The organism is Variovorax brevis (assembly GCF_030317105.1).
GTDB lineage: Bacteria > Pseudomonadota > Gammaproteobacteria > Burkholderiales > Burkholderiaceae_C > Variovorax > Variovorax brevis.
Genome location: NZ_JASZYG010000011.1, coordinates 115,344 through 173,014, shown reverse-complemented (window position 1 = coordinate 173,014; position 57,671 = coordinate 115,344). Strand labels below are relative to the sequence as shown.

Below are 57,671 nucleotides of genomic sequence, written 5' to 3'. Positions count from 1 at the left end.
GTGATGATCGAGTGATGATCGAATATGCTCGATCTGCTTCCGCACAATTCCCAGATCTCGAACCATCCCAGACTCCGCATCAGGCTGTCCGGCGACCGTAATCTCAGCGAGGTAGGTACGCCCGTGAATGCGCCTGCTGCCTGCTGTATCTAGGTCACTGCGCAGTGTGTGCGCAGTTTCGAAGTAGAATTTTCGACTCAGTTCGTAAATCATCGAATGCCAATCATCTTGTGGGTTTGAACGCTGAGGCTCCACTTGGGATGGACTTGCGTGAAGTGTAGTAATACTGCGTCTTTTGCGAAGTAAAGATGTGACTTCTTTGTCCTTTTGCGCGATGATCGCGCACCAATACGCCTCTTGGCCATTGGTCAGCGATGTATTGCACGATGCATAACGGGGACTTGGGCTTCAATATATTCAGCTCTCCTCACTCTTGCGATGCCATCCCCATTGCACAACAGCGATCCGTGCTTAACCGCCTTCGCATTTACCCATAAGAAGTAAAGATGCGTCCATCTGACAAATGGCGAAAAGACACCGATTTACTACTCTTTATTGGATAGGCACAGATTTACTATCCAAAAAATGCGAAGTAATGTTGCGTCCACCGTCCCATTGCGTTGCGCTAACCCGTTGATTTGGTTGGTTTTCCAAGAATGACAGAGGACATATCTTTACTACTCTTCACGGTCATGCCGGCATCCGGGAATACGGTGTCCCAACCCGAGAACGGCTGGTTGGGGGTCGTGGGGGAGGAGTGAGAGAGCGGCGTCCAACAGCAGAACGAAGCAAGGGCGCTCTGTTTCCCAACCAGGCAAAACCCAATCTGAGGTTGCTGCAACTCACTGCCAGACAAGGTCGTTCGATTCAGGAGAGCATCATGCTGACCAGTCCCTCGGTCCACACCGCATCGGAATTCGAGATCCGCTTTCAGTCGCTGTTTCGCGAGGGACGCGCGTTGGCCTTTCCCTGCGACAGTCGCGGATTGGTCGATCTCGATGCGATGGGCGAGGCGGCCCGCAACAACTACCCTTTTCGCACGCGGAATGATCGGCCGCGAATACGCGCTGCCGTTCGTCCGGGAGAGAGCAACGCGCTGAGGAAGAAGGCACGTCCGGGGCGGCTTGAGGCCGGCGCCAGCGCCAACTACCTGGTCTTCCTGGCCGCTTTGCGGCGAGCCGCGCCAGGCTTGCCCATGTCCGCGAGCGCTGTTGCAAGCAGGGCCCGTGTGCCCGCATGCGATTGCTTTTCTTCAACCATCTGCCGCGCAAGGTCGTCCAGGCGCTGCTGCAGCGCTGCGACTTGCGATTGGGCTTGCACGAGCGAGCCTGACTGAACGACGAGCTGATCGCGAAGCTCACGCTCCAGATGCTGTGCGGCCTGCTGTGTCTCGCGCACCATCCGGCGGCCGGCCTCCAGCGTCTGGGCCGCGGCTTCCTCGCTTCGCAGGCGCTGTTGCTGTTCCCGGGCCAGTACGGCTTCCAGCTGCTTCGAGTCTTGGCGCGCCCGGTCGACCTCCTCATGTGAGTGGCGCTCTTGGGCTTCGTGACTTTCCCGCTCCTTCCTCAAATCCTTGTCGCGCTCGGCCAGCGCTGCGGCCTGCTCTTGCCGGAGCACCTCTTTGCTAGCATGGGACTCTTGGAGGAGGGCGTTCAGGCGGGCAATCTCCTGTTCGGACGTAGCCCGCAGTCGAGCGATCTCTGCAGCTTGTTCGCCCAATTGACGCTCAAGGCCTTCGCGCGCCTGCTGCGATGAGGCCAGCGCTGCATCCAGGCTCACCCGGGCCTGTTCGAAGGCGGCTTCACGCTGCGCCAAATCGGCCTGGCCAACCGCAAGCACATGGCCCGCTTCCTCGAGCTGCGCCCGCGCGCTTTCCAGTTCCTGCCGCTGGACATCCTCGGCCTCGCGCCGCGCCGTCTCCCACAGGAGCCGCGTGGCATTGCGCACCGACACCGGCACGCCGTCCGCATCGTTGCCCGCCGCGAGATTGGCCGAGGGATTCACGCCACCGGCCAGCCGTGACGCCAGCGTGCCGAACCAGCGCTCGAGCATCGGGCTGACGGTATTCGGGGACCCGCGCCCGATCTTCAGCCGCACGCGCTCGATGGTGGGCCGAAGGCCTTCGGCGAGCAGCGCGTCGGCTGCTTTAAAAACATCCTCTTCCTGGATGCCGCGTGTGCTTCTGATTTCCCGGATTTCACTCATATGGACCTCAAACATTCTGGCGTTGACGCGCCCTCTTCCACTCTATTTTTACCCTCGATAAGGGAGTGTTATCGTGACTTATCGATGTATAATGTAGCAAATCATATGTCATATGTATGAAGATTTCCATGGATCCCGAAAACTCGCACCCGCTCGTGAACATGGCCGAATGGCACCCCGTGCTGGAGCCGGCGCGGCTCACGCAAACGGCCGAGGTCGCAGCCCGGGCGCTCCTGCGCGAAGGCGAATCCGCGAACACCCGCGCGTCCTATGCCTCGGCCATGCGCTACTGGTGCGCGTGGTACGCGGCGCGCTACGGCCAGGCGCTGGCGCTCCCGGTCCCCGTGCCGGTGGTGATCCAGTTCATCGTCGATCACGCAGCGCGCAAGGCCGATGTGGATGATGTGGACGCGGACGAGGCTGGCGAAGGCAACGGCAACGCGATGGGCGCGCAACCGCCGGCGAGCTCGACATCGGCTGCCAGCGCCAAAACCCAACTCGTGCATGAACTGCCGCCGGAGATCGACCAGGCGCTGGTGGACAACGGCTACAAGTCAAAGTTGGGTGTGCCGGCGCTCAACACGCTGGTGCACCGCATTGCGGTGCTTTCCAAAGCGCACCAGCTGGCCAAGGAAGGCAACCCCTGCGCCGACGCCCACGTGCGGGAACTGCTGGGCCGCACGCGCCGCGCCTACGCGCAGCGCGGGGCGCGTACCCACAAGCAGCGCGCGCTCACCAAGGATCCCTTGCAGCTCGTACTTGCCACTTGCGACGAGACGCTGCGCGGGAAGCGCGATCGCGCCCTGCTCCTGTTTGCCTGGGCCACCGGTGGACGGCGCCGCTCCGAAGTGGCCGGAGCGACGTTCGAGAACTTGCGGCGAGTCGACGCCAAATCCTATATCTACACGCTGACGCACTCCAAAACGAACCAGACCGGGGCCGAACGCCCGGAAGATGTGAAACCGCTTGTCGGCAGCGCGGCGCTGGCCATGCAGGCCTGGCTGGCTGCCAGCGGGATCAAGGAAGGCGCCCTCTTCCGCCGCATCCGAAAGGGCGGGCATCTGGGCGAGCCGCTGGCACCGGCGGCCGTGCGCGACATCGTGAAGGAGCGCTGTGCGCTGGCCGGTGTCGAAGGGGAGTTCTCCGCGCACTCGTTGCGAGCTGGGTTTGTCACGGAAGCCGGCCGCCAAGCCATGTCGCTGCCCGAGACCATGGCCATGACTGGGCATCACAGCGTCGCGACCGTGATGGGATATTTCCGCGCCGAGAGCTCGCTCAACAGCAAGGTCAGTCGCATGCTCGACGAGGAGTGACAGTCGGGCGAACGGAACAAGCTCGCACCCCGCTCCGATCGTCTTCGGCCTTGCTCTGCCTGCTGAGACGAACTTTCATGCCACCCCAGTTCAGGCGACAAACCTCCCTATGATGATAGGAAGAGTTATCACAATAGCATCGTGGATGCATCCAGCGTTTCGCTCTTCGGTCGGTGGTCGAATCACGATTCAATGCGGTCGGAGCGGGCTATTGGCCGCGCTATTGCCAGCGTGTCGTGGGGAATGCGATCCTTCGGCGCGGCCGGTCTACGACGCAGTTGGGCCCATGGCAGTCGGTGGGCGTCGCGCTGCCAAGGGCTGCAGCGCAGTGGTTGCGGCCGTCCCCGGCCGCCTAGCAAATTCACGCTGTGACCCCGAGTGCAGTCTTTCAGGCGCAGCGATGATCTCTGACCCTTCGACCGGTTCCAAGGTACTGCAGTCATAGTCCGCCTGCATTGCCTTTGGCCGATCCCCGCAATTGAGAGTTGAGCGGCTGTCATCTTGGCCGCCCGACTGGCGATGCGGGCCGCATTTACGCCATGCCAATGTCATTGGGGGCGTCGCCAGGCAAGTCGTTCGGGTGAATAGGATCTGACGATCAACGCCAGACCAGGGGCGATTGCCGGATTGCCGCTCGTCCAGGTATTGAAGTTCGACCCGGATGCTCAGTGTGAAGGACCCAACCCGGCGCTCTCTCCCCACCATCAGCCAGACACGATGGACGCGGCAAGAGCAGTTCCTCGGCGTTCAAGCCCCGGCATGGAATCACAGCAGCATCAAGATGAGCCGTTAGAGCCCGCGTCGCCGATTGGCCTGCATCACGATGAAGATGGCTGCTGATGCCGGGTGCCGAAGCAGCAGCGACGCGAACGCTGCATGTTGCACCGCTCATCGAGCCCTGACGTCATGAACGGACCGCGCTACCCCGCGCTGTACCAGATCAACACACGGGTTGCGCTGACCGGGTTGTCGCGTTCCCTGGGCCGTGCCGCGACGCTGGACGACATCGGCGATGCGCAACTGGATCATCTCGCGCAGTCGGGATTTGACTGGATCTGGCTGTTGAGCGTCTGGCAGACGGGTGCGGCGGCACAAGCCGTCTCGCGCAGCCATCCCGAGTGGAGACGCGAATTCGAGCGCACCCTGCCCGATCTGCACGACGAAGACATCGGGGGCTCGGGTTTTGCCATCAGCAGCTACACCGTGCATCGGGATCTGGGCGGCGACACGGCGCTTGCAACCTTGCGCGCACGCATGAACGAGCGGGGATTGCGCCTGATGCTCGACTTCGTGCCCAACCACATGGCTCCCGACCACCCCTGGGTGCGGGATCATCCTGGCTACTTCGTTCACGCAAGCGATGCTGATCTCGCGCGTTCACCCCGCAACTACCGCCGCGTGATGACGAGAGACGGCGAGACCGTGATGGCTTTCGGTCGCGACCCCTACTTCGACGGCTGGCCGGACACGCTGCAACTGAACTACGGCAACCCTGAACTGCAGGAGGCGATGGTTGGCGAACTGCTGCGGATCGCCGGCCAATGCGATGGCGTGCGGTGCGACATGGCCATGCTCGTCTTGCCTGAGGTCTTCGAACGCACCTGGGGAATCAAGGCCGAGCCTTTCTGGCGCAAGGCCATCGCGGCCGCCCGCGCCCGTCATCCCGCATTTCTTTTCATGGCCGAAGCCTACTGGGACCTGGAGTGGACGCTGCAACAGGAGGGCTTCGACTACGCCTACGACAAGCGCCTGTACGACCGCCTGCACGCACAAAGCGCGCGACCTGTGCGAGAACACCTGTGCGCGGGCATGGACTATCAGGACAAGCTTGCGCGCTTTCTGGAAAACCACGACGAGCCGCGTGCGGCATCAGCCTTTGCGCCTGAAGTTCACCGGGCGGCGGCCGTCCTGAGCTTCCTGTCGCCAGGCTTGAGGTTCTTTCATCAAGAGCAATTCGAGGGTCGGCGCGTGCGCATTTCGCCGCATCTCGTCCGCGCGCCCGATGAGCCTGTGGACACTGCACTGGCGCAGTTCTATGCCTTGCTGCTTTCCATATTGCGCCGGCCCGTGGTACGCAATGGCGACTGGTCCTTGCTGGAATGCGTTCCGGCATGGAGCGGCAACACGAGCTGCGACAACTTCATCGTGTATCGATGGGCATCGCCGCCAGGCGAGTGGCTGCTGGTGGCGGTGAACTATTCGCCGCAGCAATCCCAATGCTTTGCAAGACTTCCATTCCCGCAGATGAGCGGACGCACGCTGAGCCTGCAGGACCTCATGGGTGCGTCCGTCTTCGAGCGGCCGGGCGATGACCTGCTCGACCGGGGCCTGTTCCTGGACATGCCCCCGTGGGGTCTGCACGTCTTGGCCGTTCACTGGCTTGCATGATGTCGTCGAAGGCCTGACGGCCTGGCCACCAGGCAATACGCACCGTGCCCGAGCTTCGTAAGATGCAGTCCTGATGGATGACTTGCCGCACCTGTTCGAGGAACTGATGGCGTTCATCGCGGTTGTCGACGCGGGCGGATTCAATGCTGCGGGCGATCGCTTCGGTGTGCCGCCCTCGCGCCTGAGCCGCTCGGTCGCCGCGCTTGAAAAGCACCTGGGCGTGAGCCTGCTGGTGCGCACGTCACGGAGGTTCGAGGTAACGGACATCGGTCGGCGCACCTACGAGGATGCCGTGGCCACCCGGGCGCGATTGCAGGATGCCGTCGCCGCCGCACGGGAATCGCAGGGCGAGCCCACGGGTCTCCTGCGCGTGTCGTGCCCGATGGTGCTCGCATCGGCCGCGGTGGGCCGCGTCGCGATCTCGTTCATGACGCGCCACCCGGGCGTGCGCGTCTTGATCGAATCCACCGACGGCCGCAACCGGCCCTTCAGTGAACCGGCGGACCTCGCCATCCAGCCGAGCCTGCAGCCGCTACGCGACTCCAGCATGGTGGCCCGCAGGCTCATCGAGGCGCGATACGTGGTAGTGGGTGCACCGCATTTGCAGGACGGCATTCCCGCCACGCCTGGCCCCGCGGATTTCCCATGCTTCCCCGCCGTCGGGTGGACATTCTTCCCGCACCCGGCGCGCTGGTCGCTGCGGCATCGCGAGCATGGACAGCACGAGATTGCCGTGGACGTGCGCTTCACCACGGACAACCTGATGCTGGTGCGCGAAGCTGCGCTTGCAGGCGTGGGTGTGGCGCAGTTGCCGTACTCGCTGTGCCGGGACGACATCGATGGCGGCCGGCTGCGTTTGATTGCGCCCGACTGGTCGCCGCCCCAGGTCGGCATCTACGTGCTCTACCCTTCGCGCCGCGCGCTCACACTGGCAGGCCGCAAGTTCATCGAAGCACTCAGTGAAGACATGGCCTCGCTCGATCGCGCCCCGGCGTGACGATTCGTCGTTCCAACCCTGGAACGCTGCATTGCAGCAGCGACCTTACCCACGGCATGCGTTCTTCCTAGCATCCGGTGCAGCCGCAAGTTCCGCGGCATACCGAGAGGAGATCCATGCACATCGATGTTCGTCCTGCGGCAAGCACACGCCGCCGCTTCCTGCTTTCCGGCGCCGCGTTCGGCGCCGCGCCTCTCGTGGGCTGTGGTGGAGGCGGTGGCACTCCTGTCGCCACGACGGCCGCTGGCAGTTTCCAGGGCCAGTCTGAGGACGGCGTGGCAACCTGGCTGGGAATTTCATACGCGCAGCCGCCCGTCGGGCCCTTGCGCTTCCAGGCGCCGCGGCCGGTGCAGCCGGCGTCCGGCGTCGTCGAGGCAAGCGCTTTCGGCGCGGCCAGCCTGCAGACCATCGTCGGCACGGTGTCGTGGATCTACCCACCCCAGGACGTACAAAGCGAAAACTGCCTGACCCTCAACATCTGGAGCCCCCATGGCGCTCAGGGACTGCCGGTGATCGTCTGGCTCCATGGTGGCGGCTTCCGCACGGGCGCGACGCGCATGCCCTTGATGAACGGCAAGTCGCTTGCGCAGCGCGGCGTGGTCGTGGTCACCGTGAACTATCGGCTCGGCGCACTCGGATTGTTGTCGCATCCGGACTTCGCCGATTCGCAGAACGGGACGTCCGCGAACTGGCAGATGCAGGACATGGGTGCAGCGCTTCAATGGGTCCGCGCCAACATCGCCGCATTCGGCGGGGACCCGGGGCACGTGTGCGTGGTCGGGCAATCGGGCGGCGCGATGCACACGATCATGTTGGCGCAGAACCCCGCGTACCGCCCGCTGTTCCAGAAAGCAGTGCTGCTCAGCCCGCCCAACGTGTCACCCCCTGCCTCGTTGACGGCATCCGATGCCGCGGCCTACACCGAGCTGCTTGCGAAGACCCTGGGCACCACGCCGCTTGGCCTGCGCGATGTGCCCGCGCAAACGCTGCACGCGGCTGAGCTGGCGCAGAGCGCGTCGGCACTGCCGGCGAATTTCACTTCCGGCAGATCGCCCTACAAGCTGGCACCGGTCATCGACGGCGCGACGTACCTGGATGACTGGACACGGCGCGACTGGCCGACGGATTTGCCGGTCGTGATCGACTACACGCTCGACGAAGGCTCGTTCTGGTGGGACATCTACGATCCTGCCACGAACACGATGCTCACGCCCGCGCCGCCCCCGACGCTGCCGGCGGTCAGGGCGGCATTGACGGCCCAACTGGGCGGACGCGCCGATGCCGCCAACGCCGTCATCGACGCCTACACGACTGCCGCGATCGCTGAAGGGCGCACGACGGACCCGGCTTCGTTGTGGATCGACATCTTCGGTGACCAGTTGTTGCGAAACTTCGGCACCCGCTACGCCGCGCGCCTGGCCGCGGCCGGCGTGCCTGTTCGCTACAGCACCTACATGCACGCGGTACAGGCGCCGGGACGCGGCGTGCCCCATTGCGCCGATGTTCCGATGCTGTTCGGCACGTATTCACTTGACTATTACCGCGCCAAGGTAGGAGCGGGTCGGGAGGAGGCTCGCCTGGCCGACCAATTCGCAGGCGCTATCGTGTCATTTGCGCGCGATGCGCAGCCGATTCTCGCGAGCGGCGCCGCCTGGCCTGTGTATCAACCAGGAAGCAACACGTCCGTTCGTTGGGGTGAGAACGGAACAGGTGACGCGGTGATCGGTGCAGTGCCAAAGCTGGATCAGCTGGCCGTGTGGGACAGCGTACTGGGGTACTGAACCTTGGCGGGTGGTCGCCTGACCGGCAGGCCCCGCGCGACATTGCACTCAAAGCCGGGCGCGGGTTGGCGGCATCGTGGTGGCAGAGCGCATCGTCGCCAGACTAGCCCGTGCCGCCATGCTTCCTGTACGCCGCCGCCATCTTGGTGTCGTACTGGAACTTGGCGAACTCCGGCCCGTTGTAGGCGCGTGCGAAGCCGGCCCAATCGCGCTTGCGGATCGCTTGCAGCAGACGCGCATCGCCCCGGATGAAGTTCACGAAGGCCTTGAGGTGCTCCGCCTCGGAAATGGTCATGGTCGACGCATAGTCGTCGACCGAGGCGAAGCCGCAGGCCTTGAAGTTTTCACCCAGGATCTGGAACATGCCCCACGAGGGTGCCTTCAACGCGGCCGTGCGATCGAGCTGGATCGCCTGGGCGAGCCGCTGGTACTGCTTCTCGCCGTTGCCATAGGTGCCCGGTGCATAAGGGCGGCGCAGGCCCGAGACGTCGGGGAAGCTCGCATCGAACTTGCCCTTGGGGTCGGTGCAGCGCGCGAAGACATGGCGCTCGTAGAGGATCTTCGGGCGTTGCATCGCATCAAACCCGCCGCCGCGCGACTCGACCTCGGCCACCGCCTTCACCGCCGCCACCTCGCACCCAAGGGCTTGGGCCGCGTCGGCAAAGTCGCCTTCGGCGAGCGGCCCGCCGGTGAAGTTTGCAAAGAATCCATCCGGCATCGCGACACCACCCGGCGCCGCGGCGGCGGCAGCCATAGCCACGCCGCGGGTGCGGGCGGCCGGCGCTGCCTCCGGCTCGGCCGAGAGCTTGTCGAGTTGCGCCGCCGGATCGACGATGGCCTCGCGCTTCGCCGCCGGCGCCGTGGTCTTGCGTGCAGCCTTCTTTGCGACGGGATTCGCGACGTCACTCGTCTCTGCAGCCTTCGCCTTGGGGGCAGCGCGTGACTTGGCAGCCGCGCTCTTGCTGGCACGCTTGGCCGGTGTGGCGGCTGGTGTCTTCTTCTCGGTCATCGCGATCTCCTCGTTCTACGGTGGTGGATGTGCAGGTTGGGGGCGCCGCAATACCACGCTCCCGGCCATGCGGTCGTGGAAAGTCTGCCGGCGCTTGGTGAATGGCTGCGGCAGGAAGCCAAGAAGGGCCAGATAGGACAGCAGCCGGTACGCCATCAACACCGTTGCCGAGGCCCAGGTCATCCGGTTGCCCTGCAGATCGGTCCTGAAGATGCCCATGGCACGCATGCCGATGGTGGCCTGCGGGGAAAAGACCAGTTGAGGCACCTCGTACAGCCATGCAAACAGCAGGCACAGCGCGAGCATCGTCAGCGAACTGCCATCCTCGTGCGCGCGGCCCTTCATCGGGAACACGAACTCGAAGATGCGGTCGGCAAGGGACAGCAGTGGTATGTACAGCACCCAGTCGATCATCCAGGCCACGATTCGCCGCAGGGTCGATGCATAGGTGGTGCCGTGAACCTCCACGGCTTCGCGCTGCTGCGTCGCCGCCTTCACCTCCAGGGGGCTGCGCCCGCCGGCAGCGACAACGGCCCGCAGGACGCCGCGATAGGCCAGCCAGCGATGGAGCCGCCGCGCAGCCGCGACCAGTGCCATGCCCAGCACGATCAGTGCTTCCAGCGAGCCGTATCCGGCCAGGTACTCGTCCAGATTGTCCAGCGACAGGACCGGCAGGCCTTCGCGCAGGAAGTTGAGGCGTCGCGCGACCGAGCCCAGCACGATCACCATCAGCAAGACCATCCAGCGGCTCCATCCCTTCTCCCATCGCCGCTGGACTTCTTGCCGGGCCACTTCGGCCGCATGCGTGTCGAAGCTCTCGCGCAGAAAGGCAGCGGCGACCGCGAAGTCGTCGTCGGCGGCCGCATAGCGCCGGGCCCAGCCTTCCGAGGGCTTCACGGCGGCGTGCCAGTCGATGGCGCGCTGCAGCTCCGGGTTTCGCAGCAATCCCACCTCGCCTTGCAACCTCTTTCGCGCGCGCAGCACCAGTTCCTTGTACTGGTCGCGCGAGCGTCGTTCCGTATCGACCCAGTCGCGCAGGCGGTCCCACTGGCGGATCAGGCTCTCGTGCGAGATGTCGATGCGCGGGTCTTCGGGCCTGCCGTCGGCCGATGCATGCACGAAGCTGCGTCCGCCTTCCTCGAAGCGCCGCACGACGTCCTGCACGACCTCGCGCTGTGCGCCCGCGGCTGCCATCAGTTCGGTGATGCGCGCCGGGCTGCGCACGCGGCGCTGGCTGAGGTCCGTGTCGGTCAGGCGCCCGAAGATGCGCTCGACAACTTTGATGTCCAGCCCACCCAACGCGGCCTCGGCATCCTGGTCGAGCGCACCCTCCAGCCCGCCTACCGCTTCGAAGTGCTGCAGGTCGATCGGGCCGATGCAGCCCCCGCGTTCCCACGCGTCCCAGGTGCGCAGCAGCGCATGCTGCAGCACGGGCAGGCGGTCGAAGCGGTCCCCGAGTTCGTTGAGCACCCGGTCCAGCAGCCGCGGCGCAACCCGCGCATCACGCAGCATCGCCGGGCACTCGACCGCATCGCGCAACTGCTCGCGCGTCATGCGCGGCACGAGGTAGCGGCCCCGGTTGAGCGCTTCCGGCAAGCCGTGGAACAGGTCGCAATCGCCCAGGAAATCCGTGCGCATGGTGAGCGTGACGTAGATCGGCAGTTCCCGCTGCTCGGCCAGTGAAAGAAGGAGGTCGACGAAGTCGGCGGCTTCGGCAATGCGTCGCGCACGTTCCTTGCGGCGTGCGAAATCGGGCGAGAAGGAGTCCTCCTCGTTGTCGAGGCCGCGGAAGGCAAAGATCTCCTCGAACTGGTCGATGAGCAGGAACAGGTTGGCGTTTTTCTCAAGCCGCCCGCGCAGGTAGTCGAGCACCCCGGCGGTGTGCGATTCGCGCATTTCGCGCTCGAGCGCCGCAGCGGCGGGCGGGTCCTTCGCTTCGGTGAGTGCCTCGACCAGGCCGGCCGCGAGGTTGGCCAGTGGCGCGTCGCCGGGCTTGATCTGCACCATGCGCCAACGATCGCGGTCGTCGACCAGGAAGCCCGCGAGCAGGCCCGGCAGCAGGCCCGCTCGCACCAGCGAGGACTTGCCGCTGCCGGAACTGCCGACCACGCCGAGGAAACGGTGCCGGCGCAGGATCTCCATCAGCTCTGCCGTCTGCTGCTCGCGGCCATAGAAGTAGAGGCTGTCCTCCGCGAAGAATGGGCGCAGGCCGACGTAAGGATTGCCCTCGGGCTCGGCAAAGAACTCGAGGACGGCGCTCATTCGGCCACCTCCGTGCTGCGCACTGCCGTACTCGCTTTGGAAACGCCACTGCGGCTCATGGCCTGTCTGCCTCGGGGAACAGCGCATCGACCCAGCTGCGATCGCTGTCGTTGAGCGCGCTGATGTCAAAGCTCGCGCGAGAGAGCTGGCCGCCCTGCTCTGCCGGCGCCTGGGCCGAATAGCGCGCGACGAGCAGCGGCACGCGTGCCTTCATCGCCGACTTGAGGATCGCCAGCTTGCGGTTCGTCACCCAGCGCTTGTCCACCGAGCCTGCGACGATGATGTAGAGGGCCGTCTTGCGCACCGTGTCGTCCAGGTGCGCGAAGTCGGTGGCCGACGACGTGAGCAGTTCGGTGTTCACGTCGTGCGCCTCGAGATAGCTCACGAGATCGATGGCGGGCTCTTCGTCGCCCGTGTGGGCGTCGACGAAGGCGGTCTGGCCGCCCATTCCCGGGCCAGTCGCCGGGTCCGGCGCCAGCGCGGCCTCGCGCGCCGCGCGCACGGCGTCGAGCTTGACCTGCACCGTGTCGAAAATCCGGTTCTTGTCGGCGACGACCAACTCGAATCGCGCCTGGTCGCGCGGCAGCCTGGCAAGCTCATCCAGCCTGGCCGCATAGGCCGCATTGCCAACGCTGGCAAGGTCCTGCTGCGTGATCAGCACCAGTTGCGAGCGCGCCGCCTGGAAGGCGATGTCCAGTTCCACCAGCGGGTAGGTGCGCAGCGGCTGGTCGTCGTCCACGTCGAGCCGCCGGCCCGCATTGGCGCCCAGCAGGTGCACGCACAGGTCGGCGCTTCGCACGAGCGCATCCACGGCGCTCGCGTGCGCGTCCTCGTCGAGCGGCACCTTGTCGATCACCTGCACGTCGGGCAGCGCCTGCAGAGCCCTGGACAGTTGTTGGTGCAGTTTCTCGCGGTCCTGGTCGGGCGTGGCGAGGAACACGCGCAAGCCGTTCTCCACGGCCGCGCCCCACGGGCTGTCAGCCGGGGGCGCAGGGTCCGGCGCGATCGGCTGGGCGGTCAAGGTCACCGCGGCGGGCAGCGTCACGCTCGGCGCGACCAGCTTCGCCGGGGCGGCTTCATCGGCGCCGGGCTCGAAGAGCAAGCCGTCCCGGGAGCGCATGTAGAGCACCGGCGTTGCCCATTCCGAGTGCTTGCTCGAATAGAGCACCTTGCGTCCTTCCGCCACGGCGGCGTCGACCGGAAAGCCCTGGGCGATGCGCTCGTAGAAGGTCTGCGCGAAGGCAATGGCGGCCTGGTCGGAGATCGGGAACTGCATCGCCACGACGGCCGGCACCCGCTCGCGAATCAGTGCGGTGGCGATGCCCGCGAAAGGATGCGCGCCGTGCCGTGCGTTGGTGGCGCCGGTGTTGCACGCATTGAGGAAGACCAGGCGCAGCGGCTCGTCCGCGAGCCAGGCGGCGAACTCATCGCCGTTCACCGGCTCGGCGCTGCCGTCCTCGTGTTCGAGCAGCAGCGTGCCGCCTTCGTCGGCATCGAAGTCGCCATGGCCCATGTAGTGGATCACGTGGTAGTCGAAGCGCGCGAGCTGGCTCAGCACCATGGCGCGCACCGGCCGCACGAAGTCCACCTGCACGCCGGGCAGGCGTGCCCAGTTCTGCTCGATGCGGACGCGCTCGGCCGCCAGGTCCAGGGGCGAACTGCCCTTGGGGTTCGACATCAGGGTGAGGATGCGCAACGGCGCAACGAAGGGGCGCGGCTGAATCGGCCTGGGCGCGTCGAGCGAACGCACCAGCGGCGATGCGGCCGACACCACCAGCGGGCGATGGCCCTTGCGGCACATGAGCTCCCAGGGCAGGCTCGCAACCTCGGCCATGCCGGGCTGCTGCAGGTTCATCGAGAGCCGGATGCGCACGCCCGTATCGGCCGTCATCTGGGCCAGGCTGTCGGTGGCCATGAACACGTCGCGGCATTCGCCCTGGAACAGCGCCTCGAACAACTCGGCGCCGAAGTCCGCGGCAGTCCTTGGCTGCGCTGCACCGGCGCCGACTTGCGGCGTGACGGTTCCGATGTCGCGTGCGGCGCCCGCCACGCCCGTCACCGCGCCTTGCAGGTCCTGCAGGTGGAAGGGAAGGCGCAGCGTCGACTGCCCTTGCCCGCTTTCGCTGGAGGTCACGCGCACGGTAAAGCTGTCGTCCGGTCCGGGGGACACCAACACGGTGATATCAAAGTACTTCTTCATCGGCTACCCTGACCAGCGCACTTCGCCGAGTGCCTGCTGGCCGGTGCCGGAGCTGAAGTAGTTCAGGTGGTGGCAGGCGACATTCTTGTGCGTCGGGGTGATGGTACGCGTTCCGGCGACACCGAGGATGCTATCGACGCCGACCGCAATGTCGTTGGCCCGGGATGCGAAGAGCGCATCGAACAGGAAGCTCTGGCCGGCCTTGGCGAGCATCTGCGCAAAGAAGGCGTCCGAGGGTTCCTTGTAGGCCGCCACATCGCCGGCGAGGATCGAGTAAGGAATGCCCGGGTCTTCGCTCTGGTTGAGCGTCTTGATGAAGTCCGAGGCGGGGTTCATCTGCTCGAGCGCCGGCGTCAGCTTCCTGGAGCGGTTGAGAAGCAGCAGCACGGCACTGCTGAAGGGAATGAGCGAGGGCACGTAGTTCATGGACAGGCCGGTCAGCACGTTGATGACCTTGCGCGCATCCTCGATCCGGCCGAAGGGCGAGCCGTTGTTCGGCGTGCCGCACATCACCAGGTGGTCGACCACCTGCTTGCCGCCCTCGCGCTCGATGAACCAGCGAGACACCAGCCCGCCCATGGAATGCACGAGCAGCGTGAGCCGCTTGTCGTCCCCCTGCTGCAGGCCAGCGGCGGCCAGTTGCGCCTTGAGGTTTCGCGCGGTCTCCTCGATCGGCGTGCTGAGGCTCTCGTAGTCGTAGGTCAGCACCAGGTCGAACTGCTTGTCGAGCCCGCAGGCGCGCACACCCGCGGCCATGCCCTCGGTGTCGCCGATGATGCCGTGCACCAGCAGCAGGACGTTCTTCGCAGCGCTCACCTTGTCCGCGACCCCGCTCCTCTGATAAGTGAAGCTGCCGTCGGGCAGGTATTCGATCCAGCGCAGCCGGTTGACCTGATCCTGCTTCAGGTAGGTCTTGAAGAAGTAGAGCTTGAGCGCGCCGCCCAGGCTGCGCCGCTGCTCGATCGTTTCAGGCAGGTGGTCGATGCGGATCTGCGTGTGGCCCTGTTCGTCCTTGAAGGTCTCGCCGCCGAGCAGCACATGCCGGCCGTCAAAGACCACGGGCAGGATCGCCTCGTCGTCGGCCAGTGGCACGTCCAGCTCGATCTGGAGCGGATCATCCGCCAGCGCCGCGGCGTTCTCGATGTTGCTCAGCTCCAGGATGCTTTCGTTGGCGCCACGCGTGGCCGCGAAGTTGAGCATCTCCAGGCCCTGGCGCTCCAGCGCCTGCTGGAAGCCGGGACCGCCTTCCATGCCGCGCGCCGGCGACTTGGCCGCGCTCAGGCTCAGGTCGGCCTTCACCCTGGCGTGCGCCTTGACCTTGATCCTGCCCTTGGCGAGCGTGGCATCCGCCGCGCCGACCTGGTCGAGCCTGCGAATCACATCGATGCGGCACAGCCGCGTGAACCACTCGTTCTCGTGCACCATCTTGGCGATGGGTTTCACGCTGCCGATGGCCCGCGTGCCGCGCACCACCTGCCCCAGTTCCAGCGCCTCCTGGCCGAGCAGGAAGTCGTCCACCTTCTCGGTGCTGACGATGAGCTTGAAGTTCTCGATCGCTTCGTTGACGCCATCTTCAAGATAGAAGTAGTCGCTGGGGTCGTCACCCCAGAGCGTCGTGAAGCCTTCGCCGGGCTCGACCGGTTCGTTGCGCAGCACGTGGATGCCGAAGGCGGCGGAGAAATACGACAGCACCATGTGCAGCGTCTGGGCCGTGCGGTTGCGCACCTTGAGCTTGCCGCGCAGTTGCAGCGGTGCGCCCGCCTTTGGCGCGTATTCAAGCGTGACCTGCGTGGACGGATGCAGATGCTCCGTTCCATCGGCCAACTGCTCGGCGAACTGGAAGTCGACCAGCGCGGTGTCCATGCGCGTGCGCAGGTTCTGCAGCGCGAGGCCGCGCTCCCACTGCACCACGTGCCGCAAGATCGGTGCCATCGCCGCGGCGGACTCGGCGGGCCGCGCGGCGTCGGCCTCGACGCCCTGGATGGCCATGCCGGTCTCGCGGTGCTTGAGCATCAGCCGGCCTGGTTCGACCTCGATGGCGTAGCTGGCCGCATGGGCGACATCGGTGAGCGCCACGGGCACGTTGCCGATCGCATCGATGGCGTTCTGCAACTCGCTCGCCTGAGCGGAAGTCCCCGCGAAATACAGCGGCATCGGCGCGCTGGGCAAGCTGGTGATCTCGGCGCGGTAGCGCCGCGTCGGGTCGGCCGTGAAGTCGAGTTGGAGCTCGCTCTTTTGCGCGCCGACCTGCACCGCGGTGGCGACGCCGGCCAACTGCGCGGGATCGTCCTCGGGATAGAGCGCCAGCGCGACCGTCTTTTCAGGCTCGGTCGGCAGGCCGTGGATCGCGCCGCCTTCCATCTTCCAGCTGCCGAGGTCGAAGTAGACGCTGTAGCGCCGCGCCGCCAGCGTGGTGCTGCGATTGAGGAAGGCGCTGGCCGCATTGAAGTGGCCGGCGGCCTCGAACTGCGGGTTCTGGTTGTCCGCGCGCTTGCGCACGGCTGCTCGACAGCGCACGAAGAGATCGGCATAGCTCAGGTCGCCACCCGACTTGCGCAGCACCTCCAGCAGCGTGCTGGTAAAGACGCCGCTCCTGTCGGCGGTCTCCTGGGCGAGCTGGGTGCGTTCGCAGGCCGCCAGCAGAATGTGCCTTGCCGCCGGAATCGACAGCGACGTGCCTTTGCGTTGGAGCTGCGCGTAGTGCCCGTCGAGGTAGCTGTCGATCGGCCGCTCGGTGCCGACCTCGTAGGTGAGCCGCGGACACAAGCCGCGAAAGGCGTCCGCGCCACGCGTGCCCGAGCCGGAGTGGCAGCAATCGAGGATCACGGCGAGGTGCGGGTTGTTCCTGGCCACCTCGCCGATGAGCAGCGCCAGTTCCTTGTCGGCCAGATCCCATCCGCCCGGCTTGCGACTGTCGATGCAGACCAGCCCTTCGTCCTTGCCGTCTGGATAGAACTCGCGAAAGGCGCCGGCCGAGGCCCAGCGTGCGCCGTGACCGCAGTAGTGGAAGAGCGCAACGTCGTCCTCGCCGGCCTGGCCCAGGTGCGCGCGAAACTGCCGGATGATGTTGTCGCGGGTCGCGTCGTGGTCCTTCAGCACCTCGACCGCGAGCGAGGAAGCATCGAAGCTGCTGCGCAGGTAGTCGTGGAAATGGTCAACGTCATTGAGACAGCCCGCCAGCTTTCCCACTTCGGCGGGGTAGTCGTTGATGCCGACCAGAAGCGCATGAAGGCGAGGCATCGCAGCAAGCTCCTCGGGTGGAAAGGATCAATCCGGATCGTCGGACTCGATGTCGAACTTGGAGAGCATCTCGGACACCGCCGCGGTCGCGGATGCCAGCACCTGCCTTGCGCCGCGTTCGTCGATCTTCGAGGTCTTCTTCAGGTAGTCCGCCACGAGGTAGCGCGGATCGAGCACGGGCATCGCCTCGATGGACGCGAGCACCGGGAGTTGCGCGCCCTTCTGCTCGGCAACGCGCACCTTCATGACCAGAGGGGCATAGCTCAGGTTGCCGATCTGCACCTTCTCGTTCCAGTAGATCAACAGGTTCTGCTTGTCGGGCTCGGACACCTCGGCAACCCGCAGCTTCTTCGTCGCCTGCGCCGCCTTGCGGATGTCATCGCGAACGGCATTCATCACATCCTGCTTGTTGCTGCCCTGGATGCACTGCAGCTTGATGAGGATGCGGCGGATCGGCTCCAGGCCGTCGACCTGGATGCGCAGGTGCCTGGCGTGCAAGCGGGCCGCGTAGCTGCCTGCCACCGCGAACTGGGCCCCCACACGCAGGAGTCCGCGGCTGGTCTGCGCCGAAAGCGTCTGGACGAGGTCGGTGAAGAACGGCAGCTGCGTTTCGAAGAACTGGTTCCGGCTGGTCCAGTGCGCGTCCATTTGCACCGACAGCGCGTGGGCGACGCCGACGATCGACGCGGCTTCCTTTTGTCCGGCGTCGAGCAAGGCATCGAGCGTGGGCGGGAGTGCCGGTGGCCTGGCGATCATCGCCGTGCATTCCTTGTCGAAATGCGCAGCGAGTTCCGTGTCCTGATGAAGGTTGTAGGCCTCGACGAACTGCGCGACGATGAGCCTGAACAGCTCCTGCTTGCCCTTGTTGTCCAAGGCGTCGAGCATGGCGGCCGTGCCGGGCAGCGCCGCCAGGCGCTTGGCCTGCGCCGGCGAGGGTTGTTCCCGGCCCCGGTCGCTCTGCAGGATCAGGCCGAGCCGCGTGATGCGCTTGGGCGCCTTCCTCACCTCGTCGCTGGTGAAGGCGTCGCGCACCATCATGAGGTACTCGTTGAGGTAGTACTCGCGGTGCGGATAGATGACGCCGTTGGATTGCAACAGGGCACCGGGCGCGCTCAGGTGCGTCCATTCCTCCAGGGCCGAGGGTGAGTCGCGCCGCGGCAGGCCGATGTCGATCAGCTCGGCCTTGCAGTTGGCATGTTCCTTGAGGCTGTCGACGTCGCCCGCTTCATGCTCGTCGATCTCTTCATCGTCGACTTCCTGCGGACCGGCCACCGCCGCGAGGTACTGCGAGAACTGCGGCGCATTGTCTTGGACGAGTTGCGTGAACTCCGTCTTGAAAGTCTTCAGGGAGAGGAGCATGGCATCGTGGACTTCGGCCAGGCACGCATACCACTCCTGCGCCGACAGGTTCGGATTGATGACCACCTGCGTGTCCCAGTCGTTCTCGCCCTTCTCGGGCGTGCCCAGGAAATAGTTGAGCGCCCGTCCGCCCTTCAGGAAGAAGATGACCCGCTGCTGGCCTTTGGTATTCAAGGCGTTGGCCCTGGCGCCCAGTTCGCCGATCTTGATCGTCAGCCAGTCGGAGAGCCACTGCATCTTGGTCTTGTCGCCGTTGTGCAGCAGCTTGGTCAGGTCGCCGCTCAGTTCCGCACGCAGGTCTTCGGTGACCTGATCCGCCTCCACGCGGAAATTGACGAGCAGCCGAAAGAGGTAGAACGAATCGATCAGGTGATTCATCTTCACTGCGGCAAGGTGCGCGCCGTCGAACTCGTCGAGGGGCTTGTACTCGAACAGCTCCGGCGATGCCGGTTCCTGGATGAAGTACTTCGAGAGCGCGTCCGTCTGCGCTTGCACCTGGTCGGATTCGGCGTCGTGTCCCGCCTTGCGGACCACGCGCTGGTAGGCGTTTTCCAGCACTTGCAGCGGGTGGAAGGAAGGCGCCTTCCACATGAAGGCCTTGTCTTCCTGCTCGGGCATGGGCAAGCGCACATCCTGTCGCTTGCCCAGCGCGAGAAGCCCGAGCTTGCTGAGACAGCCCGCGCCATCGAGCACGGGTCCGACGGGCTGATCCGGATCCTTCTTGAGGCACGACCAGGTCAGCACGTAGCCCTCGGCCTTCCTGACGATCGAGACGAAGAACTGGCTTTCGCCTTCGTCCAGCAGGACCGTGATCGGACCTTGATTGGAGGCACCCGGGCCGGCCTCGCGCTCGACCTCCGGGTAGAACTTGGCGACCTGCCCCATCGCATAAGCCCCGAAGCGGGCATGCGCCTTGTCGCCGGAGTAGCGCTTGAAGTTGGCAAAGCCCTGGAAGTCGGCGTATTCGGCGACGGGCGTCCAACCCTCCCGGGAGCGCCGCTGCTGGAAGTCGGAAATGCTGGAGCGCTTTGCAGGCATGGGAACCGTCCTTTCCGGAACGAATGACTGATGACGGGAGCGGGCTACTTCAGGGTCCGGCTGATCCGGTCGAGTTCGCCTGCGTGAATGGTCACGGCATCGAGCACGAGCACGCCGCCAACGGTGGGGTCGGCCCGATACGCGTTGAGGTAGTGGCCCACCGCTTCGCGGCTGGCCTGGTGGTCCGGCGTGATGTGCGCGTCATCGAGGATGGCCAGTCCCGCCTGCAGCCACTCCAGGCACTTCGCGTACCAGGAATTGTTGAGGTCGCGAATGACTTCCGCTTCGTGCGCGCCGGCAGCGCCGCCGGGGTTGTACGGCTGGTACAGCGGTGCCCAGGATTCGCCGCGCCCCAGGTGGATCGACGTGGGCGGATAGCCCGTCGCGTTCATGAACAGCGTGCAGGTCAGGCACGAGGCCATCTTCTTCGTGACGTCGCCCACGGCGATCTCGTAGGGTTCGCAGCTCGGGCCGAGGTGGTAGGCCTTGTAGATGGCCTGGATCATCCCGTGCGTGTACTGCGCGATGTCATCCGGACCGATGTCGCTTTCGAACACCATGCCGGCGTTGCGCATCGACACCGTGATGAAGTCCGCCACGTTGACTGCCCCGCAGCCGGTTTCGGCGCGCGGCTCGCCGGCGTTCTCGCCGCCGATCAAGCCCCAGGGCACGTGCGAGTCGAGGCCGGCACGCTTTCTCTTTTCCCACAGCGGGCTTTCCGCCGGTGGCAGCCAGCGCGGATGCGGGTCGGCGTCGCTCTGTGGGGCCAGGGCACGGAAACGCGCGGTCGAACGCGGCCCGACCGGCTCGGTGTCGCCCTCGGTGTTCTTGTTGTCGACGAAGCCCGTGTAGGCGCCCCGCCCCGTGTACTGCGACACGCCCAGGGTCCGGATCTTGTCCCACAGGGCCTGGCCCTTGGGCGACAGCACGGGCGCGGCCACGCTCTTCGGCGCATCCTTGCCGGCCAGGGCATAGACCCCCATGATGATGGCGCCCTGGCTGTAGCCGGGACTCAGGCCCGGCTTGACCTGCTGGGGAATCTTGCCCTTCTTTGTCAGCCACGCGGCGACGGCGGCATCCATCTTGCCGACCACGGCCTCGAAGTCCTGCAGCTTCTGCGGTTCCTTGGACCCTTCGAGGGGATCCATGTCGAACTGGATCGCCTGGCCGCTGTCTGCGATGTACGTCGCGGCAAAACCCAGGGCCACCGCCGTCATGATGACGTCCGCTTCGCGTTCAGGATCGCCGTTGTCGCTGACGATGCCCTTGGTGCGCCGGAAAGTGCGAACCGGCGGATTCGCAAAGGACCACACCAGGACGAGATCCTCCGCCTTCTTCCAGAGCGACACGAACTTCTGGCTGGCGCTCTCGTCCAGGTAGATGGCGATCGGCCCCTGCTGGGGCGCTTGCGGGCCGGCCTCCTTCTGCACTTCCACCCAGGCCTTCTTCACCTGGGCCATCACCTGCTCGCCGAAGCGCTGGTTGCTGGCGTTCCCTGCGTAGTTCACGAAATTGCTGAACGCCGAAAATTCACTCATCTCCTCGATGCGGTTCCAACCCTCGCGAAGTCGCTTGGCATTGAAGTCCGCCAGGCGCAGGCGCTTTGCAGCCATGATTGATGCTCCTTTCGCTCATCGAGCGAGTCATGCTTCCTTGAGGACGGGATTCAGCGTGACGCCCGACAGCACGTACTTCTTCACCACCGGCTTGTCGAAAGGCAGCGCTGAGACGGTCTTCCACGTTTCGAGGGGCCATGGCGCCGTCATGACGTCGATCGTCACGAGGATCTTGGTCGCGTTGACGGGCAAGCCGATTTCCTTGGCCGCCATGACCGGGAAGGTGCCGGAGTGCTGTTCGTGGCGCGTGGCGCCTTCGTTCCATTCAACGGAAAAGCGCACGGCGAAGCCGCCCATGTTGTCGACGTGGATCGACCCCGCCTTGTTCTTCGTCATCTTGGGCGAGAACGGCACCAGGTCGCTGGTCCAGCCGATCACTTGCAGCGTCGAGTCCGCCACGCCGGGCGAAGACAGCAGGAACGGCCCGAGCGATACAGGCTTTCCGTCGGACTTCGCACGGTTCAGCCTGGAGGCGTCGGCAGCGCTCCAGTCCGCCGAGACATCGATGTTCCTGCCCAGCAGCAAGCCGTTGGTGACCAGTGGCAGCACGCCGTCATTCACGCCCAGGTCGCCCGAGGAACAGAAGCCGGCATCCTGGCCCGACAGGAACCAGTCGCTGGTTTCGAACAGCAGCGGGTGCAGCCACGACCTGCGCAGTCCCACGAGCAGGTATTCGATGCGGACATTGCGCACCTTCGTGCCGGTGCTCCCGCTCCCGGTCGCCGGATCGGACCCCACGCGCAGTTCCAGTCCTTCGTCGCTGCCGATGGTCGCGAACGCACTCTGGTCGGTGGCCAGGGCATCGAGGTCGATGTCGATGCTCTGGAAGCGCTCCGGGCCGGCGTCGCACCAGTCGTCGGGCGTCGCATAGACGGGTCGCCAAACGCCTGCGATGCCGTCCGACCGGGCAAAGGTCTCCGACGCAAAGCGCTGCCTCGCCTCGCCCACGACGCTGGCCGCAAAGGGGGCATCGCCGTCCACCGAAGCGCCCGTGAGCAGCGCCTCGTAGATCTTCTCGATCGATCCGACAGACCCCGAGTAGTTGCGCGTGAAAGCGGGCATCACATCGACGAGTTCGCGAAACGCGAACAGGGGATTGAGGTCGCCACCGGGTCGGCTGCCTGAACGCGCATTCCGGTACTGGGCCGGATCGAGCGTGACCGGAAAGCGGTTGAGCTGCAGGACGGGCCTGGCCGTGCGGACGGCGACACCGCGCGTCGGCGGGGCCGATTCGCGGACGGCGCTTTCCAGCGACGCCGCAATGGAGTCGAGCATCGCCATGGCGCTGCGGTCCGCGCCGGCTTACTTGGCGGCCTTCGGTGGCGAGGGCGGCGTGATGCTGCTGACCCATGCCACCACTTGCAGGCCCGGCAGCTTCAGCACGCCGTTGGAGAAGGTCGACTTGAAGGTGTCGCCCTTTTCCTTGTTCTTGAAGTACGTTCCCCCGCCGCTGAAGGGCCCCCAGCCCCAACCCCAGGAGGATTCGTCGGTCTTCTCGGAGGAGAAGCGCTTCGTATCCTGGTCCGTGAAGTTGGCCTTGATGGTCACGTCCTTCGCGACGATGAAGGCCGTCGGAATCAACGGGAGCATGGCGCTCTCATTGCCCTTGAGCTGACCGTTGGAGATGCCGTTCGGGGCAATGCCTTTGGCCGACCAGTCCGTCATCGAGAACAGCACGTTGTTGAGCCACGGGCGCCTGATCCGCACGATGATGAGTTCGGCTGTCAGTTCGAACTCGCTGGCCTGCATGCTCGTGGATTCGCCTTCGGTCTTGCCGTTTGTCGAGCGGCTTCCCCACCAGAAGATGCCCTTGGAATGGCTCGAATACTCGGTGGCCTGCTCGCTGCTCTGGGTCGCCAGGGACTTGCTGGAGAGCGTCAGTTGCGAGCCCCGGCAGGTCGGCTCGCACCAGTTGGTCGGCATGGCATGGGAGAGAAACCACTTGTCCCCGGTGCCGGTCAGTGCGGCCATGGCATTCTGGTCGCCCATCCCGTCCTGCGCCTGCCGGATCGCGGCGGAAATCGCGTTGTTGATGCTGGTGCGCAAGAGGTTCTCGGCCGTTTCGACGTTCTGCTTTCCTTCGCGCACCCACTTGTTCCAGGACTGGTCGACCGTGTTCTGCAAGCCCGGTGCCACCGCCTGCCACTTGCGCTGGTCGTCGATCTTGCTGAGGTCGTAGCCGTTGTAGGCGAGCCGGTAGCCCCCGATGGCATTGACGTAGGCCGTCTGGTTCTGGTCATAGCTCAGTGCGATGGGCGAAGGCCCGGATGACACGGTCGGCGGCCCCACGACATTGGGGATCGACGTGGTCGCGTTCAGGAAGGCATAGGCCTTGTCATACAAAGTCCTGGCCTCGGGGTCTTCCTTGTTCTCCGCGTTGGCGCCGTCGACGATGCCCTTGAAGGTGAGGGAGACCTTCTTGCCGGAGTCCGCCCATTCCGGGCCCACGGCGGGCACGGCATCGACCATCGCGGAGAACGCGTAGGCCGTCGTCTGCGTGCCCGCGGGATTGATTGAACTGATCGCGTTGCGGAAGTCGGCGGGGTTGAGCACGTAGTTCTTCGTCATCTGCAAGAGCGTCGTGGCCTTGTCGAAGTCGCCCGTCTTGCCGCCGCCGGGAACGTAGGTCAACGCGTCGTAGAGGCGGTCGTAGAGGGTTGCGAGCACGCTCTTTTCCTGATCGGGTGTCATGTCTCTTTCCTTTCTGTCGACTGTGGGGTGCTGGACTTCAGGTGATGACGACGCGGTTGCGCGCATCCAGGCAGTTCGCCGTATAGGTCGTGATGGAGCGCATGACCTTGCTGACGCTGGCCTCGGTCACCGCGGGCCCGTTGAGCGCGTCGAGTTCGGCGGCGAAGCCGGTCAGCGCCACCGGCACCTTGTTGGCCTCGCCCACCAGGTCGTTCCTCTTTGCGTCGATGGCCATCACGGCCGAGAGATCGCTGATCAGCGCGTCATTCGCGCGCTGCTCGGCCACCAGCCCCTGGATGTCGCGATCGAGCTGTTCGATCTTGCCGTCGAACACCTTGCGCTGGTCGGCGAGGTCCGAGTACTTGAAGCCTTCCGAGACCTCGCCCATGATCTTCTTCAGCAACTCCACACCCAGGCGGATCGCCTCGGCTTCCGGCTTCTTCAGGTCGACCTTCTCCAGGTCCTTGGGGATGTAGTCCTTGTAGATGTCGATGAGACCCCGCGCCCGGATCACGTCCTGCGCATCGATGATCTTCTTGCGGTCGGCGTCGAGGCTCTTCCACTCGTCCCGCTTGTCCGCAATGGCCTTCACCAGTTCCGGCCGGCGTTGTTCCTGCTGCGTCAAGGTCTCCTGCGTGCGTTCGGCCAGGACGACGCCGCGCACCTCGGCCGCCTTCTGGTTCAACTGGGATGCGGCCCCCCGCAATGTCGCCTTGAGATCGACGATTCGCTGGGCGAACAGTCCTTCCTGCTCCTCGCGCGCTTCCTTGGCGGCCTTGACCTCGGAAGGCGAAAGCTTGCCCTTGGCGATTTCACCGTCGATCTCTTCGATCTGGCTGAAGATCTCCGAGAAATCGAGGCTCTGCGCCTTGGTCGACACGGCCACCAGTTGGTCCCCCAAGGCCTTGTCCAGGCCGAGTGCATAACCGGACGCGCGTTGCGCTTTGTCCATGACGGCCATCATCTTGTCCGTCTGGAAGACGGCCAGCCGCGAGATGTCCTTGGTGGATTGCACGATCAGGTTGAAGTCCGGCTCGGCATAGCTGGTCACCGCTGTCGCGATGGGCGTGACATTTGACATGTTCAATCTCCTTGGTGTTGGGCGTCTTGTTCAGCGGCGCCCTCAGGACCCGTACCGCTGCTTGTATTCGGCCAGTCCCTCATCGATGATCTTCATGAGGTCGCCGGACAAGTCGCCCACCGTCTTCCAGGGGTTGACGACGCTCTGGAAGGACGTGATGAACGTGCTCATCTTCATCCCGTTGTCGATGTTCTTCCATTCGTTCTGGGAGTTCTCGATCAGGCTGAGGATCGACGACCACATGTACTCGAGGTGCCCCATCGCGGTTTCGGCGTCGAGCATGCGCGTGCCGATGTCGCTGAAGTCGAGCGACAGCGTCTCGATCGCCTTCTGGAGCTTCCTCGCGCTGGTCACTTTTTCCTTCAGGGCGCGAACCTCGTCGATCAGCTGGTTGCGTTCCTTGCGCGCCGCCTCGGCCTTGGCGCCGAAGATGCCGCCGGTGATCGCCAGGCCGATGATGCCGCCCGCGGCACCCGTGAAGGCGAGCCCGACGTACTTGTCGTAGTCCTTCTTGAGCTGGGTGATGCGCCCTTCTTTTTCATTCAGGGAATCCTCGTCCGCCTTGATCGTTTCCGTCAGCTTGTTGTCCACCATGGTCTTGCGCTTGCGGGCGACCTGGGGCTCCAGTCCGGGGGTTTCCATGCCGGTCGACAGCTTGCCGCCCACGAGCACGATGCGGTAGTCGCTGACGCCCTTCTTCACCGCGAGGGTCTTGGCCTGTTGCAGGTCGACGTCCTTGCGCATCAGGTCCAGGATCTCGCCCAGGGCCTGCGCGATCTCCTTGTCCTCGGGTCCGTAGGTGATGTCCTCGAGCTTTTCGCCGGAGACGTCACCCAGCGTCTTCAGCACACGCTTGCCGAAGGGCCATTCCTTGATGTTGCCCAGGAGCCCTTCGCCCGTGGTCACGAAGCGCCCGGAAAATCCCTTGAGCTCGATGCCCTGGTCGACCACGGACTGCTGCACGCCGTCCCAACCCAGGCAATGCTTGCCGATCTGCTGGAACAGGTCCGTGATCTCCGGCGGCTCCAGGCCCGCGATGCCGCTGGATTGGTAGCCGATGTAGCCCTCGACCTCGGGCTGCTTCTGCGGCAGGCTCAGGCCCTTCTTGGCGTAGAGCTTGATGTTGATCAGGTCTTCCTTGGTGAAGATCCCGCCTGGTCTTGCCACACCCGTTTCGGTGGCCGTGAGCAGTTTCAAGGCCGTGGTCGCGACCTCGCTGGGCTGGATGGTTCTTTCGGGTACCACCTGTGCTTGAGCCATGTTGTCTACTCCTGTGTTGAGTGAAGTTCAAAAGATCCCATGGAGCTCCGCCGCCCTGTTCTGAACGAGCTTCCAGTTGTTGATCACCGTCTGGAAGTCGCTGAGAAAACCCAGGAGCTTCCTGCTGCTGTCGATGCTTTCGAAGCGCTCGCCGGCGTTCTCCAGCGCCGTGCCGGCCTCTCGCCAAGCGAGCCAGAGATGGCCCAGCGCCGTTTCGGCGTCGAGCATCACCAGGCCCAGTTCGGTGAAGTGAACGAACAGGCGGCCCATCGTGTAGGTCACCCGTTGCCTGCCGCGGTAGACGTCCATCTGGCTCTTGAGCGTCTGGATCGCCGCGTCCAGTTCCGCGCGCTTGGCCACGGCGATGGCCGTGCCCGGGCCACTGGCCTGCACGGCGCGGTCGTACTCGCGCTGCAAGGCCGCGATCGTCGGTTCCACCGTGACCTCGTTGCCGACCTTCTCCAGGCTGGAGTTCTTGATGGCCACCCGCTTGCCCGCCACCACCGGCTCCAGCACCTGGACGCCTCCACGGAAGCTCTCCACCAGGCGCATGGCTTCCTCGGTGTCGTCGGCCTGTCCGCGGTTGGTCTCCCGCAGGCTGGCCAACTGCGCCGCCAGCGGACTCTTCGCCTGCGCGTCCGCCGCGCCCAGGGGCTCATCCGGAATCTGGAGGGGCGGAAGGTTGATGAGGTCGGTGCCGACCGTGGCGCGGATCCTCTCGCAGAGCGGCATTGCCTGGATGGCCTTGATGAGCGCTTCTCCCGAGGGAACCACGCTGTCGGAGATCGACATCAGCGTTGCCGTCTGCCGGCTGATCATGTCCCTGGCGGGTTCCCAGGCGTCGCAGTTCTGGCAGATCTGCCCGAAGAGGCCTTGCAGGTCGACAGGCTCCAATCCCGCGACGCCGGCGCGCTTGTAGCCGACGAACACCTCGACGGCCTGCAGGATCACGGGCAGACTCGACCCATAGTTCACGTAGTCGCGGATCTTGTCGCCATCGTCGCTGGTGAACCGCGCACCGCCGATTGCTTCGGCCCCGACAACCATTGCTGGATCACGTGACGCAGTCATGACTTCTACATCGATGTCCGTTGATACGCGTCGCCTTCAGTCAAGGCGGCAGAGACTTCTCTGGCACGGGCTTTTTTGCGACGAGTCACCCCCCCGCTGAAGTCCGGAGACTTCTTCGGTGTGATCGTTCACTTTGAAGCGAGGGCGCGAGTCTGCACGTCGCTGACGAAGATGTGCATCTGCCTTAAGTAGTAGTGGGTTGCGCACGATTTCGGCGCAAAACTTGCTGCATGGAGAACTCGCCAGCGACGTCATTGCTGACTCGTTCTATCAATGGAAATCCATCCAACCGAGTGAGTCGCATCGCCCTTTTCGGGACCTCTGTGCACAAACAGGGTGCGCGCGTGGAGGTACAAAAGAAAACGATTTCGTGCTGGACGTGCAGTCGAGGTTCAGGCGCTAGAGGCAGGGCCGGCGGGCGTCGCGTCGATGACTCGCGCAACTATTGCTCCTGGCGAACTATTCTTCCCGCCAAGTGCTCTCGCGAGGAATGCAAGCAAGAGGCCGACGCTTCGAGTTGCCGGCGTAGTCGCAGACGGGGAGTTGGGCCTGCTGCCTTCAGCCGTAGAAGAAAGTAAGTCTGGGTCTTCCGCACTTTGTGTGAAGCCCAAGTGGGAGGGCTTGATTGCGTCTCCGGTCGACCTCATCTCTGGGCAACATGGCCAGTGGTATCGGTGTAATCGATCGCGTTCTCGCTCGGGTGGGCAAGCGCGTCGTCGGCTGCATCAATCGGCGAGGGTATCTGGTGGTGCAGGCGCGCAGTACCGTGCGCGCCGCGCCATGTCCGACCTGCCGGTGCTGGAGCGGTCGTCTGCACGGAAGCTACTGTCGCCAACTCGCGGAGCGCCCCGTCCTTGACGAGCAGGTCGTGCTCTCTGTCGAAACGCGGCGCTTCAAGTGCCTGAACAATGACTGTCCCCGTCGAACATTCGCCGAGGATATCCACGCGTTGGCGGGCCGGCATCAACGTCGCACCCGATCACATGCTCGGGCCTTGCATGCACTGGGTCATGCCCTGGGTGGTGAGGCGGCCAGGAGGCTCGCCGCCGAGTTGGGTTTGAGCACCAGTGCTGACACCGTGTTGCGGGAGCTGCGCCGATCGGCTGTGACCCGACGCAAGCACCTCCCTCGAATCGTTGGCATCGACGACTGGGCGATTGCCAAGGGTCACCACTACGGGACCATCGTCGTCGATCTGGAACGTCGCGAGCCGATCGAGGTTTTCGCCGGGCGTGAAGCGACTGCAGTGGCCGCCTGGATGCGTGCCAATCCCTCTATTCGGGTCGTCGCCCGGGATCGGGCTGGGGCCTACTCCGAGGCCGCAGACATTGCACTCCCGGCAGCCACCCAGGTCTCTGACCGCTGGCATCTGCTGAGCAATCTGCGCGACAACGTCGAAAGAATGCTGCATCGACTGGGACCGCAACTGCGCCAGGCGGCGCAGCAGGTCACCGTTGGCGGTGTGACACTGGGGCGTCAGGGGTTGCCGCGAGGCGCTGGACTTCGCGGATGGCAGCGCCTGAGTGATGACCGGCGTGCCGCACGTCTGGCGTTGTACGAGAAGGTGATGACGCTGCGCACCCAGGGCGGCACCGTGAAAGGCATCGCGCGCGAACTGTCGATCGACTATCGAACCGTGCGCAAGTTCGTCACCAGCAGCGCCTTTCCGGAGCGCGCACCGAGGGCGCGGGGTCCAACCCCGTTGGATGCCCACCGGCGCTATATCGAGGAGCGGATTGCCCAAGGCTGCCACTGTCCGACGCTGATCTGGCAGGAAGTCCGGCAGCGGGGCTATACCGGCTGTCGCGCCACTGTGCTCGGCTGCGTCGCGCGCCTGCTGTCTCCGCAGGGCAAGCCCGCGTCGGCCGTCGCTCCTGTACGCACCCTGCCATCTCCGTCGGCCCGGCGCGCATTCGGCTGGCTGGTGGGATGGAGAAAGCTGGCATTCAAAGAGCCCAAGCATGTTGATCACGAGCGGTTCGTGCAGGCGCTGTGCAAGATCGAACCGGTGGTCGCCGAGGTCCGCAGCCTTGCGCGTGAGTTCCTTGGACTCATGCACCGGCGCCGTCCTCGGGAGTTCGATCGTTGGCTTGAGCGTTTGTCGAAGTGCAGCGCGCCCGAGATGCGAAGTTTCGCGAAGAGCTTGCGCAACGACCTAGCCGCCGTGCGGGCGGCCTTCACGCTGCCGTGGAGCAACGGCCAGACGGAGGGCCATGTCAACCGCTTGAAGTTCCTCAAGCGCGAGATGTACGGACGGGCAAGCGTCGAGTTGCTACGGCTGCGAGTTCTGGGCCAGAACTGACGCACGAACGCGTGCATCGATATTGCCGACCGCGGCCCATCGATAAGACCGGCGACTGTGCACGAACCGCCGAACCGCCTGCGCTCGCGGATTGGATAGCCAAAGGACCGGCCCGTGCCAGTTACGGAGACCTGAGCCCTTTGAATATTCCTCGCCGATCACGGATGCACAGATGCACACGCCACATCCGCGTCACACAAAGTGCGGAAGACCCGCAAATGTGTCACTGAAGACTCGCGTGTCGGAGGAGGAAGCCCTGCTGGGCCGGTGACACATTTGCTTTTTTCTACGAGTCTCCTTTTGGTGTGGAGATAACCCGATGCGTTCGGGTCGATTCAAGTTGCGCAGGCGTAGTCGGTGTAGTCAACCGCGCCTCCGTGGTACCAACCCGTCGAACGAACGGCGTCAAGGGGCACGCCACGTTGAAGCCGCTCGACAAGATCTGGGTTGGCCATGGCGAAGCGGCCGAATGCGACCATCTGCACGTCGCCGCGCTGGACCAGGCCAGATGCCTGCTCGGAGTCGATGCCGCCATTGGCGACGAGCACGCCTCTGAAATTCGGACGCAAGACTGCAAGGATCTTGTCAAGGTCAGGCGCGCCAAACCAGCCGTTCATGTCGGCGAAATGGAGGTAGGCGGCCTGAAGCGAGTCAAGCAGCGAGGCAACCGCCGCGTAGGTTTCCGCCGGGTTCGGGTCGCGGGTGTTGTTGTAAAGCGCGTAGGGTGAGACGCGCACGCCGATCCGGCCCGGGGGCAGCTCGTTGGCAATGGCTTCGAACACTTCGCGCAGGAATCGTAGCCGATTGGCTAGAGACCCGCCATACGCATCGGTGCGCTGATTTGTCGTAGGCGACAGGAACTGATGCGGCAGGTAGCCGTTGGCCGCGTGTATCTCCACACCATCGAAACCAGCGTCGCGGGCGTTTGCCGCCGCAGTCCGATATTCGGTCACCGTGTTTCCTCGAGTGACATGGCTTTCGACGGTGTTGCAAGCAACGGAACATAGTGACCGTTGGCAAGGAGACCATAGACACCGAGTTGCGACAGGTCGTCATTCACCCCCGAGGGCGAAAGCGGCGGTTGACCTCCCAGCAGTCCCGCGGCGCTCGCCCGACCACTGTGCCAGAGCTGCGCAAAGATCCGGCCGCCCGCCTGATGCACGGCGTCCGTCACATTTCTCCAGCCCTTGACCTGATCCTGGGTCCAGAGCCCCGGGGCGCGCTCGAATGCATTGGAGCGCGGACTGATGTTCGTCCCTTCCGTGATGATCAGCCCCATGCCTGCGCGTTGCGCGTAGTAGGTTGCATTGAGCTCGCCAGGAACGCCGTGCGCATCGGCACGCGAGCGTGTCAGGGCTGCCATCGCGACGCGGTTTGGCAGCGTCAGTTCGCCAAGGGTCAAGGAGTCGAAGAGTGTCGGCATGATGTGTCCACGAGTGATGGGTTGATGTCAATCGGTCGAGGGCGTCGAGTGCCCGTCGACGGTGTTCGCGCGCGCCAGTTCCATGGCTTGCCGGAGTACATCGAGCGACCCGATGTGATTCGACAGCAGCAATAGGAGCCTGGCGTTGAGCGAGTGGCTTTCGGCAGCCGTGAGTCCGTCGTGGCAGTCGATCAGCGCCCGATAGAACTCGTCGGAATCGCCAAGGTTGGGGTGGGTGTTCAAGCCGTTCACCTGGTCTGATCGGGATTGCTTCTCGGCCATGGCCATCACCGCCTGGCCCGGTACAACGCTGCGGCAAGAAGCGTCGTGACCCCAACCATCCAGTTCTGCCATTCCGCCCCGAGCGCGAGGAAGGACGTGGCGCTGAACACCAACTGGACGAGAACTGCGCCCAGCAGCGTGCAAACGAATGAGCCCCTTCCGCCTGTGATGGCTGCGCCACCCAGGACAACCGCGGTAATGCTCATCAACGTGTAGCCGGTGCCCACCGACGGCGAGCCGACCCCGACCTCACCGGCAAGGATCAGTCCGCCAAGGCCGGTCAACACGCCTGCAGCAGCGAAGACAGCCGGTACGACCAGCGCACGATTGACCCCCAGCTTGTGGGCCGAGACACGGTCCGAGCCGGTGGCGCGAATCCAGCGGCCGGTGGAGCTGCGGAACAGCACGCGTTCGAAGCCGAACATCAGCGCGAGCATCAACGCCGCAGCCAGTGGAACGGCCAAGAACTGGTGCCCGAAGAGGTCATGCACCTGATCGCTGATCGTGCCGCTGGGTAGCGGTCGCAGCACCAGCGACAAGCCCTGCAGGCCGAAGAAAGTGCCGAGCGTGACCACGACAGCAGGGAGCCGGAGTTTGGCGACGGCCAATCCTTGAAGGAAGCCTATCGCCCCAGCCAGCAACACGATGCCTGCGCCACCGAGCGACGTCATCAGCGCACTGCCATCGCTGGGCATCATGAAAGAGGCCAGGACGACCACCAGGCCGGCGATCGGACCGAGCGACAGGTCGATCTCGCCGATCAGGACCACCAGTAGTTGGGCAAACGCGATGAAGCCCAGCGCTGCAAGAAAGGTCAGCATGATGCCGAGGTTGTAGGTCGACACGAAACGTGCGTTGACCGACGCCGTGACGATGCCAAGGACCAATGTCAGCGCGGCCAAGATGGCGGCCGGAAAGTAGACGCTGCGTGTCCACGAGGCGGTTCGCCCCGCGTCTCGTTCGCTGCTCTCGCGCCGCCCGGTTGCCTGAAGATTCGCGGCGGTGATGCGCTCGTCCGTTACTTCATCCGCAGCGAGTTCAGCGCTGACACGGCCGCGCGCAAAGACCAGCACCCGATCGCACAGGCCTTCGACTTCCACGCCATCGGACGCCGAAATCACGATGCCCATGCCACCGTTGGCCAGGGTACGGAGCTGGTGGTAGATCTCCGCCTTCGAGCCGATGTCCACGCCGACCGTCGGTTCGTCGATCAGCAACACCTTCGGCGCCGCCGCGATCTCTCGCCCGATCAGGACCTTCTGCTGGTTGCCCCCCGAAAGGGCCCCCACCGGCGTGTCCAGTGACGCTGCCTTGACCGCGAGGCTGTCGGCGGTGGTCCTGGAAATGCTTTGCTCCGCTCGAGAGTCGATGACACCCTGGTGCGCAATGCTGTCGAACTGGCGGATGGCGATGTTGTCCTGTACCGAGAGCGACATGAAGAGCCCCTCGGCATGTCGATCGCCCGGCACGTAGCCAATGCCCGCACGCAGGGCCGCAGCACGGCCTTGGGCTTGCAGCAGGTTCCCGTGGATCGACAGGCGTCCGCTCTTGCGTTCGGTGATGCCCGCGAGCGCGGTCAGGAAGTCGCGTTGGCCCTGCCCTTCGACACCGGCCAGCCCCACGATCTCACCGGCCTTCAGCTTCAGCGAGACTTGCGCGAACCCAGGTCCGCTGAGCTCCAGCGCTTCGAGGCAGGTCGCTGCCGCTTCGCATCCGGCGCCCTTTGCCGGAAAGACCTGCCCCAGCGGTTGCCCGACGATCAGCTGGATGATCTGGTCGTGCGTGAATGCGACCCGGTCACGTGTCTCGATGAGTTCCCCGTCACGCAATACCGAGATCCGGTCTGCGACTGCTTCCACCTCGTGCAGGCGATGGGAGATGTAGATGACCGATGTTCCCTCGTCCCGTAGCCCGCGAATGAGTTCGAAGAGCTTCAGGACGTCCGCCTCCTGGAAGGGCTCGGTGGGTTCGTCGAGGATCAGGACCTTGGGCTTGCTCGCCAGCGCACGGGCGATCTCGACCACATGTCGCTGCGCCAATCCCAGATCACCGATGCGCTGGTGCGGCTGCACGCGCAGGGTCGGCGTGGACACCCTGTCCAGCAACGCCGATGCTTCTGTCGACGCCGCGCCCGCGAGGCTGGGCTGGACGAGGCAGAGTGCTTCCAGCACGGTCAGGTCACTGGGCAGCGCGGGGTGCTGGAATGCGACCGAGATTCCTGCGTCGCGCATTCGTTGGGGATTCGGAGCTTCCACCTCGCGGCCCTGAACGACGATGGAACCTCCGCCGTCGGCGAGCAGCACGCCCGCTGCAACGTTGATCAATGTCGATTTTCCGGCGCCGTTTTCGCCGACGATCGCGTGGACTTCGCCAAGCTGGATCGAAAGGCTCACGCCCTTAAGCGCCCGAACGGCCCCGAAGGTCTTCCGGATGTCCTGCAAGCGCAGCACGGGTTCAATCGCTCTCGCGGAAAGTGCTCGCATCTGTTGTGTGGACTCTGCATTCATGATCTGTGCTCTCTTGTTTCAACGCGACCGCAAGCGACCGAAGATCTCGGGAAGCGCGACACCCGCGAGGATGATTCCAGCCTGGACGATGGCCTGCATCGACGCTTCGAAGCCGAGCGAAAGGACGAGCTGGTCGAGGTAGGTGAGGAAGATCGCGCCCACCACGGTGGCCATCAGGCTTCCACGATCGCCATTCAGCGGATTGCCACCCACCACGACCGCAGCCACCGTGGTCAACATGTAAGGTGCACCACACGAAACAGTGGGCGTCACCAGGAACCCCGCGAGCAACACGCCGGCGAGGGCGAAGAAGCCACCCGCAACCGTGTAGGTGCCCCATTGGATCCGGCGGACCGGAATGGCCATTGCAGCGGCTGCCCCCGGATTGACGCCAACCGCAATGAACCTGCGGCCGAGAGTGCTTCGGGCTTGCAGAAACGTGCCGGCCACCGTGACGACCAGCAGCAACCACAGGGCGGGTGAAAGGCCAAACCAGGTCGAAGTGACGGACCCGGTCAGCGAAGCCGGAGCAGTGACGGGCACGCCACCCGAAACGTATAGCGCGAGACCCATCATCACAGCGTTGACACCGATCGTCGTGACGAGGGGAGAAACGCCCAATCGCGTGACGACCCAACCGCTGACAGCGCCAGCAAGCAATCCGGTTCCCACTGCCAGGCACGACCACATCGCCGTTGCAAATGGCCCCGCGTCGTGCGCTGGAAGTGCGGTGGCCATGACAGCAGCGAACGAAAGCACCCCCGCCACGGACAGATCAAATCCGCGTTGCTGGATCACGAGGTGTTGTCCAACCGAAGCCAGGCCGAGCACCGCGATGAAGGGTGCAATACCGGCGAGCACCGACAGCGACAGTGTTTGCGGCGCCAGCACTGCCCCGAAGATCAGCAGTGCAATGAGCCCCGCCAGCGCGCGACCGACCGGACGCTGGAGCAAGTCACCGATAAGCTGCGCCACTCGCCTGGACGCAGATGCGTCCGCGGTGGCAGTCAAGACCGTATTCATGCCTGGCCTGCCTGCTTACTTGGCGAAAAGCTGCTTGAGTTGTTCCGGCGTCAATCCACCGGACCGCGGGGCTGCATCTGGCGGAAGCGCGGTGTCGCATACCGGCTTCATCTTCGCGTCGCTCGATTGCGAGTCCGCGAAAATCTCTTCGCGCACGACGGATGGCTCGGCGTTGGGGATGCCTTGCACTGCCGCGACGCCCTTGCGAAGGGCCAGTCGCGAGTAGAACGTTCCTGCGGTGATGTTGGCAATCTGGAAGTGCGGGTTCTTTGCCTTGTTGTCCTGCCATGCGCACGAGAGCTCGTTGCCTTCCACGCCTGTGACCAGCGGGATGGGCCGACCTGCCGCTTGGAAGGCGCGCACTGCGCCCATCACGCCCGTCGCGTAGTCCGCGAACAACGCATCGATCTGGGGGTACTTGGCCAGCAGACCGGTCGTTGCCTTCTGGTACTGGGCCGGGTCCCAGTTGGTGACCACAGGCTGGGTCTCGAGGAGCTTGATGTTCGGGTACTTGGCGAAGACCTTCTTTGCGCTGTCGTACATCGAGGCCATCAACGTCGAGCCAGGAGAGCCGCCATAGAAGAGAACGTTGCCCTTTCCGTCGAGCGACTTGGCGATCCAGTTGGCCCAGATCTCGCCGCGGTAAGCCACGTCGGGCGTGGCCAGTGCCGTCCAGTCCACGCCGGGCTTTCCTGGAAACAAACCGCCCTGGTAGGGAATGACCGCGACGCCGGCGTTGGTTGCATCGCGCATCGCCTTCAGCAGTGCTTCACCAGCGTCCGGGAAAACGACGATGACGTCGTAGCCCTGCGCCGTCAGCGAGCGGATGTCTGCGATCTGCTTTTCAGGGCTTCCCTGGGCATCGGTGTAGGCGACACCGGTAATGCTCGGGCACTTGGCCGCCTCGTCCTCAAACTCCTTGCGCGCCGTCTTGCGCCACGCATTGCCCCCGAAGCCATCGGACAGCGCAACCTTGATCTTCTTCGTTCCGCAATACGGTTTGATGCTGGGCGCGAGGTCCTTGAGATCGCCGACCTTGGTTGGTGCGACGTCGACTTTCGAGAAGTCCAGCGGGGTAGCCAGACTGGCCTGGCCGCCCATCGCAGCCAGTATCGCAAGGCCCGTGAAGAGCGGAAATTTCTTGAGCATGGTCGTCTCCTGATTCAGTGGATCCGAGAGGCTTCTCGGTGACATGAATCGTAAAAATCGGAGACTTTTGTCGCTGCGCTGCGCGCGTCAGTGTGATGGCTCTGGAGCGTCAGCAGGCGATGCAGTTTTGACGTGCTCGGACAAATGGGCCGAGCCTGAGGACGCGTCATGCCTGCGGAATGTGATCCTCGGGCACGCGGCGCTCATCGACTCGTCCGCGTGCCGAGTAGACCCAGTCGCCTGCGAGAGCGCGCACCGGCGCGGGATTCCCCCCCAAGGATCAACGGCCTTCGGCGACCGTGCGGGGGCTCACGCCAAAGGCCTCCTTGAAGGCCCGGCTGAAGTGGGAGAAGTTGCTGAAGCCGTAACGCATGGCGGCGTCGCTGACTTGTGCCACCTCGCCCTGCGCCAAGGCGCGCCGGCTGGCATTGAGCCGCTGCTGCCAGAGCCAACGCATGGCGGTTGTTCCTTCCGCTGCAAACATGCGCTGCAGGGTTCGCGGACCAATGCCAAGGCTGCCGGTGATCACGCCTGTGTCCAAGGCAGTGTCGCTGAGGCGATCGAGCATGAACTGCTTGGCGCGCGCGAGCATCTTGTCGTGGCGTGAGTCATGCTGCAAGGCGGCAACCAATTCCGCCTCGAGTGCTACCGAGAGGATGTCGGTCAGGCTCGTGCCCAATCGGGCGCTGGTGACCGGGCTGAAATCGGTTCCGGGCATGGCCGCGCCACCGACCAGTTCACGCGCAAGCGTCACGATGCGGGAGTTCCCCGACATCACACGGCAGGCCAGCTGCTGGGCGCCGCCGAATCGAGGCGCCAAGAGCTTGCGCGGCACGCTGTAGACCACCGCCTCATAGTTCTCCGGACAGTCAAGATTGAAGGACAACCCACCGTCGTACAGGCAGAGGTCGCCTGGATTGAGCTCGGCGTCGCGGCCGAGTTGCGAGAGGAGGGCCTTTCCGCCAAACAGCATGAAAAAATGAAACTCGTCCGAGGGGACCTTGCGTGCCTGGTCGCTGCTGCGTGAGTAGATTGCCGCAGACGAATGAATTCGATGCGCTCTCGCGTCCCCAAGAAGGGAACTGGAGATGCTCGCCACGAACTCCCGGTCCGATGGAAGCTGCTTGCAATCCATCAGGTAGTAATTGGCTCTGAGCAGTTCGCGCCAACGAAGGAATTCGCCGGCCGTTTCGCTCAGGCCCGGAGTGCAGGTCGTCGGCATATGTCGCTGGTGATTTGACCGGTAGCCTGTGACTTTTGGTTCGTCAGCGCAATGGGGGTTTCCAGCGGAGATCCGCCTCTCGGCGAACGTCGGCCGGACCGCTGCAAGCTCCTTTTCTACGCCTCGGCGCGAATGAAATCGGCGACCCGCTCGGCGATCATCACGGTTGGCGCGGAGGTGTTGCCACGCACGACCGCAGGCATCACGGAAGCGTCGGCCACGCGCAGCCCCTGCAAGCCATGCACACGCAGCGACAAGTCCACCACCGCCTCGGCACCCTCGCCCATTGCGCAGGTTCCGGCAGCATGCAATCCGGTTGTGCTGCGGTGGCGGATGTACGCTTCGATCGCCTCGCGGTCGTCGCTGACCTCTGGCCCGGGGAGAGCTTCATGCTTCAGATAGGCAGCCAATGAGGGCGCTTTCATGATGCGCCGTGCGAGCCGCACCCCCAACACCATGTTCGCCATTTCGGTAGGGTGGCCGAAGTAATTGCCTTGCACCTTGGGCGGAGCGGTCGGGTCCGTGCTGCGCAATGTGATCTGCCCCGGCATGTTGCAGGTCAGACACAACGGCGCCAGTGAAAAGCGATGCTCGCCTTGCGGCAGCGGATCTCCCCAACCGGCGGACGACACGGCCAGCGCGTTGAGGTTGATCTCGGGCCGCCCGTCGCCGTCGACATCGAGGAAGCCACCGCATTCGACGACCGTCGAGGCCAAGGGGCCGGTGCGGAAAAGCAGCCACTGCAAGCCATTGCGCAACGCGTTCCAGCCCCGGTCCTGCCCCACCAGACTGATGGGGTCCTTGAGCACCGCGTCGACCGGCGTGATGAGGTGGTCCTGGTAGTTGGCGCCGACGCCTGGCAGGTCATGAACGACCGGGATGCCCAGCGACTGGAGGTGCGCGCCAGGGCCGACGCCGGACAGCATCAACAGCTTGGGCGACATGAAGGCACCCGCGCACAGGATGATCTCGCGACGTGCCTTGATCGTCGTCTCGGTTCCCGCGCTGCGAACCACGACGCCGGTTGCTCGCTGGCCTTCGAATGTGACCCTCATCACGGGGCTGTCGGTGCGCACGACCAGGTTGTCCTGACCACGGGCGCGGGCTTGGCCCAGAAAGGCGCGGGATGTACTTGAACGCTCGCCGCGGTGACTGAAGGTCTGGTAGTAGCCGACGCCTTCCTGGTCTTCACCATTGAAGTCGGGGTTGAATCGGATGGCTCGGCCGTCGCAATAGCCCGCTTCCTGGGCGGCGCGCAAGAAGGCCCCGGTCAACTCGTGCCGCGTGTCACCATCGGAAATGCGCATCGGACCGTCTGCGCCGTGATAAGGCATCGAATAACGATAGTTCGACTCGGACTTGCGGAAGTACGGCAGCACGTCTTCATAGCCCCAGCCTGTGCAACCCATGTCTCGCCAGCTGTCGTAGTCCTGCTGCTGGCCGCGGATGTACACCATGGCGTTGATCGACAGCCCTCCGCCGAGTACACGCCCTTGCAAGAGCGGGTACGGTCGGTTGTCGCTTGCGGGGGCCGGCTCGCTCGCATACCCGATCGTCCTTTTCGTTCCGTGCACCTTGAAAAAGCCACCGGCCGCTCGAATGAAAATGGTGTGGTCGTCAGGGCCCTCCTCGAGCAGCAGTACCGACGCCGATCTGTCTTCGCTGAGCCGTGCCGCGACGACGCAGCCGGCGGCCCCGCCACCTACGACGATGTAGTCAAAAGCTTCTTCGGATTGCATGAGTTGTCCCCGTTGTCATCACTTTGATGAAGGGAACTTTAGGCATTCATGTCCGAGCGCGATTGTCTGGTTGCGTCAGATTGGTAGCCTCGCGGCGTCAGAACCTTCCCCCAACTCACCGTCTGTCGCCAGACTGTTCGTGGAGCGCGCTGGTTAGCCGATCTTCGGGTGCCTGCGTGTCTTTGTGCCCCTTGTCGGGCGCGCGAGCCCCGAAGTCCAGCGCGCGCCGGATTGGCAACCAGGCCACCAGGAAGTCGATCATCGTGCGCAACGCGAAACCCATGTGTCGGCGTGAAGCAAAGATGCCGTGCACGCCGAGCGCTCGCGGGGTATAGCCGGGGCAGTAGCGTTACCAGACGGCCTTCCGCGATGAGCGTTGCTCCCGTTCCCTCGGGCCAGCAATTGGCCGATACCGCTGCGTTTGCGGAAGCCGTCAAGCCGGAGGCGCAAGCCGGGGCGAAGGTTCTCAATTCATTGCGCGACCTTGAAGGGGTTGAACTGGACTTTTATCTCGCCTTCCGCACTGCTTGCGCCTGGTGAGCGAACCGGCAAATACCGCCTTGGCAAGGACGACCTGCCGGTAGGCGAAAATGGGAATAGTCGCGCGTGCCTGGAAGACTATGCAATCGCGCTGGTGGATGAACTTGAAGCGACCACGCATCCACGTCAGCGCTTCACCGTGGGCCATTGAGACCAAGACCCGCAAGAGATTTCACGTCATGGGGCACTATGGCGACCTTGATCTACAGTTCTGCGTGCGGAGAAGTTGCGGCACCGCAATGACGGGCGGGAGGCGATCTCGAAGTCCCTTGCGACCGGGCCGCACGGCGATCGCCGAACACAACTCGAGTAGACCGACAAGCGCGGTCGCTTTGTGTGACTCATGAACGCGCGGCCGCGAGACCGGCAAATGTCAGCAATCACCTTGTAGCTGCCGGCCGTTCCGAAATCCACACAGACTGGCTGAGCGAGCGCAAGCTGAATCTCAGCGTGAGATCAACCACCGCCGGACAAAGACCGCAAGCGCTGCGGTGCCGAAGTTCAGGCCAGAAACTCGGAATTCAGCAAAGGGCCCTGTCCTCCATTTGGGCGGCCAACAATGCAGTCGTTCGAATCTGCGATTCTGGGTCGCCGTCAAGATGCAGCCGGCCTTTCAGCCCCTTGCGCTCATCGCAGGATCAAGAAGCGTCGGGCTGAACCGACGGCGCGGCGCGCTGAAACGCGTCAAGGCTCGCGCAGGCGGCATCGATTGCGAGCAGCCTCGGCCAACGTTCAAGGTCGACCTTGAAACGCCGAGCGCTTTCGATCTGGGGAACCAGGTAGGCGTCGGCCAGGGTCGGGCCGCCCCCGAAGCTGAAGCCACCGGTCGAGCCACGAGATGAAACTAGGGCCTCGTAAGCGTCAAAGCCACTTGCAATCCATGTCCCGCACCAAAGATCAATCGCTGCCTCGTCGGCGCCAAAGCGATGCCGAAGCGCTTCCAGGATTCGACGATTGTTGATCGGGTGCACATCGCATCCGATCAGGGCTGCAAGGGCACGCACGTGCGCGCGATCGAGCAGGTCTGACGGGAGCAAGGGCACGTCCGGATAGCGCTCTTCGAGCCATTCGATGATCGCAGGCGATTGGGTCAAGGTGCCGACATCCGTTTGCAGCGCCGGAAGGAGTTGCTGCGGATTGACAGCCTTGTACGCTTCCCGAAGGTGCTCCTCCCGACGCAGGTCGACTGCGACCTGTTCATAGATCAGCCCTTTGAGGTTCAGCGCAATGCGGAGCCTGTGGGAAGTTCCGCTTCGGAAAAAAGTATAGAGCTTCATAGTGGTTGAGTTTCAGGCTTAGGGGGTTCTCGGCCTGCCCGGTGTGCGCGACCCCCGGCAAGTCGCCGGGTCACTTCACTCGGGCCAGCCCGATTTGGAGTTGCTTCGAAGATTGGGCGTCACCGAACCGAGGTCTAGCGAGCCGAAGCACGTCGGATCGCAACGCGCCAAGAACAAAATTCAGGAAGTAACGACATCCAACTCGCCACGCCTAATGTCCTTGCTCGCCGACGTCCACCTTGCCGCTGCTCTCGAATACCTGCTAGACCTACGGCCCAACCTCGCCATACGTCAGGGTGGCGGCAACGCTTCGAATGCGGTGCACCGGCTGGACAGCGGATTCAGTTTGACATCGGCTCTGGCAGCGATTTCGCCATGGTCCAGCCGCCATCGACGGGCAGCACCACCCCATTCACAAAGCTGGCATCGTCAGATGCGAGGAACAAGCAGACCTTCGCGATCTCGATGGCTTCCCCGGGTCGTTGCATGGGGTTCGTTTCCAGCTGCATCTTGCGAAACCATGCATCCGACTTGAGACGCTCCTGCACCAGCGGCGTATTGATCAGGCCCGGTGCAACTGCGTTGACGCGAATTCCGTCGCGTCCAAATTCGGTGGCCATGTTGCGCGTCATGCCAATGATGGCCGCCTTGGTCGGCACGTAGGCAGAACTCTTCGCAGCGCCAACGATTCCGTAGGAAGACGAGATGTTAACGATCGAGCCACCACGTTTGCGCATCAGCGGGATTGCAGAGCGGCACAAAGCGAATGGAGCGAACAGGTTAACTTGGCAATAGGCCAGCAGATCCTCGTCTGTTGTGTCCAGCAGCGCCTTGGCGTTTCCCCTGCCAGCGTTGTTGATCAGGATGTCTGGTGCACCGAAGCGATCAACGCAGGCTTTCACCACCTGCTCGGCTGCGCCGGGCACTCCCAGGTCGAGCTCGAGCGCATGGAATCGCTCAGAGGCGGCAGGCCCCTCGCTGGCCCGACGCGCAACTCCCAACACGTACGCGCCCTCTTCAACGAACAGCGCTGCAACTGCACTCCCAATACCCGATGATGTTCCGGTGACGATTGCGATCTTGTCTTTGAGTCTCATGGTGATTCCTTTTTGCGTCAAAGCCGTTTAACGCTTGAAATCCGTTGTCGTCAGTGCCTTGCTGGCCGCGTCATCAACTTGCGTCAGCTTCCCGTTTGTCCACTTAACGAAATAGAAATCGGCCGCCGTCAACGCCTCATGGTTGGTCTTTGAGAAAGGCTGCGTATAGGTCTTCTTCACTCCGGCGACCAGTGCCTTCAGGTCTTCGAGCGCTTCACGCACCTTAACCCCATCGGTCGTTCCTGCCTGCTTGATGGCCGCAGCCAGCACAAGGGTGGCGTCGTATCCATGAACGACGAAGGTATAGGCGCTCCCTGCTGCAAGCTTGCCTTGTGAGCGAGCGACCAGCTCCTTCTGTTTCGAAGTTGTGGCGTCGACCATTGTTCGCATGAAGATGGGCTTCTCCGCCAGCGTCTTTCCAGCTGCATCGTAGAAGGTCACGTTGTCCGCGGCCCACGAAGAAAGGACGTTCGGAAAATAGTTCACCTTTTCCATGCTGCGCATCACCTGGGCGGTGGGTGTTCCCTGTGCCCAGATGACCAGGGTGTCGACATCTGCTGCTTTCATCTTGCCCAGCTGCGACGTGACGTCGGTATCCGCGACGGCCATACGCTCCGTCACAACAACGTCCAGCCCTTGCAGCTTCGCGATGTCCTGCATGTCCTTCAGGCCGCCTTGTCCGTACCCCGTGGTTTCGGCAAGCAGCCCGACCTTCTTCGCTCCCGCCTTCTTCGCATAGGCCATCAGGCCAACCACCTGTTCGCGGTCGACGATCGACAGCCTGAACATGTAGTTGTCCGCCCCCGGGCTCACGGGCTTGGTGATGTCGGTTCCGCCCCCGATCATTCCCATCGAAACGATCTTCTTCTGGTTAGGTATGTGTTTCCATGCAAGCGCGTTGCCGGAATTCGTGGGGCCAAATACCGCAACAACCTTCTCGCCATCGATCAGTTCGGTCATGTTCTGAATCGACTTCGGTGGCTGCGACTGATCGTCCCGGACCACCAGTTGCAACTTGCGGCCGAGAACACCCCCTGCAGCATTGATGTCTTCGATCGCGAGCTGGATCCCCAGAACACCAGCTGCGCCACTTTGGGCGGAGGGCGATGCCGAAAGGTCGCCGTTGAATCCGAGCCGGATTTCCTGTGCGTGAACCAGAGGGGCTGACAATATGGCAGTGGCTGCGAGCAGTCGATAAAGAGCGGTGGTGAATCTCATTGTGGTGCTTTCAAATCGTTGGTGACTGACAGAAGGATTGAGAGATGATCTAGACGCCCGTCGACCGCGAGCGATTGCGCCAGTGACTTAGCTGCCCATGTCCGACGCAAGGAAATGATCGAACCGAACAGTTCCGTGCTTGCGCTTTGCTTGGCATCGGGGTTGGTTCATGTCGCGGCGTTCCGGCGATGCAGTCGGTCTGGATTGGGTGCCATCAATTGGATGGCTAGCGCGCGGAAAACCCGCCGTCTGCGAGGTAGCACGCGCCAGTGCAAAAGGAAGAACGCGATGAAAGCAGAAAGATGATCAGCTCTGCCTGCTCGTCAACTGTCGACATCCGCCCCAGCGGGTGCATCTCCTCAATCAGGCGACGTTCGCTTTCCGATCGATCTCGCAACAGCGGGCTGTCCACATAACCTGGCGCGACGGCGTTGACGCGCAGGCCCTGGTCTGCATAGTCCAAGGCAGCAGACTTCGTCAGTCCAATCAGCCCGTGCTTTGCTGCGACGTAGGCACCCCGCCCTTTGATTCCATTGACACCTGCGATTGAAGCGACGTTGACGATCGAGCCACCGCCCGACGAAATCATGGCGGGAATCTCGGCTTTGAGGCTGTTGAATGCGCCAGTGAGATTGATGGCAATCTGGCGGTCCCACTCTTCGATAGCTACCGAGCCCACTGGCGCAAATGGCGTCGCAACGCCGGCGTTGTTGACTGCAAGATGCAGGCCTCCAAATTCGCTCACAGCGAGATCGACGGCCAGTTGCAGTGCCGCCGCGTCTCGAACATCGGCTGCAATGCCCACCGTGTTGCCACCGTTGGCATTCAAGCGTGAGGAGAATGCCAACACCGCCGCCTTATCGAAGTCGCAGACGACGACGCATGCCCCTAGCTCTGCGAGTCGGGTACTCGTGGCAGCCCCGATGCCGGATGCAGCGCCGGTCACGATCACAACCCGCCCTTGGAATTCGTTTGAGTTCACATTCTTCCTTACGGTTTGGATGCAGAAGCGTCCGCTGACTCAGACAATCCGCAAGGGATCGACAAGCAGCAAACTGGCGCGGCCGATCGTGGTTGCCTGGGACAACGACGCGCTTGCCGTCTCCGAGAACGCGTCCAAAGTGGAACTTCCGCCAGCGAGCCATATGCTTGCGATGACGTCGGGATCGACCGGGTCGTGCCAGAGCTCGGTCCGGTGATAGCTTTGCCGAATCCAGTCCAGCACAATGCTCTCGGCATGAGGTAGCTGCGAAACCCAAGCCCTGACTTCTGCTTGAAAGGCGTCCTCGTCTGAGCCTGTCCGCCGGCTCGCAACAAGCATCACCTTTGTCGATGCATTGCTGCCTGGCGTACCTTCTGTTGTTGGCAACGTCAGCGTGATGCCGCTCAGGAACCGATGCTCATCCTCGGGCAGCAACCGCTTGACGGTTTCGGTTGTGCCGGCTTCGGCCATCGCGGCCTCGTCCACGAAATACAGCTCGACAACACCATCCACTGCGAAGGTGCCCTGCGCATCCGCGCGTTGAGCGATCAGGCCGCGAACGCGGTTTTGTGTGTACTTGCAGATGCCGCCCATTTGCAGGGCAATTTGCGCGTGTGGGCCCGCCCAATGTTCGGCGAACCGGTCGGCGGTGAGGTCAGCGCGACGCTTGAGGAGTGACAGTCTCTTGATCATGTTATTGACGATCCGGTGGTCGAGTGAACCAGGCCGCAATCCCCGCAAGGAAAACGCAACCTGAAACTGTTTAACGCATTCGTTTAAATCAAACGATGACCAATAGTACATTGCAACGTTGACTATGTCTAACGCATTCGGTAAGGACAAACCCGCATCAGTTCGTGGAGGAAGCGCCTTGCGCTTGGGGGCGTCGTGGTGGAACTCGGGCTTGATCTCGACGAGCTCGTCACGCGGGGTCGACGAACCTGAGCGCACATGTGTGGGCCGCACGGGGGCTTCGAAACGCGAAGCAAGACCTTTGCAGTGGGTACGAGGCTTGATCAGAGCGCGAGCAAGTGCTTCGCCCAAGTTGATCCGTCCTGATTGCTCTCGACATCTTGCCTAAGACCTTGATGGCGACTGCAGGAAATGAAACTCCCGCGTGCATTGGTCATGGCGCGTCTGCCCGGCGCTGACCGGCTGAACGCACAAGCGGTCTCCGGCATCACCGCGATGGTCGCGAGGCCGGATCGCTGGTGGAAGTGCGCGATGTGTGCACTGACGAAGCCACCGGCCCCGAAGCACTGAGACCGCCTGGGCTCATCGTTGCTCGGTTCTGGCGACCGCCTTTGAGTTTCAGCTCGCTCAGTCCGAACCAACGAATCCATGTCAGACACAGCAACTCAAACAAAACAAGTCCTACTTGCTGCAGCGTCTGGACGACGGCAATGTGAGTGTGGCCGAGGCGGCTGGTGCTTCAGGCATAGGGGCATAGGCCCGCGAACAGTGCATCGACTGTTCGCCGGTGCATGGTGCATGCATCGCAGCGATGCGTTGGGTCGTTGGGTCTGGCAACAACGCATTGATGCCGCGTACAAATCTTCGCAGGAGGTGACATCACGAACGTGACGGAGGCCGCTGTTCGCTACGGCTGCAGCGATTTTCACATTTCTCCCGCGCCAACAAGCCTTCAAGCGCACTTTCGGCGTGTGCCCGAGCGCGGTGATTCCGGCCGGACATTGAACGCTTCATTGAAAAGCGACCTTGGCCGCGCCTCGTAGTGTCGCCATGACGTGTCAGCTTCGACGTAGAGGGCAACTTGTGCGGGCCCGCCGTAGCGGGCCGCATCAAGCTGCTGTGGCACCAGCCAAGAGGTCAGACCTCAGCAGACGATGCATGATCTCGGCCATCAGGGCCTGGACGCCTGAATCGTTCGTCGCATCGAATTGCAGTGCCCCCGCCTCCCGAGGTGATTTTTCCCACCCCTTGATGGCATGGCGCTCGTCAAGGTCTACGACGACCACCGTGTCACCTTCGCGCAGCTGCATCAAGACTGCCGAGCGGCCGATCCAGATCCGCGGCTGTGACCAAAGCGATCTTCTGTTGAGCCATTCATTCGTAGTGCTCCATTTCAATCCAGTGGAGTCAGAACGGTGCGTCAAGCAGCGCATCCAGGTTGCGCATGCGCCAGATTCCATCGGCTTCCTTCACGACTTGGGCGCGATACCAACCCGCCGTCACCAGCCTGATGACCTTGTTTTCGGCGCCGGAAATATGCATGTAGGCTGAGAAGTCCGCCTCCGTGGCGCTTTGATTGTGGAATCGAACGGTGTGAATGGAATGACGGCGCTGGTCACTCTGCGTTTTGCGGATTCCTTCGAGCACTTCGACGATTTGCGCGCGCCCCCTCATGGGCCCCCAACCGATGTCGGTGTGAGCGACCTTCCCGCCGGTGGTGGCGTCTTGAGTAAAGCTGTCTGCAAGCAACTTGAAGTCGCCCTCGTCGTAGCCCCAAGCATACCTTGCGAGGGCTTCAACAATTAGCTGGCGGTCTAAAGCGGTATCACTCATAACGGTCTCCTGTCGCCTAAGGGGAGAGAAGGAAACAAGGAACGTTCGCCGCTTGCCGCGCTCATCCTTGAATTCATGTTCATCTCAGATCTCTTGAAGGGTTGAACTATTGCGTCGATGGAATCGTTTCGACAGAGCAGTTGCGGCGCCGCAAGCCGGATGGCTCCCCAGTTAGGAGCCCCTCAGTTAGAAGCCCCGCTCATAGGGTCCGGTTGCCCGGCCGTATGTCGGAATGGGCAACTCGATCTCGACCTTTGCGCGCTGGGCAGCCTGGATCACCCAGAATGGATTGCGCAGAAGCTCACGACCGAGGAACACCAGGTCGGCAGTGCCGCTCGCCAGGATCGCCTCGGCGTGATCACTGCTGGTGATGGAGCCCATCGCTCCAACAGGCAAACCAGTTACCGCCTTCAACGCCGCAGCGTACGGAAGGTGGTAGCCAGGATACACCGGCGCCGAATAGCCAGGCACGATGTTTCCCGATGAGACTTCAAGCAGATCTACGCCGAGTTCCTTTAGTTGCATGGCGAGCCAATGCGCCTCCTCAACTGTCACGCCACCTTCGCGAAGGTCCGTTGCGGTAATTCGAACGATCAATGGCTTGCCGATCGGCCAGACCGCACGAACCGCCCGCGTGGTTTCCAGCACGAATCGTGCTCGGCCTTCAATGTCGCCGCCATACCGGTCCATGCGCTGGTTCGACATTGGCGCGAGGAACTCATGCATGAGATAGCCATGCGCAGCGTGGAGTTCGATGCAGTCGAACCCAGCTTGGTCGGCACGCTTCGCGGCATCAGCGTAGTTCTGAATGATGGCTTCGATCTCGTCGATCCGGAGCTCTCTTGGCAGCTTGCTTTTCTCGTCGTACGCAATCGATGAAGGTGCAACTATCTCGCTCTCGAGTTGCGCCTTACGGCCCGCATGGGCAAGTTGTATTCCCGCAGCCGCGCCGCATCTACGCGCAAATGCTGTCAGTCGGCTAAGGCCTTCGATCTGAGCGTCATTCCACAGTCCAAGATCCTTGTGGCTGATCCGACCTCGTGGCTCGACCGCGATCACCTCGGTCATGACCATGCCAACGCCACCCAGGAGACGCGCTGCATAGTGAGCAAAGTGCAGGTCAGAAAACAGACCGTCGTCGGTTCCTGCATACATCAGCATCGGCGACATCACGATACGGTTCTTCAACGTCATGTTGCGCAAGGAAAGGGGTCGAAAAATGGCGGTCATGGGAACCTCTTGGAGATTGAAAATGTGGGGCGATGCATCCTTACATTGCCCAATTGCTGGTAGCTTAAATTCCACGCAAATTCGCAGCTGTGTTCGGCGCGACAGATTGATGGTTTCTACGCGCCATTTTCAAATTTTGGCGGCTGCCGTGCATACCCACCGCTCCAGCACAAAATCAGTCGCAGCCTTCTGAATCGCCAGTCTCGTCACAGACCAGTGTCCACGCGATGGCGACGACAACCAAGGCTGCAGTACCTGTGACCCAATGCAGCGTCGGGCTCCATAGACCGGATGCGTACAGCGCAAACACGTTGAGCACTGAGATGCAGAAGAAGCCTTGAGCCAACGACAAGTTCACCGGCGCCCCCGTTTATGCAGCCTTGCCACGTCGATCAAACCACGCGGCGTTCGGCAACTACAAACGCCGTGATCTCGGACAAGAAGGTCTGAGCGTGGGCCATCGTTTCCCTTCCGGAAGGAGATGCAAATGCAGCTTCCAGCGTCGCAGCATCCTCGAACCACAGTTCGACAATGCCGTCGATCGCCAGATCGGCGTACTCGCAAGGCTCGCCCTTTTTCAGTTCGCGCGCAACAATCACGTTTTGTCGATAGCCTCTGATGCCAGGCATCTTGCGGACCAGGTCACCGTGGATCTTCCACTCGCGACGGAAATCTTGCTCACTGATGTCGGGTCGCCTCTTCAGGATGGACATCCGTTTCAGGAGCGCGTCCCGGGCAGGTGCCACCGGCACGTCGACGACGACGGTTTGCTCCGCAGTCACGATATGCAACGCGCCGATGAAGCGGTTTTCGTCCGCAATGAGCTCCGCGGCGAGATCGCTCTCGTTGAATGCGTGGTTTGCACGCCCGACATCGTCGAACCAAAGCTGAGAGAAGCCGTCGAAATCCCATGCCCCGCGCGGAAAATCGATGCCACGCTGCAGCCGTTCTGTGACCGGGTTTGCCAGTAGCCGCGCAGACCAGGTGCACGGGCCGCGAGCGGACCATGCTTGTCCCGCCAATAAGAACTGAAGTCGTCAGTCGACCAGCCGGCCTTCTTGTGGATCAAGCCCATTCTCACGTTCATGTCGTCACTCCTGGTTGGTAGTCCGTTCAAGCAACTCGGCGGCTGCCTGCGCACGGGCGCGCGCAAGGCCCGGCGCACGCTTCGCGAGCCAGACGCCATGCCTTTGGGGCCAGCGCCTGTACCCGGGATCTACACCCAGGGTCATGGCGGCATGGTGCGGCCAATACGGGTCGAACAGCGCTTCTCGACCCAGGGCGATCAGATCGGCCTTGCCCTCAGCCAACACGGCCTCGGCCTGATGAGCGTCGACGATCATCCCGACGGCCTGCGTTTTGATATGCGCTTCTCGCCGAATCCGTTCAGAGAACGGCACCTGAAATCCCAGCCCGCGTGGAACCGGCAACGCGCGTGTTTCTTCGGTCAAGCCGCCTGACGAGCAGTCGATCACGTCGACCCCGCACGCGGCAAGTTCGCGCGAAAGGATGATCGAGTCCTCCAGACTCCACCCGTCAATGCTTCCGTCCACAGACGAGAGCCGGCAAAACAATGGCTTGCCCGCGGGCCACGCCGCGCGAACCTTGCGCGCGATTTCAAGAGCCAGCCGCATTCGCCCTGCGAGGTCGCCACCCCACTCGTCAACACGGTGGTTCGAGCTCGGTGAAAGGAAGCTCGCGATCAGATAGCCGTGACCGAAATGCAGCTCCACGACGTCAAAACCAGCCTTGTCGGCGCGCACGGTCGCCTCAACAAAGCTCTGCATGACTCTCTCCAGACCGGCGCTGTCCAGTTCGGCCGGTGCTGACCAACCGGGGCCGGCGGGCACTGCGCTGGGACCCAGCCGCTCCCAGGGTTCATCGTCAGCCGCCAGACATGATTCGGTCAACGCCGCCCCACCCTCCCACAATGGCTTGCTTCCTGCCTTGCGGCCGGCATGGGCAAGCTGTACGCCGATGGCGCTACCGTTCGAGTGGATGAAATCAACAACCGAGCGCAAAGGCTCGATCTGGCTGTCGGACCACAGCCCCAGATCCGCTTTCCCTATTCGGCCGCGAGGATCAACGGCGGTACTTTCCGTCAGGATGAGTCCGGCTCCGCCCAGTGCGAACTTGCCAAGGTGCACCATGTGCCAGGCCGTCGCGTGCCCCGCTACTGCTGCGTGCTGGCACATGGGTGAGATGACGATTCGGTTGTTCAGCACGAGGTTTCGAAGCTGAATCGGCTCAAACAGAAGTGATTCACCATGCGACATGAGATGCCCTCAAAGGGATTAGGGAGCGCCGACAGATACCGTGACGGGCTGCCGCGTCCCCAGATAGGTACCGGTCATCACCGTGACAAAGCCGAAGAGATGCCAGAGTGTCAGCCGCTCGCCGAGCAGCAGTGCGGCAAACCCGACGCCAAACACTGGAACCCAGTAGAGAAAAACAGCAGTACGCGCGACACCGATCCGCGTGATCGCACGGTTCCCGACGAGGTTGGAAAGCGCTGTGGCCAGCACACCTGAAAACAGGATGAAGACCCAAGGGCGCCAGCCCGGAAATAAGTCACCGACGCCCACCGGCGACGATCCAAGCACCGCTTGCGCTGCGAGCAGAAGCGAGCCGACCAGGTAGATTGCCCAACTGATGGTCACCGTGTGAAGCTGTCGGGCAAGCCGCTGGATGATGGCGCCGCCTGCTGCGAAGCTCATCACGGACGCCACCAGCATCAAGTCGCCGACGCCAGCGGTTGAGAGTCCTGCGCCTGGATGACTCAGCACCACTGCCGCCACACCGACAAAGCCCAGGGCAACCCCAAGGAGCCGAGCCAGCGTCATGCGTTCTCGAAAAGCGATGGCCGCGAGCAATGCCGAGACCAGGGGGCTCAGCGCCATGATCAGCGCGCCGTTTGTGGCCGTCGACCGTAGCAGCCCCTCCGCAAAGAGTATCTGGTTGAGATACACCATCAGCGTGGCGCAGACCATGATGGCCCCGGCCTGACGAAACGACAGCACTGGCAGTCCGCAGCGTCTCCAGAGCACGATGAGGGACAGTGCCAGGGCTGCCACCAGCATCCTCAACGCTGCCAGGACGATGGAATCGAAAGCCCCCGTCAACGCCTTGACGGCCGCGATATTCAATCCCCAGACGGCCATGGCGGCGATCAGGGTCAGCTGAACCGCGGCCGGATTTGGATCGCGCCTGTTCATTGGGTCAAGCCGCCCTCAGTCGCCTGACGTGGAGCCCGACCAGGACCGCGAAACCTCCGCCAAGGACCGCAAGCCCCAGCGCGGCAGACGCGAAAACCGCTGACGATGAGAAACGGTCCACGATCCAGGCCGCAGCAAGGATGCCAATCGACTGCCCGAGAAACAGGACGCATGCGAACAGGGAGACTGCCGTCCCACGTGCCGCGGGCGCCATCTGGGTGGCGTTGGTCTGCAAGGTGTTGTGCAAGGCGTAGAAGCCGAAGCCGGCGACCAGACATGCGGGCGGGGCAAACATCCAGGACGGCGCGAATGCGATGGTTGCGAACGCAAGCCCCAAGCAAACACCGCCGGTGATCGCCAAGCCGCTCTCCCCGACCTGATCGAGCAGCAGACGAGCGCAACGGCTGAAGAGCAGACCTCCCACTCCATAGAGCGCGACGATCCCCCCTGCCGCTGGCATCGACAGGCCGAACGCGGAATGCAGATGAGATGGAATGAAAGCAAGGGCGCTGAAAGCCAGCGCGCCTTCAACGAAGGTCACGACCAGCACCGTTCGTGCCCAAGGCCGCGCGAACACGTCCAACGCGCGCAGCAGGACACCTCGGGAGTTGTCGGGCTCCGAGGCGACGACGGACCGCGCCCGTTTGGCGAGTACCGTGCCGCTGAAGAGGAAGACCACGGCAAGCACAGCGAACGCCAAGCGCCAGCTCAACATTTCGGCAATGAGCCCACCAAGCCACTGGCCACAGATCATCCCGAACACCGTAGCGCCCAGCAACCTGGCCAGGACCTCCTGGCGATCCTCGTAGGCGACGTTGTCCCCGATCCAGGCCATGGTCAGCGGAATGATGCCCGCCGCCGCCATGCCTGACACAACGCGACTGGCAACCAGCCACTCGAGACTCGGCGAGAAGGCGGCCGCTGTACTTCCGAGCGTGCACGCCAGCGTCGCGAAGGCCACCACGCGTGCTTTGCCGATACGATCTCCGAGCGGTCCGTAGAACAGCTGGAGCACGCCGTAAGCCAACGCAAAGGCGGAAATCGTTCGGGCGGCTTGACCAGTCGTGGTCGAATACTGTGCCGCCAGCAGGGGCAGCATCGCATCGCAGACGCGCATCGAAGCCATGCTTGCGAAGGCGCAAATTCCAAGAAGCCACAACATCCGGGAATCGAGCGGCTGAGCACTTCCGGCGGCACCATGCTTGATGTCAGTCGCGCTCACATGCATCCCTCCAGTTTCGGGCCAAGAATCAGGTTTGCGTCGGTCGCCTCCAGGACCTGACGGACCGACACGCCAGGTGCGGTCTCTTGGAGGACAAGCCCGTCTGCTGTGGGTCGAATCACTGCGAGTTCGGTGACGACCAGATCGACTCGCCTCACCGAGGTGATCGGGAGTGTGCAGCGCGGCACAATCTTGGAGCCGCTCCGGGATCGATGCGTCATGGCGACGATGACACGTCGCGCACCGGTGACCAGGTCCATTGCACCGCCCATTCCGGGAACCATCAAACCGGGCACCATCCAGTTCGCCAGTTGGCCCAGTTCGTCGACCTCCAGGCCACCCAGAACGGTCACATCCAGATGCCCGCCGCGGATCATTCCGAACGAGAAGGCGGAGTCGAATGCGCACGCCCCCGGCAACGCGCCGACCGGACGACCGCCTGCGTCTGTCAGGTTGATGTCCTCGAACCCCTCGCCAGGCAAAGGGCTCATGCCGATGATTCCATTCTCGGAATGGAAGAAGACGTGAAGTGACGCAGGGAGATACTGAGCGACCAGCGTGGGCAAGCCGATGCCCAGATTGACCCGGTCCCCGTCCTTCAGTTCGCGCGCAACGCGCCTTGCGATGACGTCCTTGTCACTCACGACACACGCTCCTTTCCGACGAGAACCTGTACCAGGACGCCGGGAGTGATCACACAGTCGGGAGCGATCATTCCGACCGGAACGATGCTTTCAGCTTCAGCGATCGTCGTCGCCGCCGCCATGGCCATCAGCGGATTGAAATTCCGTGCAGTCAGGGTGTACTCAAGGTTGCCGTAGTAGTCTGCGCGTTTCGCGCTGATCAGCGAAAAATCGGCGTGCAGAGCAGTCTCGAGCAGATAGTTTCGACCGTCCACCTCCAGCGTGCGCTTTCCCTCGGCGACCAGAGTTCCGACGCCTGTTGGCGTCAGTACACCACCCAGGCCGAAACCTCCAGCGCGCACTCTTTCAGCCAGGGTACCCTGAGGCACGAGCTCGACATCCAGCGACCCGTTGAGCATGAGCTGCTGCGTCACCGCGTTTGTCCCAATGTGACTGGCAATGACCTTGCGGACCAGGCCCGCGTCCACAAGGCGTCCCACGCCCACGCCAGGACGCGCTGTGTCATTGCTGATGAGGGTCAGCCCGCCGCGACGCTGCCGGATCAGTTCTTCGATAAGCCGGGCTGGGCAACCGACGCCCATGAAGCCACCCACCATGACAGTGGCCCCTTCCGGGATCATCGAGACTGCCTCCTCGATCGGGACCGCCTTCTTCATGCTGTCACACCGGGACGATCACTGCCGACATGTTGCGAGAACGCATGGCGCCGCGACCTCGACGGCCACGATGCTTGCGCGCCGGTGAGTTCGGCGTTGAGCCCGTTCCGAAGTTCCGTCAGGCTGGTTGATTCAACGGTCATGAGGTCCTCGCGAAGAGATCTGTTGGGCATGCACATTGGCCTGCAAGCCCGCCAACAGGACGAACGCACCCGCGCGCCGCGCAGTAGCGCCGCGAAAAAAGCTGGAGAGAAGCTCGCTCCCGTGGGGCGACCGTCAACGCATGTCAGTGCGTCGACGGATCGGGGCGGGGCACTAGCTCAAGCGGATCAGCCTTCGAGGGTCTTCCACATCTCAACGTCCCGCTCGGCAGTCCAGATGCGCGGATCGGTGTACTGGGTCGCCTCGTCATAGCAGCGTGTCACGTCAAACGGCATGCAGTGATCGAAGATCACCCAGTGACCGTACTTTGGTTTCAACGTTGCAAATGTGTCCTTGTAGACTGCATTCAAATCCATGCCCGCGGCCACACCCTTTTGCACATTGGCGTAGACATCGGCGATGAAGTCGCGCGTCTCGTTGAGCCCCTTGGCCACTTCATCTGGCGTGGTCAGCGCAGCCCCGCGGCCTGGCACCAGCGCCTTCGGCTTCAGCGCTGCGAGGTTGTCCAGCGTCTTGGGCCAGTCTTTGAAATACGCATCGCCAGCGTAAGGCGTGGCACCGAATTCGACCAGGTCACCCGACAGCAACGCGCCCTCGCCCGGCAGCCAGACCACCGTATCGCCCTTGGTATGGCCGCGGCCGAGTTGCAGCAACTGCACTTCGAGCTTGCCGAGCCACAAGGTCATCTTCCCGGTGAAGGTCATGGTCGGCCAAGTCATGCCGGCCGGCACCGTCTCGACGTTCTGGAACAGGCGTGGGAAGCGGCCGATCTCACTGGCCTTGTCCTGCTCGCCGCGCTCGACAATCAGGTCATACGTGTCCTGGCTGGCAATGATGTGCTGCGGCTCGTAGGCGCTCGCGCCCAGCACGCGCACAGCGTGATAGTGGGTTAGCACCACGTACTTGATCGGCTTGTCGGTGACTTCGCGGATGCGGCGGATCACGTCGGCGGCCATGGCCGGCGTGGCCTGCGTGTCGGCGACAAGCACTGCATCGTCACCGATGATGATGCCGGTGTTCGGATCGCCTTCGGCCGTATAGGCCCAAGCATGCTCGGAGATCTGACTGAAAGTGACCTTCTTCTCTTCGAGGTCGGCCTGGCTGGCGAATTTCTTGACGGCGGTCATGAGTAGTCCTTTGTGGGTGGTTGTATGGCGGTCAATGCGTGCCGAGGTAGGCAGCCTTCACCTTTGGATCGTTGAGGAGCTGGCGGCCTGAGCCCTCCAGTGTGATGTGGCCGGTCTCGAGCACATAGGCCCGGTCGGCCACTCCCAACGCCTGCTTTGCCATCTGCTCGACCAGCAGAATGGTCAATCCCGATTCGCGCAGTTGTCGAATCGCGTTGAAGATGTCCTTGATGATCAGGGGGGCGAGTCCCAACGAAGGCTCGTCCAGAAGCAACAGGCGCGGCTCGCTCATCAGTGCCCGTGAGATTGCCAGCATCTGCTGCTCGCCGCCCGACAGGGTTCCAGACATTTGGTCCTGGCGCTCACGTAGCCTGGGAAAGCGATTGAATTCGCGCTCGATGGAGGCATGTATTGCAGCAGCATCCTTCCTGCGGGAGTACCCCCCCAGCATGAGGTTCTCCCGAACGGTCTGGTCGGCGAACACGCCCCGGCCTTCCGGCGACATCGCAAGGCCGAGGGCCACGCGCTGATGAGCGCGCTCACTGGTGATGTCTTTCCCGTCAATCAGGATCCGGCCTTCGGCGACCGGCTCCAGCCCGCAGATGCTCTTGAGCAACGTGCTCTTGCCTGCGCCGTTGGCACCGATGATCGTGACCACTTCGCCCTGGCGGACCTCGAGGCTGACGCCCTTGACCGCCTGGATCGCCCCGTAGGCAACTTTGACTTTTTCGATTTTCAGCATAGTCAACTTTCCGTTCAGGCAGCGAGTGCCTCTTCGGGCTCGTCCACGCCCAGGTATGCCTCTACGACTCGAGGGTTGGCCTGCACCTCGGCTGGCTTGCCCTCGGCAATCTTGATCCCGTAGTCCAGGACGATGACATGGTCAGAGACCGACATGACGAGGTCCATGTGATGCTCGACCATCAGGATGGTCACTCCGCACTTGCCGATTCGAACGAGCAATTGACCCAGTTCGGCAGTCTCCTGCGGGTTGAGGCCGGCCGCCGGTTCGTCGAGCAGAAGCAGTTGTGGCTCGGTGGCGAGTGCGCGGGCGAGTTCAACGCGACGCTGCAGGCCGTAGGGCAAGCTGCCCGCGGCGTGATGGGCAAGATGCAGGAGGTCGACCAGTTCAAGCAGCTGAAGTGCACGGGCACGTGTTTCCGCCTCCTGCTTGCGCGCACTGGGGAGTGCGACCAAAGACGCCAGAAAGCCGTTCTTCATTCGGCTATGTCGCCCCAGCATGACGTTGTCCAGGACCGACAGATCGGCGAAAAGACGCAGGTTCTGGAACGTACGCCCCATGCCCATGCAGCAGATCGAATGGACCGGCCGGCCTGACACTTCCTCATTGAGGAACCGGATTGAACCTTCGGTGGGATCGATGAGGCCGGTCAACATGTTGATCATGGTGCTTTTTCCAGCGCCGTTTGGCCCGATCAAGGCATGTATGTGGCCGCGCTGGAGCCGGAACGAAACATTCTGTGCCGGCTTCACGCCGCCGAAATTCTTGGTGACGCCCTCGACGACGAGCAGTTCACCGCTGCCGACCGGGCCGATGCGCGTTGGAGTGCCACCTGCGGCCGAAGACTTGGGCGCGTCTTCGGTGCGGCGGAACCATTTGGAAAAGAATCCAACGACGCCACCGGGCATGACATAGAGAGCGAAAAGCAACAGGAAGCCGTACAGAAAGTGCTGGGCCGATGGCCAACGCGCCAGCAACGCATCAATGGCGGTGAGAAGGACCGTGCCCACCAGCGGCCCGTACTGCGATCCGGCTCCGCCGAAAAGTACCAGGAGCAAGATAAAGATGGACAGGTGGAAAGAGATGAAGTCTGAATTGATGTACTGGTTCTGCTGGGCCACCAATGCGCCGGCGATTCCGCACGTCACTGCCGCGATGACGAACGCAATCACCTTGGCACGGTAGACCCTGACGCCGACCGACGCCGACGCGATCTCGTCTGCCTGAAGCGAAAGCAGTGCGCGTCCGAACCGGCCTTGCATCAGGTTGAGCAGCAACAGATGCGTAACGGCACAGAGAACGATAGCAAGCCATACCCATTGGTTGGACATCAACGGTTGGCCGTTCCAGGTCAAGGCCTTGATGCCATAGATACCCTGCGGACCGCCGAACACCTCGGTCCATTCCCCCACGAGTTTCTCTACGACGATCCCAAACGCCAGAGTGACCATCGCCAGGTACGGACCCTTGACTCGCAGCGATGGCAAGGCAATCAGCACACCGCAGACACCGGAAATCGCTGCTGCTGCAACCAGTGCTAGCCATGGATTCATCTCGGTGCGTGTGGTGAGCAAAGCCACTGCGTAGGCACCTGCGGCAAAGAGGCCGGCTTGGCCGAGAGACTTCTGGCCCGCATAGCCCACCAGCACGTTCATGCCAGCAGCGCAGAGGTAATACACGCACATCATGAACACGATGCGCAGGTAGTAGTCGTTTCCGAAAAGAGAGGTGATGCCAATCAACGCCGCAGCGAAGAGCACGACACCCAGGGAATGTTGAGCGCGCTTCATACCTTCTCCACCAACTTCTTGCCGAACAGGCCCGTAGGGCGAAACGCAAGGACCAGGATCACAAGGGCAAACACCGCCACCTCGC

At 63.2% G+C, this 57,671-nt stretch carries 43 protein-coding genes and 2 pseudogenes (2 of these 45 cut by a window edge); 6 read left to right on the top strand and 39 right to left on the bottom strand.

What is annotated here, in order from left to right; all coding sequences use genetic code 11:
- Together QTI66_RS28645 and QTI66_RS28635 are read right to left on the bottom strand one after the other, a co-directional pair.
- Nucleotides 1–213, bottom strand: partial view of a 6-carboxytetrahydropterin synthase gene (locus QTI66_RS28645; RefSeq protein WP_353506228.1) — the 5' portion only. It extends 93 nt beyond the left edge of the window; the window shows 213 of its 306 coding nt (coding positions 1–213); it begins with the start codon at nucleotides 211–213; its stop codon lies beyond the left edge, outside the window.
- Nucleotides 214–1,146: 933 nt separating this feature from the next.
- Nucleotides 1,147–2,205 carry a DNA-binding protein gene (locus tag QTI66_RS28635; RefSeq protein WP_286563609.1) on the bottom strand — a complete coding sequence of 353 codons (1,059 nt, stop codon included), beginning with the start codon at nucleotides 2,203–2,205 and terminating at the stop codon, nucleotides 1,147–1,149.
- Between the two features lie 128 nt (nucleotides 2,206–2,333).
- Here QTI66_RS28635 and QTI66_RS28630 point away from each other — a divergent pair, with 128 nt between their 5' ends.
- From QTI66_RS28630 to QTI66_RS28615, 4 genes are all read left to right on the top strand, one after another.
- Complete coding sequence (locus QTI66_RS28630) at nucleotides 2,334–3,518, top strand: site-specific integrase (protein ID WP_286563608.1); 1,185 nt, start codon at nucleotides 2,334–2,336, stop codon at nucleotides 3,516–3,518.
- Nucleotides 3,519–4,424: 906 nt separating this feature from the next.
- Nucleotides 4,425–5,906: an alpha-amylase family glycosyl hydrolase gene (locus tag QTI66_RS28625; RefSeq protein WP_286563607.1), complete on the top strand. Its 1,482-nt coding sequence runs from the start codon at nucleotides 4,425–4,427 to the stop codon at nucleotides 5,904–5,906.
- A gap of 73 nt (nucleotides 5,907–5,979) precedes the next feature.
- Nucleotides 5,980–6,903 carry a LysR substrate-binding domain-containing protein gene (locus tag QTI66_RS28620; RefSeq protein WP_286563606.1) on the top strand — a complete coding sequence of 308 codons (924 nt, stop codon included), beginning with the start codon at nucleotides 5,980–5,982 and terminating at the stop codon, nucleotides 6,901–6,903.
- Between the two features lie 116 nt (nucleotides 6,904–7,019).
- Nucleotides 7,020–8,684 (top strand): carboxylesterase/lipase family protein, encoded by a 1,665-nt coding sequence (locus QTI66_RS28615; protein ID WP_286563605.1) that lies wholly within the window; start codon nucleotides 7,020–7,022, stop codon nucleotides 8,682–8,684.
- Nucleotides 8,685–8,787: 103 nt separating this feature from the next.
- On the opposite strand, the gene QTI66_RS28610 is transcribed toward QTI66_RS28615, so the two are convergent.
- The 11 genes from QTI66_RS28610 to QTI66_RS28560 are packed head-to-tail and all read right to left on the bottom strand — an operon-like array spanning nucleotide 8,788 to nucleotide 27,511.
- Entirely contained in the window at nucleotides 8,788–9,693 is a 906-nt protein-coding gene (locus QTI66_RS28610) for an N-acetylmuramidase family protein (protein WP_286563604.1), read from the bottom strand.
- 15 nt (nucleotides 9,694–9,708) lie between these two features.
- Nucleotides 9,709–11,955: an RDD family protein gene (locus QTI66_RS28605; protein ID WP_286563603.1), complete on the bottom strand. Its 2,247-nt coding sequence runs from the start codon at nucleotides 11,953–11,955 to the stop codon at nucleotides 9,709–9,711.
- A gap of 55 nt (nucleotides 11,956–12,010) precedes the next feature.
- A complete protein-coding gene (locus QTI66_RS28600; protein ID WP_286563601.1) occupies nucleotides 12,011–14,155 on the bottom strand; it encodes a CHAT domain-containing protein in 2,145 nt (714 codons plus the stop codon).
- Between the two features lie 3 nt (nucleotides 14,156–14,158).
- Nucleotides 14,159–17,395, bottom strand: a complete 3,237-nt coding sequence (locus tag QTI66_RS28595; protein WP_286563599.1) for a DUF7379 domain-containing protein — start codon at nucleotides 17,393–17,395, stop codon at nucleotides 14,159–14,161.
- Nucleotides 17,396–17,422: 27 nt separating this feature from the next.
- Nucleotides 17,423–19,792: a hypothetical protein gene (locus QTI66_RS28590; protein ID WP_286563598.1), complete on the bottom strand. Its 2,370-nt coding sequence runs from the start codon at nucleotides 19,790–19,792 to the stop codon at nucleotides 17,423–17,425.
- Nucleotides 19,793–19,836: 44 nt separating this feature from the next.
- On the bottom strand, nucleotides 19,837–21,405 hold the full coding sequence (locus QTI66_RS28585) for a hypothetical protein (RefSeq protein WP_286563596.1): 1,569 nt from the start codon (nucleotides 21,403–21,405) through the stop codon (nucleotides 19,837–19,839).
- A gap of 30 nt (nucleotides 21,406–21,435) precedes the next feature.
- A complete protein-coding gene (locus tag QTI66_RS28580; RefSeq protein WP_286563595.1) occupies nucleotides 21,436–22,689 on the bottom strand; it encodes a hypothetical protein in 1,254 nt (417 codons plus the stop codon).
- Between the two features lie 21 nt (nucleotides 22,690–22,710).
- Complete coding sequence (locus QTI66_RS28575) at nucleotides 22,711–24,099, bottom strand: hypothetical protein (protein WP_286563593.1); 1,389 nt, start codon at nucleotides 24,097–24,099, stop codon at nucleotides 22,711–22,713.
- 37 nt (nucleotides 24,100–24,136) lie between these two features.
- Entirely contained in the window at nucleotides 24,137–25,180 is a 1,044-nt protein-coding gene (locus QTI66_RS28570) for an alpha-xenorhabdolysin family binary toxin subunit B (RefSeq protein WP_286563591.1), read from the bottom strand.
- Nucleotides 25,181–25,222: 42 nt separating this feature from the next.
- Nucleotides 25,223–26,440 carry an alpha-xenorhabdolysin family binary toxin subunit A gene (locus QTI66_RS28565; RefSeq protein WP_286563590.1) on the bottom strand — a complete coding sequence of 406 codons (1,218 nt, stop codon included), beginning with the start codon at nucleotides 26,438–26,440 and terminating at the stop codon, nucleotides 25,223–25,225.
- Nucleotides 26,441–26,467: 27 nt separating this feature from the next.
- Nucleotides 26,468–27,511 carry a hypothetical protein gene (locus tag QTI66_RS28560; protein WP_286563589.1) on the bottom strand — a complete coding sequence of 348 codons (1,044 nt, stop codon included), beginning with the start codon at nucleotides 27,509–27,511 and terminating at the stop codon, nucleotides 26,468–26,470.
- Nucleotides 27,512–28,169: 658 nt separating this feature from the next.
- Between QTI66_RS28560 and QTI66_RS28555 the strand changes: the two genes are divergently transcribed.
- Nucleotides 28,170–29,813 carry an ISL3 family transposase gene (locus QTI66_RS28555; RefSeq protein WP_286563588.1) on the top strand — a complete coding sequence of 548 codons (1,644 nt, stop codon included), beginning with the start codon at nucleotides 28,170–28,172 and terminating at the stop codon, nucleotides 29,811–29,813.
- A 335-nt stretch (nucleotides 29,814–30,148) separates the two neighbouring features.
- Here the strand turns inward: QTI66_RS28555 and QTI66_RS39955 are convergent.
- The 7 genes and pseudogenes from QTI66_RS39955 to QTI66_RS28515 all read right to left on the bottom strand — a co-directional run bounded on the left by QTI66_RS39955 (nucleotide 30,149) and on the right by QTI66_RS28515 (nucleotide 39,158).
- Nucleotides 30,149–31,236: pseudogene (locus QTI66_RS39955) on the bottom strand (alkene reductase).
- 27 nt (nucleotides 31,237–31,263) lie between these two features.
- Nucleotides 31,264–31,518, bottom strand: coding sequence for a DUF2783 domain-containing protein (locus tag QTI66_RS28540; RefSeq protein ID WP_286563584.1), 255 nt, complete (start codon nucleotides 31,516–31,518; stop codon nucleotides 31,264–31,266).
- A gap of 5 nt (nucleotides 31,519–31,523) precedes the next feature.
- Nucleotides 31,524–34,025: an ATP-binding cassette domain-containing protein gene (locus QTI66_RS28535; RefSeq protein ID WP_286563583.1), complete on the bottom strand. Its 2,502-nt coding sequence runs from the start codon at nucleotides 34,023–34,025 to the stop codon at nucleotides 31,524–31,526.
- An 18-nt stretch (nucleotides 34,026–34,043) separates the two neighbouring features.
- Nucleotides 34,044–34,916: an ABC transporter permease gene (locus tag QTI66_RS28530; protein WP_286563581.1), complete on the bottom strand. Its 873-nt coding sequence runs from the start codon at nucleotides 34,914–34,916 to the stop codon at nucleotides 34,044–34,046.
- Nucleotides 34,917–35,063: 147 nt separating this feature from the next.
- The gene (locus QTI66_RS28525; RefSeq protein ID WP_286563579.1) at nucleotides 35,064–36,197 is read right to left on the bottom strand and encodes a substrate-binding domain-containing protein; all 1,134 of its coding nucleotides are present in this window, start codon (nucleotides 36,195–36,197) and stop codon (nucleotides 35,064–35,066) included.
- A gap of 280 nt (nucleotides 36,198–36,477) precedes the next feature.
- Complete coding sequence (locus QTI66_RS28520) at nucleotides 36,478–37,419, bottom strand: helix-turn-helix domain-containing protein (RefSeq protein ID WP_286563577.1); 942 nt, start codon at nucleotides 37,417–37,419, stop codon at nucleotides 36,478–36,480.
- A gap of 116 nt (nucleotides 37,420–37,535) precedes the next feature.
- Complete coding sequence (locus QTI66_RS28515; protein ID WP_286563576.1) at nucleotides 37,536–39,158, bottom strand: GMC family oxidoreductase; 1,623 nt, start codon at nucleotides 39,156–39,158, stop codon at nucleotides 37,536–37,538.
- A 493-nt stretch (nucleotides 39,159–39,651) separates the two neighbouring features.
- On the opposite strand from QTI66_RS28515, the gene QTI66_RS28510 reads away from it, so the two are divergent.
- Nucleotides 39,652–39,849 (top strand): NAD(P)-dependent oxidoreductase, encoded by a 198-nt coding sequence (locus QTI66_RS28510; RefSeq protein WP_286563575.1) that lies wholly within the window; start codon nucleotides 39,652–39,654, stop codon nucleotides 39,847–39,849.
- A 487-nt stretch (nucleotides 39,850–40,336) separates the two neighbouring features.
- On the opposite strand, the gene maiA is transcribed toward QTI66_RS28510, so the two are convergent.
- From maiA to QTI66_RS28415, 19 genes and pseudogenes are all read right to left on the bottom strand, one after another.
- The gene (maiA, locus tag QTI66_RS28505; RefSeq protein ID WP_286563574.1) at nucleotides 40,337–40,975 is read right to left on the bottom strand and encodes a maleylacetoacetate isomerase; all 639 of its coding nucleotides are present in this window, start codon (nucleotides 40,973–40,975) and stop codon (nucleotides 40,337–40,339) included.
- Between the two features lie 341 nt (nucleotides 40,976–41,316).
- Nucleotides 41,317–42,072 (bottom strand): SDR family NAD(P)-dependent oxidoreductase, encoded by a 756-nt coding sequence (locus QTI66_RS28500; protein WP_286563572.1) that lies wholly within the window; start codon nucleotides 42,070–42,072, stop codon nucleotides 41,317–41,319.
- A gap of 27 nt (nucleotides 42,073–42,099) precedes the next feature.
- On the bottom strand, nucleotides 42,100–43,290 hold the full coding sequence (locus tag QTI66_RS28495; protein WP_286563570.1) for an ABC transporter substrate-binding protein: 1,191 nt from the start codon (nucleotides 43,288–43,290) through the stop codon (nucleotides 42,100–42,102).
- Nucleotides 43,291–43,516: 226 nt separating this feature from the next.
- A complete protein-coding gene (locus QTI66_RS28490; RefSeq protein WP_286563568.1) occupies nucleotides 43,517–44,272 on the bottom strand; it encodes an SDR family NAD(P)-dependent oxidoreductase in 756 nt (251 codons plus the stop codon).
- A gap of 39 nt (nucleotides 44,273–44,311) precedes the next feature.
- A complete protein-coding gene (locus QTI66_RS28485; RefSeq protein ID WP_286563567.1) occupies nucleotides 44,312–45,316 on the bottom strand; it encodes an EthD domain-containing protein in 1,005 nt (334 codons plus the stop codon).
- A 758-nt stretch (nucleotides 45,317–46,074) separates the two neighbouring features.
- Complete coding sequence (locus tag QTI66_RS28480; RefSeq protein ID WP_286563565.1) at nucleotides 46,075–46,389, bottom strand: Rossmann-fold NAD(P)-binding domain-containing protein; 315 nt, start codon at nucleotides 46,387–46,389, stop codon at nucleotides 46,075–46,077.
- On the bottom strand, nucleotides 46,373–46,798 hold the full coding sequence (locus QTI66_RS28475) for a nuclear transport factor 2 family protein (protein WP_286563564.1): 426 nt from the start codon (nucleotides 46,796–46,798) through the stop codon (nucleotides 46,373–46,375). The genes QTI66_RS28480 and QTI66_RS28475 overlap by 17 nt, the downstream gene beginning before the upstream one ends.
- Nucleotides 46,799–46,984: 186 nt before the next feature.
- A complete protein-coding gene (locus QTI66_RS28470; RefSeq protein ID WP_286563563.1) occupies nucleotides 46,985–48,028 on the bottom strand; it encodes an NADH:flavin oxidoreductase/NADH oxidase in 1,044 nt (347 codons plus the stop codon).
- 392 nt (nucleotides 48,029–48,420) lie between these two features.
- Complete coding sequence (locus tag QTI66_RS28465; protein ID WP_286563562.1) at nucleotides 48,421–49,050, bottom strand: EthD family reductase; 630 nt, start codon at nucleotides 49,048–49,050, stop codon at nucleotides 48,421–48,423.
- Nucleotides 49,029–49,103 (bottom strand): annotated as a pseudogene (locus QTI66_RS28460) (ethyl tert-butyl ether degradation protein EthD); the annotation flags it as partial. The pseudogene QTI66_RS28460 and the gene QTI66_RS28465, both read right to left, overlap by 22 nt.
- Nucleotides 49,104–49,119: 16 nt before the next feature.
- Nucleotides 49,120–50,304, bottom strand: a complete 1,185-nt coding sequence (locus QTI66_RS28455) for an NADH:flavin oxidoreductase/NADH oxidase (RefSeq protein ID WP_286563561.1) — start codon at nucleotides 50,302–50,304, stop codon at nucleotides 49,120–49,122.
- An 18-nt stretch (nucleotides 50,305–50,322) separates the two neighbouring features.
- Entirely contained in the window at nucleotides 50,323–51,243 is a 921-nt protein-coding gene (locus QTI66_RS28450) for a DMT family transporter (protein WP_286563560.1), read from the bottom strand.
- Nucleotides 51,244–51,247: 4 nt separating this feature from the next.
- Nucleotides 51,248–52,405: an MFS transporter gene (locus QTI66_RS28445; RefSeq protein WP_286563624.1), complete on the bottom strand. Its 1,158-nt coding sequence runs from the start codon at nucleotides 52,403–52,405 to the stop codon at nucleotides 51,248–51,250.
- A 56-nt stretch (nucleotides 52,406–52,461) separates the two neighbouring features.
- Complete coding sequence (locus QTI66_RS28440; protein ID WP_286563559.1) at nucleotides 52,462–53,109, bottom strand: 3-oxoacid CoA-transferase subunit B; 648 nt, start codon at nucleotides 53,107–53,109, stop codon at nucleotides 52,462–52,464.
- Nucleotides 53,106–53,765, bottom strand: a complete 660-nt coding sequence (locus QTI66_RS28435) for a CoA transferase subunit A (protein WP_286563558.1) — start codon at nucleotides 53,763–53,765, stop codon at nucleotides 53,106–53,108. The genes QTI66_RS28440 and QTI66_RS28435 overlap by 4 nt, the downstream gene beginning before the upstream one ends.
- A gap of 329 nt (nucleotides 53,766–54,094) precedes the next feature.
- Entirely contained in the window at nucleotides 54,095–55,054 is a 960-nt protein-coding gene (locus tag QTI66_RS28430) for an MBL fold metallo-hydrolase (protein WP_286563556.1), read from the bottom strand.
- A 31-nt stretch (nucleotides 55,055–55,085) separates the two neighbouring features.
- Nucleotides 55,086–55,796: an ABC transporter ATP-binding protein gene (locus QTI66_RS28425; RefSeq protein ID WP_286563555.1), complete on the bottom strand. Its 711-nt coding sequence runs from the start codon at nucleotides 55,794–55,796 to the stop codon at nucleotides 55,086–55,088.
- 14 nt (nucleotides 55,797–55,810) lie between these two features.
- On the bottom strand, nucleotides 55,811–57,586 hold the full coding sequence (locus QTI66_RS28420; RefSeq protein WP_286563554.1) for a branched-chain amino acid ABC transporter ATP-binding protein/permease: 1,776 nt from the start codon (nucleotides 57,584–57,586) through the stop codon (nucleotides 55,811–55,813).
- Nucleotides 57,583–57,671: the 3' portion of a branched-chain amino acid ABC transporter permease gene (locus tag QTI66_RS28415; protein ID WP_286563553.1), read on the bottom strand. It continues 835 nt past the right edge of the window; 89 of the gene's 924 nt are visible here — the last part of the coding sequence; its start codon lies beyond the right edge, outside the window; the stop codon is at nucleotides 57,583–57,585. Before QTI66_RS28415 ends, QTI66_RS28420 begins: the two co-directional genes overlap by 4 nt.

Coding starts and splice junctions, on each gene's coding strand:
- QTI66_RS28625 (WP_286563607.1), top strand. CDS start 4,425: ATGAACGGACCGCGCTACCCCGCGCTGTACCAGATCAACACACGGGTT.
- QTI66_RS28565 (WP_286563590.1), bottom strand. CDS start 26,440: ATGGCTCAAGCACAGGTGGTACCCGAAAGAACCATCCAGCCCAGCGAG.
- QTI66_RS28520 (WP_286563577.1), bottom strand. CDS start 37,419: ATGCCGACGACCTGCACTCCGGGCCTGAGCGAAACGGCCGGCGAATTC.
- QTI66_RS28475 (WP_286563564.1), bottom strand. CDS start 46,798: ATGAGTGATACCGCTTTAGACCGCCAGCTAATTGTTGAAGCCCTCGCA.
- QTI66_RS28525 (WP_286563579.1), bottom strand. CDS start 36,197: ATGCTCAAGAAATTTCCGCTCTTCACGGGCCTTGCGATACTGGCTGCG.
- QTI66_RS28635 (WP_286563609.1), bottom strand. CDS start 2,205: ATGAGTGAAATCCGGGAAATCAGAAGCACACGCGGCATCCAGGAAGAG.
- QTI66_RS28515 (WP_286563576.1), bottom strand. CDS start 39,158: ATGCAATCCGAAGAAGCTTTTGACTACATCGTCGTAGGTGGCGGGGCC.
- QTI66_RS28595 (WP_286563599.1), bottom strand. CDS start 17,395: ATGCCTCGCCTTCATGCGCTTCTGGTCGGCATCAACGACTACCCCGCC.
- QTI66_RS28610 (WP_286563604.1), bottom strand. CDS start 9,693: ATGACCGAGAAGAAGACACCAGCCGCCACACCGGCCAAGCGTGCCAGC.
- QTI66_RS28535 (WP_286563583.1), bottom strand. CDS start 34,025: ATGAATGCAGAGTCCACACAACAGATGCGAGCACTTTCCGCGAGAGCG.
- QTI66_RS28630 (WP_286563608.1), top strand. CDS start 2,334: ATGGATCCCGAAAACTCGCACCCGCTCGTGAACATGGCCGAATGGCAC.
- QTI66_RS28435 (WP_286563558.1), bottom strand. CDS start 53,765: ATGAAGAAGGCGGTCCCGATCGAGGAGGCAGTCTCGATGATCCCGGAA.
- QTI66_RS28575 (WP_286563593.1), bottom strand. CDS start 24,099: ATGACACCCGATCAGGAAAAGAGCGTGCTCGCAACCCTCTACGACCGC.
- QTI66_RS28450 (WP_286563560.1), bottom strand. CDS start 51,243: ATGAACAGGCGCGATCCAAATCCGGCCGCGGTTCAGCTGACCCTGATC.
- QTI66_RS28600 (WP_286563601.1), bottom strand. CDS start 14,155: ATGAAGAAGTACTTTGATATCACCGTGTTGGTGTCCCCCGGACCGGAC.
- QTI66_RS28430 (WP_286563556.1), bottom strand. CDS start 55,054: ATGACCGCCGTCAAGAAATTCGCCAGCCAGGCCGACCTCGAAGAGAAG.
- QTI66_RS28540 (WP_286563584.1), bottom strand. CDS start 31,518: ATGGCCGAGAAGCAATCCCGATCAGACCAGGTGAACGGCTTGAACACC.
- QTI66_RS28560 (WP_286563589.1), bottom strand. CDS start 27,511: ATGACTGCGTCACGTGATCCAGCAATGGTTGTCGGGGCCGAAGCAATC.
- QTI66_RS28555 (WP_286563588.1), top strand. CDS start 28,170: ATGGCCAGTGGTATCGGTGTAATCGATCGCGTTCTCGCTCGGGTGGGC.
- QTI66_RS28585 (WP_286563596.1), bottom strand. CDS start 21,405: ATGGCTGCAAAGCGCCTGCGCCTGGCGGACTTCAATGCCAAGCGACTT.
- QTI66_RS28580 (WP_286563595.1), bottom strand. CDS start 22,689: ATGGCGATGCTCGACTCCATTGCGGCGTCGCTGGAAAGCGCCGTCCGC.
- QTI66_RS28425 (WP_286563555.1), bottom strand. CDS start 55,796: ATGCTGAAAATCGAAAAAGTCAAAGTTGCCTACGGGGCGATCCAGGCG.
- QTI66_RS28495 (WP_286563570.1), bottom strand. CDS start 43,290: ATGAGATTCACCACCGCTCTTTATCGACTGCTCGCAGCCACTGCCATA.
- QTI66_RS28455 (WP_286563561.1), bottom strand. CDS start 50,304: ATGTCGCATGGTGAATCACTTCTGTTTGAGCCGATTCAGCTTCGAAAC.
- QTI66_RS28445 (WP_286563624.1), bottom strand. CDS start 52,405: ATGTTGTGGCTTCTTGGAATTTGCGCCTTCGCAAGCATGGCTTCGATG.
- QTI66_RS28500 (WP_286563572.1), bottom strand. CDS start 42,072: ATGAGACTCAAAGACAAGATCGCAATCGTCACCGGAACATCATCGGGT.
- QTI66_RS28570 (WP_286563591.1), bottom strand. CDS start 25,180: ATGTCAAATGTCACGCCCATCGCGACAGCGGTGACCAGCTATGCCGAG.
- QTI66_RS28615 (WP_286563605.1), top strand. CDS start 7,020: ATGCACATCGATGTTCGTCCTGCGGCAAGCACACGCCGCCGCTTCCTG.
- QTI66_RS28605 (WP_286563603.1), bottom strand. CDS start 11,955: ATGAGCGCCGTCCTCGAGTTCTTTGCCGAGCCCGAGGGCAATCCTTAC.
- QTI66_RS28590 (WP_286563598.1), bottom strand. CDS start 19,792: ATGCCTGCAAAGCGCTCCAGCATTTCCGACTTCCAGCAGCGGCGCTCC.
- maiA (WP_286563574.1), bottom strand. CDS start 40,975: ATGAAGCTCTATACTTTTTTCCGAAGCGGAACTTCCCACAGGCTCCGC.
- QTI66_RS28620 (WP_286563606.1), top strand. CDS start 5,980: ATGGATGACTTGCCGCACCTGTTCGAGGAACTGATGGCGTTCATCGCG.
- QTI66_RS28470 (WP_286563563.1), bottom strand. CDS start 48,028: ATGACCGCCATTTTTCGACCCCTTTCCTTGCGCAACATGACGTTGAAG.
- QTI66_RS28420 (WP_286563554.1), bottom strand. CDS start 57,586: ATGAAGCGCGCTCAACATTCCCTGGGTGTCGTGCTCTTCGCTGCGGCG.